Raw genomic sequence first — 56,829 nt, forward strand, 5'->3', positions numbered from 1 at the left:
CGAAGAAGCCGACACCCGTGTCAGCCGCGGCGTGCAGCAACGCGAGCGCGTCGCTCTCGTCCACCTCGCCCCAGTCGGCGCCGAGCTGCCAGCAACGACAGCTCAAGGATGGCGCGCAGCTGACTTTCACGCACATCCCCAGGACTCTCGATAGCAGCAGCTGATGCCAGCACCGATTCGATCACCTTCGTTTCCTTCGCGTCGAAGGAAACGAGCCAGTTCATAATCGTGCAATAGGTAAGCTCGCGCGTCGCACCATCCTCGGAGGTCAATCTGTTGACCAGATGTATCAGTTCGCTGTCACCGATCGACGCTCGAACACCTCAGTCTGCGCGAGTCCACCAATTTCCGCGATCTTAACTCACAAACGCGGAAGTCGCGCAAAATCACGATTGGAATACAGGAATTACGGTCGAAATCGCAATAATTCCACCAATTGCGTCTTTCGCAGCCCCGATCATCAACCAAAAGTGTCGCACGCCTGGCGCTTGAGGGGTAGTCGGTTCAGCCGAACAAGATCTACGTCACTGTAAATCCACCTCACCGGCTGGAGACCGCGATAAGTTGGCGATAGTCGGAATCCAAAGATGTTTCCGATCGCAGCTTCCACAACAACCAGCACTGCACCTGAAGACAGATCCCCGTAGGCCCACAGATGATTCACATCTGTTTCATTAATAGCCAAGTTCAGCTGACCCGATTTGCTTACCGGCGAACTTTACGTGACCATCCGCAAGCCGTGATCGGGGTCGTCGTCGCGCGTGATGGTGCCGCAATTGCACTGAACTTCGCATGATCACTCGACCCAGGGGAGCCCGCTACCGAAGAGGACTTCCGTGACTCCGGGGGACCACGAAAAGCAGATGATCATCTGCTTTTCGTGGTCCCCGGAGTCAAGCCAACCCTCTCACACAGAGAGGTCAACGAGGTCATGAATGCCCAAGCATTCGATCCTCGTCAAAGCCAAGATCGTCCTCCACACACAGAGCAACAGCCGCATGCCATCGAACCGGGTCCGGCCAGTCACTACGAGTCATGTCCCGCAGGTATTCATCGGCCTCCTCCGTGCCGAACTCACTCAGAGCTAGGATAGATTTCTGAGCGAGCCAGTAAGCAGGCTTGTCAAACGCAATCCTCCGCTGAAGCATCCTGAAGATGCTACCCGCAGCCTCTGATGCCCCGATATCCCCCAAGATTTCTACGAGGTCTTCGGTGTTCAACCCACTGATGTCCCTCTCGATGATACTGCAAAGAACCTCACCCAGTCCGGGAGCGGCAAGCGGAGCAGCCAGATTTGCAAGCCTCTCCACGCGACTCCAGTTTCCCGCCGCCGCCGAATCACGAATCCAAACAGCTACGGAGGACACGACAGCTGGATACTCACGTGCAATGTCGTGCGCACGCGCCGGGGCGATAAAGCCACTAACCATCGAGTCAATCGTGTCGACGAGAGGTGCGTCGCGATCAGAATTCATTACCGGCCCGCCACGCTTTCGAATCCAAGGATTATCGAGTTGACACACGCACAGGCCCTGGCCCCAGCGTAGGTTTACGCTTCCACATGGAGTGCACAGGGCATCCTCCCCAGCGCCGAGCTGCCAGCAGTCCAACCGAAAGGCTTCGACCTGGCGGTTCAGCCTTCCCGTGATTCACTTCTCCGCGAATCAGCTTCAGTCCGATGAACCGCCAGGCGCCGCCGCCTCGGAGGCAATGACCAGGAGCTCACGTCGCAACTCGGTCGACAGCTCCGAGATCCGGCTCACCGCATCAGCGTCCGCATCATCTACAATTCGGATTATCTCCAGCTGCGCGAATATCTCCCGCGCCGGCAGCGGAGGGATTTCTTCGTACGGACTGGGCAACCTCGAATTGTACTCGTCGACGCTCGACAACTGCATGCCGTCCAGATGCTGCGCAATGTCGCCGGAAAGCGAAGAGCAAAAATCAGCCCATTCCCGAAGCGAGGCGGGGTTGGTGTTCACGCTGGCCCGAAGCACCATTTCTGCTGCCATCGCGAGCAGCTCAGCCCGATCAGACTCTTCCGGCAGCTCGCCTGTCTCGGGGTCAGCTGAAAGGACGGCCAGGCCTTGCTGCCTCGACACCACAACAGCCTGAATGGCCTCAAGGTCAGGTAGCTGCCCCATCTCCAACAACGAACCTTCCGAGAACGGCGCGACATCCCCGTCCACCACGCCACCCGCAATCAGCACGGCTGACGCGCGGTGGATGCATCCGAGAGCACTGAAGACCAGGGCTCGGGAAGAGGCGCGCCCGAGCGCCGCACCAAGCTCTTCATACGGATCTTGCGGCATAATTATAGACTCCAGAACATACGCCAAGGTGAGTTCATCTCACTCGACCTGAAATCGGGTCCGCCAACCGAGATGCCGTTACCTGCCAAATCAGGGTAGCAGTTGCTCCAGCAGATTCCTGTCGAGGTACCGCCCTCGATGATGCCCCACTCCTGCACCCCGGTATTTGGGCTGAACAGGTTATTGATGATCGTCTCTTCCGCGTGTCCGTCGCCTTTTTGGAAGACCTCGTCGAAGCCGCGACACCACCCACGGTCGTCAGGAATCGTGGGGTCGTTGTTGCGAACGCAGCGCCGGTCGGCGCCGTACAGATAGGAGGTGTAGCCCTCGGGGCAGTGGCCGTCCGGGTCGCTGAAGTTCGTCGGCGCGCCCAACCCGTAGGCGTACCGGTTCGCCATGCCAGACGGAGACGAAGGCAGTGAAATGCTGTCGCGGGCCGTGAACCCGCCCGTGCCTGGCGAGTACCAGCGGGCACCCATGTCCACGTCACCGCTCGCGGGATCCGTGTAGTCGCCCTGGAACCCCAGCGACCGCTTGGCACCAACCGACGCCATCGCCTGTCCGAACGGGTCGAACGCGGCGCTGTCCGTCAACGACTGCAGTGAGCTGTCCGGATCGAACCCGCCAACCAGGTCGCCGTGCGAGTCGCTGACCGTCAGCCGCTTCTGATCCCCCTGCCCGAGTGCCAGCAAGGAACCATCAGCCCCACGGCTGAAGCGCGACTCACCATCGGACACCAAGTCGAGAGAGTTGCCCGCGTAGGTGAAGTTCTTGCCGTTACGCGCACTCAGCCGGTCACGACCGTCGTAGGCGAAACGCGTGTCACCGTTGCGCACAGCGCGATCGAAGGAGTCGAAGCCGTACTTCTCTTCCAGGCCGGAGGAAACCCGAGCTGCAAGAGTGCCGCGCGCCGACCACTTGTAGGTGTAGTCGCCATCGCCCTGCAGCCGGTTGCGCGCGTCGTAGCTCGCGGTCTCCGTACCGGAACGCACGCGGTTGCCTGCGTCGTCCCAGCCGTACTCGGTGCGAGCACCGTTGAAGGTCCAAGAGGTCAGACGGTTCGAGTAGTCGTACTCGTAGGAGTTCGTGCCCGACCCCGACAAACCTGTCGTGGTCTTCGTCGTGAGCCTGTCGGAGATGTCGTAGCCGTAGGCAGTGGACGCTGCCGTCACACCACCTGCACCAGAAAGGGTGTCGGTCTTGAGACGGCCGTACTCGTCATAGGTGAACGAGCGGGTGCGGTCAGTGCCATAGCCGACTGCCTTGACCTGACCGGCTTCGTTGTAGCCGATCGACCGCACAGTGCCGGTGATGGCGTCCTGCAGCGTGGTGGTGCGGCCCTGCTGATAGACGTACCGGGAGGTCCCAGACTCGTCAGTGCGAGTGGACATGCGACCGTTGGCGTCGTACGCGAACGACGACTTGCCGGACGGACCGTCTGTGGTGAGCAGTGCACCGCGGTCGTTGTAGGTGAGGACGTCGGCGCCACTGGGAGCGCTGGACTCGACCACAAGACCGGCGAGGTTGTACTTGAGAGTGCGGGCGTCGGTTGCTTCTTCAGCACCAGTGCCAGTTTCGCCTGTCAGGCGGTTCAGCAGGTCGAACGTACGTGTGCGGACCACGCCGCCGGGGGCGCGCACAGTCTCAGGGTTACCGGCCAGATCGTAGCCAATGGTCCAGGTGCGGTCCGAAACGTTGGGATGTGCCGCCGTCGACGGTTCGATGGTCGACTCACCAAGGCCGAGGCTGTTGACGGTGTAGAGGGTCTTGTTACCGCGGCCGTCAGTGAAGCTGGTGCGGTTGCCGGCAGCGTCATAGCCGAACGACGTGGTGATCGAACGACCTTGGCGACCGGTTCGACCTGGCCGATGACGCGGTTCATGGCGTCGTAGGTGAAGGTCGTGGCCCGGTTGAGCGGGTCGGTCGTCTTCACGACGTTGCCCGCGCGGTCGTAGTGGTTGCGAGTCGAGCGCAGCAGCGTTTCGCTCGCGTCGAGTGAGTACTGGGTGGCCGGACGGCCGGCCGTGTCGAAGGTCTGGAACGTGGTGCGGTTCAAACCATCGGACACGCGGTTCTGGCGGCCGATGCTGTCATAGCCGAGCTTCGTGACGACGCCTGCCGGGTCGGTCGAGGAGACCCGCTGGCCGAGCGTGTCGTAGCCGAACGTCGTGACCTCGTTCGACGGCGAGGTCACCGTCGTGAGACGGCCGCCGTCGTCGTAGGTCATCTTCGTCGTGAAGGCGGACGGCGTCGGGTAGCGCTCCAGCTGCGTGGAGGTGACGGCGTGACCGAGGTCGTCGTAGGTCGTCTCCACGCGGGGACCGGTCGGGTCGGTGACCGAGAGGCGCTCCGCGGCGGGTGTCGCCAGCCGATCCGCGGCGGCACCTGCCCAGCAGTTCATCGGCGGCCCTTCGCCGAAGCCAAGGAAGCGCTGATCCAACGAGAACGGGGGAGCCTGAGCCAGGCTCCCCCGTTCGCCTACAGGATGAGACCGGTGGGCTTGCGGCGCACGTGCAACCGGTACCCCACCGGAAAGCTCAGCCCATCAATGGATGCAATGGCCCATTCGGCCACCTTCGCGGAAAACTCGATCCGCAGCACCGCTTCCAGATCCTCACGACGCTCAAACCGCCACTCCGCGGTGATGCGCCGCAATGAGAAACCGTTGTCCGCGAAGAACTTCTCGACAGCACGCGGGTCGTAGCGCGGTTCGTCGGCGCACAACCACGGCCCGTACGGTTCGGCCGCGCCGTCCAGGTCCACGATCGCGAGCGCGCCACCCGGCCGCAGCACCCGGTCCGCCTCCCTCAGCCCCGGTTCACAGCCCGGCCCGAAGAAGTACGCGGTGCGGGCGTGCACCAGGTCGTACGAGGCGTCGTCGAGCGGCAACCGTTGCGCGGGGCCGGAAACGACACGCACGTTCGGCAGAGACGCCACCCGGTGCTTGGCGCGCACGACGAGCGGCGGATGCGGTTCGACGCCGACGACCGATCGCGCGGAGGACGCGAAGATCGGCAGGTGGAAGCCGTCGCCGCAGCCGATGTCCACGACGTCCGAGTCAGAAAACGGACATTCTTCGCTTAACGCCAACCAAATCGCGCCGTGTGCGTCCTGTGCGCGGTTTTCCACCTCGTACACGTCAGGCCAATGCCAGATGTTCGGGCTTGGTACGACATCTACCGGACGCACCGCGTTGAGCGCCGCCCGCACGAATCCCCTCACGAAGACACTGTAGGGCCTCGATTTCCCGGTGACCGTACGAATTCGTCCAACTACGGCGTAGCGTGACCGCATCTCTTCCCTGCAGGAGGCGGCAGTGTCCATCGCGCCCAACACGCCCCAGCTCGCGCCGTTGCTCGGAGGAAGCCCGTGCTGGGTCGAGAGAACCGTCGACGACCTCAAGGCCGCGATCGAGTTCTACACCGGCCTCTTCGGTTGGCACTACGCCGACGACGGCGGCTACACCGTGGCGATGCTCGACGGCGTTCCCGTCGCCGGACTGCCGCAGGGTGAGCCTGAACCGTGGCGGTTGTACCTGGTCACGCCGCACGCGCGGGCCACCGCGGAGAAGGCCTTCCACCTCGGCGGATCCGTGCTGCGCAACCCCGAGGACGGCGCCGACCACACGCAGAGCACCGTGATCGCCGACCCGACCGGTGCCGTCGTCGGGTTCCGGCACGTGCCACCCGACTGGCGCTTCGGCATGGGCGGGCACGGAGCCTACGCGTGGGCCGAGCTCAACACCCGGGACGGTGCTGCGGCCGACGAGTTCTTCGGTGAGTTGTGCCACTACGACATCACGCAGATCGGTGACGGGCACCGGCTGGACTACGCGACGTGGTCCGTCGACGGCACCGAGGTGATCGGCCGACAGAAGATGGGGCGGGAGTTCCCGTACGCGGAGCGTTCGCACTGGATGGTGTACTTCAACGCCGCGCCGGAGATCGGCACCGACTCGGTGGCGTACCGGGTGCTGGAGCTCGGCGGCCGGGTGACCGTCGAGCCCTACGACACCCCGTACGGGCGCATCACCGTCGTCGAGGACCACGCGGGAATGGCGTTCTCGGTGATCGACCAGTCCCGCGTGATCGAGACCGAGCCGCGCATCGAGGCGGACGACCCGTACGACGACTAGCGCGAGCGGTAGGGCAGGCACGCCGGCCGCTGGTCGCTCGCATAGAGGCCGCCGGTGACGATCCAGGTGTCGTCGGCGGTCCGGTCGGTCGCGAGCACGACCGTGGCGCCCGCCGGAACGCGGCCGGGCGTGATCGTGATCTTGGGCGCCCCTGGGGTGAGCTCGAAGTCCACCGCGGCCACCGGGACGTCGAGACTGCGCCCCGTCTCCACACAGCCCGTCCGCAACGGCACCGCGATCGCAGGGATGCCCCGCTCGCACAGCTTCGCCGTGGCCTCCTCGAACCGCTGCACCTCCCGGATCGTCAGCGTCACCGAACCGTCCGGGTTGTCTACCACGGCGTAAGCGGGTGGCGTGCCGCCGAAGTAAACGGGTGCGATGACGGCCGCGGCACCCAGTACAACCACACCTGCTGCTGCGCCCATCCATCGGCGCATGCGCGCACGTCGTTGCGTGGCAACGGACTCCAGCAGTGTGGGAGCGTGCTCGCGTTCCAGCTCGGCCCAGAGGTTGTCCTCAAACCTGCTCATCGGCTCGTGCCTCCTCTTCGTCGTCGACGACCCTGCGGAGGCGTGCCATGGCGCGATACAACCTGGTGCGCATCGCGCCCTTGGGCACGTCGAGCGCTTCGGCCGCTTCCTTGGGAGAGAGACCAGCGAGGTGCACGAGCTCGATCGCTTCCCGGTCCAGCTCCGGCAGTTGCGCGAGCCGTTCCAGCAGCGCGCGACCAGGCCGTTCGGCGTCGATGCGGGCTTCGAGCTCTGCCAGTTCGTCGCGGTCGAGCTCGCGTCTGCCGCCGGCCCTGCGCGCCACGTCGCCGCCCTTCGCGGACTGCTCGGCGTGCGCGGCGAAGGTGTGTCTGGCGATGCCGACAACCAGCTCGACGCTGACCCCCTGGCGGCGTCGAACGTGGCGAACGACGTGATGGCGCGGACGAAGGTGTCCGCGGTCAGGTCGCCGACGAGCGGCGGGTCCACGCACCGTCGCGCGAAGAACCGGCTGATCGCGCCGACGTTGTCGCGGTAGGTCCGCTCGAACGCCGCCAGTGTCTCGTGGTCTCTCACAACCACTACTCGCGGCGTTGCGCGCGAAACGTCACTGCACGAAGAGGTGCAACATCAACCAGGAGGCGACGGCGGACGGGAGCAGCGAGTCCATCCGGTCCATCAGGCCGCCGTGACCCGGCAGCAGGCTGCCCATGTCCTTGATGCCGAGGTCGCGCTTGATCAGCGACTCGACGAGGTCACCCGCCGTGGCCGTGACGACGAGCGCGGCGCCGAACAGCACGCCCTGCCACCACTGGCCGTCGAGGAAGGTGGTCACCGTGATCGCGCCACCGACCATGCCGGCGACCAGCGAACCGGCGAATCCCTCCCAGGACTTCTTCGGGCTGATCGTCGGCGCCATCGGGTGCTTGCCGAGGAAGACACCGGCCGCGTAGCCGCCGACGTCGGACAGCACGACACCGATGAGGAACGCGAACGCGCGGCCCGCGCCGTCCTCGGGAACGACGAGCATGGCCGCGAACGACGCGAACAGCGGCACGTACGCGACCGTGAACACTGACGCGCTGAGGTCGCGCAGGTAGCCGTCCGAACCGGCGCGGAACCGCCAGATCATGCACACCAGGACGGTGATCACGAAGGCGGTCATCATGCCGGAGCGTTCCAGCGGCCAGGAAAGCCAGATCATCGCCTGGCCGCCGATGAGCACGGGCCACAGGGCGACGTTGATGCCGCCCTTCTTGAAGGCCTGCGCGAGCTCCCACGTCGACACCGCCGCGGCAGCCGCGACGATGCCGATGAAGGTCTGCCGCACGGTGAGCAGCGACAAGATGATCACAGCGCCGAGCCCGACGCCGACCAGGATCGCCGCCCGCAGGTCACGCCCCGCGCGCGACGGCTTCGACGCGGGCACGTCCGCGGGACTGCCTGCCACCTGTGCTCCCATCACGACCTCCGCCCGGCCAGAGCTAATACGCCAGCGCCGACTCGGCCGGGCGAAACCATCAGGAACATCAGACTTCGAGAAGCTCGGCTTCCTTGTGCTTCACGAGCTCGTCGACCTGCGCGGTGTACTTGTGGGTGAGAGCGTCGAGCTCCTTCTCACCACGCGCGCCGTCGTCCTCGCCGATCTCGCCGTCCTTGACGAGGCGGTCGATCTCTTCCTTCGCCTTGCGGCGGACACCGCGGACGGAGACGCGCGCGTCCTCGCCCTTCTGCTTGGCGACCTTCACCATCTCCCGCCGGCGCTCCTCGGAGAGCTGCGGGATGACGACGCGGATGATGTTGCCGTCGTTGCCGGGGTTGACGCCCAGGTCGGAGTCCCGGATGGCCTTCTCGATCGCGTTCAGCTGGCTAGCGTCGTACGGCTTGACGACCGCCATGCGCGCCTCGGGCACCGAGATGCTCGCCATCTGGTTCAACGGCGTCGGCGCCCCGTAGTAGTCGACGTGGATGCGGTTGAACATCGAGGGAGTCGCACGACCGGTCCGAACGGAGGCGAGGTTCTCCTTCGCCACCGAGACCGCCTTTTCCATCTTCTCCTCGGCGTCGAGGAGGGTCTCGTCGATCACGACTGCTCCTTGCTCTGCGTGTTCTTCTTCCCGGTTCCTGTCAGATCCCAGCAGGTCTAGAAGGCCGGGCGGCCACCGGGGGTGCTGACCAGGGTGCCGATCTTCTCACCACGCACCGCGCGCGCGATGTTCCCCTCGGTGAGGAGGTTGAAGACCAGTATCGGCATGTTGTTGTCCATGCAGAGGCTGAAGGCTGTGGCATCGGCGACGTTGAGGCCTCGCTCCAGCACCTCGCGGTGGGTGATGTTGTCGAACATCAACGCGTCGGGGTCGATCTTGGGGTCGGCCGTGTAGACGCCGTCGACTGCCTTGGCCATGAGGACGATCTCGCAGCCGATCTCCAGGGCGCGCTGGGCGGCGGTCGTGTCCGTGGAGAAGTACGGGAGGCCCGCACCGCCGCCGAAGATCACGACACGCTTCTTCTCGAGGTGACGCATCGCGCGGCGGGGGATGTACGACTCGGCGACCTGCGTCATCTGGATGGACGTCTGCACGCGGGTGTCGATGCCGTGCTCGCGCTCGAGGAAGTCCTGCAGCGCCAAGCAGTTCATGACCGTGCCGAGCATGCCCATGTAGTCGGCACGCGAGCGGTCCATGCCGCGTTGCTGGAGCTCCGACCCGCGGAAGAAGTTGCCACCACCGATCACGACGGCCACCTGCACGCCGGACTTGTGGACGGCCGCGATCTGCCGGGCGACTGTCTGGACGACGTCGGGATCGACCCCGACACCACCACCGCCGAACATCTCGCCACCGAGCTTGAGCATCACCCGGTTGTAGCCGTGGCTACCTTCTTCGCTCACAGGTCCTCTCCTCGCGCCTTTGGCCTGGGGAACTTCTTTGGACACGCCAAGGGCGGGGTCGCTGGTACCTGCAACCCCGCCCTCACGCGAATCAGCTCTGGCCGACCTCGAACCGAGCGAAACGGGTCACCGTCACGCCGGCCTCGTCCAGAAGAGCCTTGACCGTCTTCTTGCTGTCGGTCACGGAAGCCTGCTCGAGGAGCACGACGTCCTTGAAGAAACCGTTGACGCGACCCTCGACGATCTTGGGCAGCGCGCCTTCCGGCTTGCCCTCCTCGCGAGCGGTCTCCTCGGCGATGCGGCGCTCGTTCGCGACGAGCTCCTCCGGGACGTCCTCACGGGTGACGTACTTCGGACGCATCGCGGCGATCTGCATGGCAGCGCCCTTGGCGACCTCGGCGTTGTCACCGGTGTACTCGACCAGCACGCCGACGGCCGGCGGCAGGTCCGCGGCACGCTTGTGCAGGTAGGTCGAGACGGTGCCGTCGAAGTCGACGGCCTTGGCCAGCTCGAGCTTCTCGCCGATCTTGGCGGAGAACTCCTGGACCAGCGCGTCGACCGTCTTGCCGTCGACCTCGACGGCCTTGAGGGCGTCGACGTCGGCGACCTTGTTGGCCTTGGCGATCGCGACGATCTCGTCCGCGAGGGCGATGAAGTCGGCGTTCTTGGCCACGAAGTCGGTCTCGCAGCGCAGCTCGACCATCGCGCCGTCCTTGACCGCGACGAGGCCGTTGGACGTGGTGCGCTCGGCGCGCTTGCCGACGTCCTTGGCGCCCTTGATGCGCAGGATCTCGACGGCCTTGTCGAAGTCGCCGTCAGCCTCGTCCAGCGCCTTCTTGCAGTCCATCATGCCGGCGGCGGTCAGCTCGCGGAGCTTCTTGACGTCCGCGGTGGTGTAGTTCGCCATCGTTTTCCTTCTGCGATGTACGCGCTTGAGTCACGAGGTGCCCGCTGGTCGCGGGCACCTCGTGGGGGAGATCAGGACTGGACGGGCTGCTCGGCCGGGGCCTCGGCCGACGAGTTGGTCAGGAGCTCCTGCTCCCACTCCGCCAGCGGCTCGTCAGCGGCGACCTCGGGCTTGTCCTGGCCCTCGGCGGCGTCGCGGCGGGCGCCGGAGCGCTGCATGAGACCGGCGGCGGCGGCCTCGGCCACGACCTTGGTCAGCAGGGCGGCCGAGCGGATCGCGTCGTCGTTGCCCGGGATCGGGTAGTCGACCTCGTCCGGGTCGCAGTTCGTGTCGAGGATCGCCACGATCGGGATGTTCAGCTTGCGAGCCTCACCGACCGCGATGTGCTCCTTCTTGGTGTCCACGATCCACACGGCGCTGGGCACCTTGGACATGTCGCGGATACCGCCGAGCGTGCGCTCCAGCTTGTCCTTCTCGCGGTTCATCATCAGGATTTCCTTCTTGGTGAAACCCTGGAAGCCGCCGGTCTGCTCCATCGACTCCAGCTCCTTGAGCCGCTGAAGCCTCTTGTGGACCGTCGAGAAGTTGGTGAGCATGCCGCCCAGCCAGCGCTGGTTCACGTACGGCATGCCGACGCGGAGGGCCTCGTTGGCGATGGCCTCCTGCGCCTGCTTCTTGGTGCCGATGAACAGGATCGACCCGCCGTGCGCGACCGTTTCCTTGACGAACTCGTAAGCCCGGTCGATGTAGGTCAGCGTCTGCTGCAGGTCGATGATGTAGATGCCGTTGCGCTCGGTGAAGATGTAGCGCTTCATCTTCGGGTTCCAGCGCCGAGTCTGGTGCCCGAAGTGCACGCCGCTGTCGAGCAGCTGCTTCATGGTTACGACGGCCATGGCCGGTTCGCACCTCATCTGTCGGACGCGTTCGGTCTCGCCTCACGCGTCGTGGTGGTTGACGCCCCGAGCCGGGTGGCTCGGTGCCCTGGTGCCGATGCCGGCGCCCGCACCCGCGGAGGACTTCTCCACCGTCAGGACCGTCGGACGTCGTGACTCGACCCGGCTGGGATCAGCTGGTCGGATCTGCGTTGGCACGCGAAGTCGTCCCGCGCACAGACGGGACGCGCCCAAAAGTCTACTCCCCACCCCCGACAAACTTCGAATCGCCCCCATCCTGCAGCGGGCAGTTGTCCACAACCGGCGAGTTGTCCACAGTTCCCAGCTAGCCGGTGGTCCCCCAGACCCCCTTTAGCCGACCGTATGACCCATGCCCCTTCTCTCCACCGCCCTGGTGCTGACGACCCTGCTGGCCCCGTCCTCCTTCTCCTGGCCCCTGCCGCCACCGCACCCGGTGGTACGCGCTTTCCAGGCTCCGGCCTCGCCGTTCGGCCCCGGCCACCGCGGCGTGGACCTCGCGGCCCCGGCAGGCACAGCAGTCCTGGCCGCCGGAGACGGAGTGGTGGTCTACGCCGGAGCCGTGGCAGCTCGCACGCTGGTCTCCGTGCAGCACCGCAACGGCCTGCGGACGACCTACGAACCGGTGGCGCCGACCGTGGCAGCCGGCCGACAGGTGCGGCGCGGAGAAGTGATCGGCCACCTCCAGGAGGGCCACTGCCCTTCGCCCTGCCTGCACTGGGGCGTCCGGCGAGGTGACGAGTACCTGGACCCGCTGCGCCTGGTCGTGCAGGGCCGCGTCCGCCTGCTCCCGCTGAACGCGCCGCCGCGAGGCGGCTAGCAGCCGAACTCCGCCGCGCGGGCGAGCTGTCCCGCCCGCAGCGGCCCGGCAGGGCACTCCCCGCCGCTCCCCCGGCGGCCGGCAGCGGCGCGTCCCCGTTGCGCGCCGCAGGTGCCCTGCAGATGCCGGGAGGCGGACGCGCCCACTCCCTCCGCTCCGCCTCCCGGCCCGCCCGTCCACGGGCACGCGTCGAGCTGCCCTCGCCGTCCGTGCACGCGGCAAGCGGACCGTCCCGTCCGACAGGGGCCCGAAGGGCACTTCCCGCGCTTGCCCAGCGGCGCGTCTCCGTGGGACGTGGCACGTGCCTGCACGTGTCGGAGGCCAGCCGCGCGTCGGCACTCCGGCACACCTCCGGGCCCGCTGGTCCACGGGTACGCGGCGTGCTTGGAGCAGCTCCAGGACCCACCCGTTCGAGTGAATTAGCCCTGGCAACGGGCGGAAAGAGGTTTGAGGCGATGTTCGTGAGGCTCGTACGGCCCCTCGACGCACCCGCGCGGAGCGATCCGGACGTGCGGCGGCGTGCTGGTACGGCAGTCCGGCAGCCCGGCTACGGCCGGGTTGCGGGCGGGGAAGGAGGTGCGATCAGGTCTCGGACTGCTCGTTGAGCTTGGTCCGCAGGCGCAGGACCGCACGGGTGTGCAGCTGGCAGACCCTGGACTCGGTGACGCCGAGGACCTTGCCGATCTCGGCGAGGGTCAGATTCTCGAAGTAGTAGAGGGTCACGACCACGCGGTCGCGTTCGGCGAGCTGGGCGATGGCGTCGGCCAGCTGACGGCGGCTGTCCTGGTCGACGAGGCTCGCCACCGGGTCTTCCGCGGCGTCGTCCGGCAGTGACTCGGCCAGGGAAGAGCCGCCCTTGTTCGGGGCGATCAGCTCGTCCAGGGCGACGACGCTGGTGAGCTGGAGCTGGCCGTACAGCTCGCGCAGCTCGGCCAGGCCGATCTTGAGCTCTGCGGCGAGCTCGCGGTCGGTGGGCGTGCGCTGCAGCTTGGCGCCGAGGCGTTCCAGGGCTCGTTCGACGTCGCGGGCGCGGCTGCGGACCGAGCGCGGCACCCAGTCCTGGGAGCGGAGGTCGTCGAGGATCGCGCCGCGGATGCGCTGCATGGCGTAGGTCTCGAACTTGAGGCCGCGTTCCGGCTCGAACTTCTCGATCGCGTCGACCAGGCCGAAGATGCCGGACTGGATCAGGTCGGCCACGTCCACGTGGGCCGGCAGGCCCGTGCCGACACGACCGGCGACGTACTTGACCAGCGGTGCGTAGTGCAGCACCAGACGATCGCGCTGACACTGCTCACGGGACTCGCCGTAGCTGCGCCACAGCGCGACGATGCCGGCCTCGACGTCGTCACCGGACCTGACGTCCGCGCGCGTCACCGCAGTCGGGACGGCAGCGGGCGTGCCGTTGACATGCGTCTCGGCACCGGGCTCGGAGGTCGCCTCGGTGCGCGGCGCGCCGTTCTGACGGTGCCCGTTGCTCGCCTGCTTCGAAGCTGGTGCGGGCAGGACGGGTTCAGGGGGCACGGTCGCCGTACGCGATCCTCCCCCTGCGGCGTCAGGAACGGGGGTGGGTTCGGTCATGGATCGCCTTCAGCCGTTCGACAGTGACGTGTGTGTAAAGCTGAGTCGTTGCGAGCGTAGCGTGACCAAGCAGTTCTTGGACGGTGCGCAGGTCCGCTCCTCCTTCCAGCAAATGGGTCGCAGCGGAGTGGCGCAACCCGTGCGGCCCGATGTCCGGCGAATCCGGTACCACGGCGACCACCTCGTGCACCAGAGTGCGAACGGCGCGCTGGTTCAGCCGGCCACCGCGGGCACCGAGGAACAGGGCCGGTGGCGAATCCGGTGCTACCAGGGCGTTTCGCCCTTCGTCCACCCACCGCCGCAGCGCTCGCTCCGCCGGCACGCCGAACGGCGTGCTGCGCTCGCGTCCACCTTTGCCCAGAACTCGAATCACCCTTAGGGAGTAGTCCACGTCGTCGAGATCAAGACCACAGAGTTCGGCCACGCGGATACCTGTGGCGTACAGCAACTCCACCACGGCCTGATCACGCAGTGCAACCGGCTCGCCTTCGGAAGCGCCAGAGGATACGGCGGCCATCGCGTCCTTCGCCTGGTCCGCGCGCAACACGGACGGCAACGTCCGGTGCGGTCGCGGCGCGGCGAGGCGCGGCCCCGGATCCGCGGCCAAATGCCCAGCACGATGCGCCCACGCGGTGAACGTGCGCGCGGCAGCAGCACGTCGGGCGAGCGTCGTGCGGCTGGCCCCTGCCGTGCGCTGCGCGGCGAGCCATGACCGCAAATTCGCCAGGTCAACGCGCCCGAGGTCGGCGTTTTCCGGGCTATTCCCCGCGACATGGCCCAGCAGCGCCACCGCATCACCGATGTACGCGCGCACGGTGTGCGGCGACAGATCGCGCTCCAAAGTCAAGTGCCGTTCGTACTGCCGCAACACGTCTGCAACGGACGCCGGCAGTTTTTCGCGCAGGCGAACGAGATCGACACGGCGTGTCCGACCATGCGGCGGCGGGGACATAGGCCAAGACGCTGCGCCAGTCGGGGCGTTTGGTCAAGTATCGCCACACCCTCGCGCCATTTGAGAGCGCTCTCATGATCGCGAGCACGATAACGTTTCAACTCCCTGTGACGACCAGGGACTTGGCGGCACGCACAGATCACCTTTCGGAGTAGCGATGGTAGCCAGCACCACCGTCCGGACAGCCGATGAACTAGCCCGTCGAGTAGTGCGCAAGATCGCTCCCGAGGAGCTGCCCTCGTTCGACCTGGTCGCTGCCCCGTACCTGGAGAACCCCAGGCAGGCCGAACGCAGGCTGCGACAGGCCCACGACGACCCGCTGGGCTTCGGCCTGGGCGACATCGTGGCCATGGCGACGCCCGTGATCGCGCTCGTCTCCGGCAGCGTGATCACCGCGGTCTCCGACAGCGTCGGCCGGGCAGTGCGCGACGGCACCGCCAACGCCGTGCGCAAGGCGTGGCGCAAGGTCCGCGGCAAGCCCGAACAGCCGCTGGAACTGCCGTCCACCCCGCTCACCGCCGCCCAGCTGGCCGAGGTGCGCCAGATCGCCCTGCAGCGCGCCCTCTCGCTCGGCATGAAGCAGCAGAAGGCCGAAGCCCTGGCCGACGCCGTCGTCGCCGCCCTCGTGCTGCGCGAAAACGACCAGGACACAGGCCGCGAGCCGGGTGAAGCCACCAGATGACGGAACCGAAGCCGCAGGTCAGCCCCAGGGCCTTACCGTCCGAAATGATCCTTCTGCTTCTCCTCCTCGCAGTGACGGTGCTGCTGAACGTCCTCTTCATCGCGAACTGGCTGTCCGGTCTCGAACGCGGCGGCGCAGGCACCTTCCTGCAGAAACTGCAGATGCTCCTGACGCCGGGCCTCGCGGTCTACGGCATCTACGCGGCGATCCGCATCCGCCGCTCCACACGGCTCAGCGAGACCGGCCTCCGCGAGGCCGACAAGGCCGTCACAGACCTCGTGCTGGAGGTCAACCCGCCTCGCCGCGTGGACGTCCGCCTCGGCAAGCGCCTGGGCGGCCGCGCCTACGTAACGGGCCCGCCGCGCAAGCCGATCATCGTGCTCGGCCCGGAACTCCTGGCGCTGCACGCGATGCCCGGCCAACGCAAAGCCGTGTTCGACGCCGTGGTGCGGCACGAGCTCGCCCACGTGCACGCAGGCGACCTCTGGTGGTACCAACTGGCCACCGTGCTGCGGATGGCCAACCTCTCCACGGGTTTCTTCGCCCTGCTGGTGCTGTGGCTGGACGTCCTGCTCGACCGCGGCGACATCACCTCCTTCCTCGTGAGCACGCTGCGCCTGGCAGCGCTGACCCTGCTGACCGAGCTGATCGCCCGCGCCTTCCTGCGCGCCCGCGAGCACGCCGCCGACCAGCACGCGGCGGAGTTCGGCGTGGAAGGCCTCCTGGCGGCCGTCCAGGCACACCAGACCGAGCAGACGCGCTCGGTCGTCCGCAGCTGGCTGCGCCGCCACCCCGGTGCCGACGAACGATCTCAGGCCCTGACGAACCCGATGCGCCTGCTGGCCTCACCGATCGGCCAGGTCCTCCTGGGCGGCGCAGCAGCAGGCGCCGCCTTCGTGACGTTGCAGGATCTCCTTCTCAGCGGCAGCACCGACGACAGAGCGACCCCGGTCATCACCGGCGTGGTGATCGGCATCCCGCTGACCCTGTTCGCCGCCTTCTACCTGTGGCGCGCTTCCTGGCAAGAAGACCGCAACCGCTTGCGCCCGCTCCTGACGGCAGCGGCACTGCTCGCCGGCCTGGTGATCGGCAGCCACCTCCCGCTCTACACCCGGATCTTCGACCAGGCTCCGATCGGCATTCCGATCGCGCCGTCCGTGCTTCTGGCGTTCGCGCTGGGAACCTCCGGCCTGTGCTGGTGGCTCGACGCACTGAGCACGTCATGGCGCAAGTCCGACCCGAGCGCCTCCCGGATGCCGGTCTTCCTCAGGTTCGCGGTCCCGTCGGCCTGCCTGGCCGGCGGCTGGTTGTTCGCCGTCCTGTGGACGTGGTCGGCCCGGCTGCGCGGCGTCCACCTCGCCTGCCCGCTGGAGGAAGCCAAATCAACTCCGATCTGCCAGTCGTCCACACCCCAGTCCGACATCGCCCTCAAAGTGGCCGCGGACTTCGGCTTCACGTTCTGGTCGATCCTCACCCTCCTCGTCATCGCGGCGACACTCGTCGTCCCGCATCACCTCCGCACCCGAACGCTCCGGCCGGCAGCGTTCGCTTTGGCAGCAGTGCTGGTCGTGCTGGCGGCGTTGTGGACGACGCGCTCCACCGCACCGCTCAACCGGGCACGAGCCGAGTTCCGGCCGGTGCTGGAAACAGCGACCGCGGATGCGAGCGACTGCACAAAACCATTGACGGACAACACGCTTCCGCTGGTGAGGTGCTCCGCTGACGGGAGCGAAAGGCTGACTCTGGGGCCGGCAGCGATGTCCACAGTGGACATTGCCGACGCCGAGGCCGAGCAAACCACGACGGGCTACGCCATCCGCCTGGAGTTCACCGCCGAGGGCAGGCAACGCTGGACAGACCTGACGCGGACGAACGTCGGCAAGCGCCTCGCGTTCCTCGTCGACGGCGAACTGCTCTCCGCCCCCGAGATCCGACAGCCGCTGACGGGCGGCACGGCCCAGTTGCCGGGCCCGTTCACGAGCCTCGACCAGGCCAGGAAGGTCGCGGACGCCATTCAGGGCAACTGATCACCGGACCTCCAGCTTCTGCCAGCCACCGTCGACCTGTGAGGCGAGCCGCGCGAGCTCCAGCTCGGGCAACAACGCCCGCACGCGCTCCAACGGCACCCCGGACTCGACCGACACGACCTCGTCGCTGACCCCGCACCGCTTCCCCAAGGCCTCGTACACCCGCATGGCCTCACCTTGCGGCGCCCCGAGTTCGCTTTCCTTCTCGGCGGGCTCGGTGGCGAGGTCGTCCCCGAACCGCCCCACCGACTCCACGATCTCGGCCACCGAACTGACCGAAACCGCCTGCCCGTCGCGCAACAGGTCGTGGCACCCCAACGAACTGGCCGACGTGACGGGCCCAGGCACCACCATCAACGGCCGCCCCAACGCCAACGTGATCGCCGCCGTGTTCTTGGCTCCGCTGCGCCGCCCGGCCTCCACCACGACGGTGCCGCCGCCCAACGCGGCGATGAGCCGGTTGCGCGTGAGAAACCGATGCCGCGCAGGCGTCATACCGGGTGGGTACTCGCTGACGATCAGCCCTTCACGAGCGATCCTGCCGAGCAACCCTTGGTGCCCAGCGGGATAAGCGAAGTCCACCCCGCACGCCAGCACCGCGACGGTCAGCCCACCGGCGCCCAAAGCTCCGCGATGTGCGGCACCGTCAATCCCATACGCCGCACCGGATACGACGGTCACGCCCGCCTCAGCCAGCCCGTAGGCGAACTCGCCGGCCACGTGCTCGCCGTACCCGCTGGCAGCCCGCGAGCCCACGATCGCCACAGCCTTGTCCGTGACGTCGGCAAGGTCGTGCGGCCCGCGCACCCACAACGCCAGCGGCTCACCCCCGCACCGCTGCGCCGCCACGCCACCGAGCGCCACGAACGGCCACCGCGGCCACTCGTCGTCCTCGGGAACCACCAGCCGCCCACCGCGCTTGCCGATGAGCTCAAGGTCTTCGTGGACCCGCTCCTCGGCCCGCCGAGCCGAAGTCTGGCTGGCGACCGACGGCGACACGTCACCGTCGCGCACCAGCTCGGCCGCGGTGATCGGCCCAACCTCGGCAACGAGCGCTGCCAGCGCGGCGGGGAAGGGCTCTGCGACGCGGGACAGGTAGGCCCTCGCGAGGCGGACGGCGTCGGTCGGTCGCGCGGTCACCGGAACCACCACCAGGGCAGCCACCGGTGCCAGGGTTCGGGATGCCACGGGCTCGGCGGGCTGGCGCCGAAAATCCGCCTGCGGACTGTGCACGGCAGCTGGAGCAGCGCGGGCAGGGCCATGGCTGCGGTGGAGGTGGCTGGCGCGAGGAGGGGGGTCATGGTCGGGCTCCTGTTCGGATGAGGGAGTTGGAGCGGACGTGAGCCGAGGCTTGAGGCTGCGCGTTCGGTGGCCGGGTGCCAGGCGCGGAGCGGTGGGAGTGGCTCCGCGCCTGGCGGCTTCGGGGCGAGTGGGCCGCCCGCTGGGGGTAGAGCGGGCGACCCACTCGGGACCGGACGCGAGCCGAAGCTCGAGGCAGCGCGTCCGGTGACCAGGTGCCAGGCGCGGAGCGGTGGGAGTGGAACTCCGCGCCTGACGGCTTCGGGGGGAGCGGAATGCCCGCTGGTGATAGCGCGGGCAACCCACTCAGGGGCCGGACGAAAGTCGAAGCTCAAGGCGGCGCATCCGGTAGCCAAGTGCCACGCGCAGAGCGGAGTAGCGCTCCACGCCCGTATCTCGGAGGTGGTGGAGCAGGCCGCCCGCCGGGGATGGGGCGGACGACCACTCCTGGACCGGACGCAAGCCAAGGCTCAAGGCAGCGCGCCCGGTAGCTGTGCCAGGCCGGAATGGAAGTAGAGCGCTCCACACCTGCTGGCTCGAGAGTGGTGGAGCAGGCCGCCCACCGGGGATGAGGCGGGCGACCCACTCCGGAACCGGACGCAGGCCAAGACTCGAAGCAGCACATCCGGTAGCCAAGTGCCACGCGCAGAGCGGAAGTAGCGCTCCACACCCGGTAATTCGAGGTGGTGGAGCAGGCCGCCCACCGGGGATGAGGCGGGCGACCCACTCCGGAACCGGACGCGAGCCAAGGCTCGAGGCAGCGCATCCGGTGGTCAGGTGCCAGGTGCGGAGCGGAGTAGCGCTCCACGCCCGGTGGCTCGGGGTGGTGGAGCGGGTCGCCCGCTGGGGGTGGGGCGGGCGACCCGCTCGGGGACCGGACGCGAGCCGAGGCTCGAGGCGGTGCGTCCGGTGGCTGGGTGCCAGGCGCGGAGCGGTGGGAGTGGCTGCGCGCCTGGCGGCTTTGGGGATTGTTTAGGCCAGGTGCCGGTCGATGGCTGGACTTAGTGGGTGGGCGGGGCGCCTGCTGGGGTGGGCAGGTGCGGGCCGCTTGAGTGGGGCCGGTCGCGGAGTCGGGGCTTGGGGCCTCCGCGACCGGCGGATTGAGGGACGGCGGGCGCGGGGCCGGCGGGTGGGGTCAGGTTGCTCGGCGTTCTCGGAATTGGAGGGCTGCTGCTACGTGGTCGGCGGTGGGGCGGTCGGACTCGGCCAGGTCGGCCAGGGTCCAGGCGACGCGCAGGCAGCGGTCGGCGCCTCGGCCGGTCAGGGCGCCGGTGGCCAGGGCTCGGTCGAGGAGGGTTGTGGTTTGGCGGGGGAGGGCGAACTCCCGGCGCAGGGCTGGGCCTGGGACCAGTGCGTTGGCCGGCCAGGTGTGGCCGTGGGAGGACCAGCGAGTGGCGGCTCTCGCTCTGGCTTTCAGGACTCGCTCGCGGACTGTGGCTGTGGGTTCGGGTGGGGCGGCGTCGGCGGTGGTCATGGCGGTGGTGGCTCTCATTCGGACGCGGAGGTCCACGCGGTCCAGCAACGGGCCGGAGAGGCGGGCCTGGTAGCGGCGGCGGACTGTGGCGGTGCAGATGCAGTCGATTTCCTTCGGCGGCGCGCACGGGCAGGGGTTGGTGGCGAGGATCAGCTGGAAGCGGGCCGGGTAGCGGGCTATGCCGTCGCGGCGGGGGATGCGGACTTCGCCGGATTCCAGGGCCGTGCGGAGGGTGTCGATCGTCTTCTGGCCGAACTCGCAGGCCTCGTCCAGGAAGAGAACGCCCTTGTGGGCTCGGGACGCGGCGCCTGGTTTGGCCATGCCGCTGCCTCCGCCGATCAGGGCGGCGATCGACGTCGTGTGGTGGACGTCCACGAACGGCGGGCTGGCGACCAGCGGGCAGTCGGAGGACAACGTGCCGGCCACCGAGTGGACCGCTGTCACCGCCAGGGCGTCTTCGCGGGTCAGCGGTGGGAGCAGGCCTGGCAGGCGTTCGGCCAGCATCGTCTTGCCCGTGCCCGGCGGGCCCGTCAGGAGCAGGTGGTGGGCACCCGCGGCGGCCACCTCCAGAGCCCAGCGGGCTTCTGGCTGGCCCACGACGTCGGCCAGGTCCGGGAACTCCGGCGTGGGTGGCGGCGCTGACTCCGGAGGTGGTTGCAGGGTCACGTCTTCGGAGCGCAGCCAGGAGAGGACTTCGGAGAGCGTCAGCGCGCCGTGGACCTCAATGCCGTCGACCAGCGCCGCTTCTGGCAGTGCGTCCACCGGCACGATGGCGGTGCGAAGGCCTGCTCTGCGGGCGGCCAGCAGGGCGGGAAGGACGCCGCGGACCGGGCGGACCCGGCCGTCCAGGGCCAGTTCGCCCAGGAGCACCGTGGTGGCCAGGCGCTCGGCCGGCACCGAGCCGCCGGCGGCCAGGGTGGCACAGGCTATGGCCAGGTCGTAGCTGCTGCCGCCCTTGGGCAGGTTGGCCGGGGAGAGGCCCAGGACTATGCGTTGTTTGGGCCATTCCTCGTCGCTGTTGCGGACGGCGGCCTTCACGCGCTCCTTGGACTCGTGCAAGGAGGCGTCGGGCAAGCCCAGGAGGTGGGTGCGGGGCTGGCCCACGCCCACGTCGGCCTCGATCTCGACCGCCAGGCCGTCGACGCCGTAGAGCGCGACGGACCATGCCTGCGCCAGCCCCACGTCAGGCTCCCCGCAGGTGTTGCAGACGCGGTTCGCCGCCTGGTGGCCAGGTGACCGAGATCAGGTCAACGCGGACCTGACACCAGCCGACGCCGTGCGCGGCGAGCCAGCGCAGGGCCGTTCTGCGCAGGCGGGAGAGCTTGCGCTGGTCCACGGCCTCGTCCGGGCGGCCCCAGGCGGGGCCGGACCGGGTTTTGACCTCGCAGACGACCAGGCGGTCGCCCTCCACGGCCACGACGTCGAGCTCGCCGTCGCGGCACGTCCAGTTGCGGGACAGGACCACCAGGCCCTGCCCCTCCAGGTACCTGCACGCCAGGTCCTCACCCTGACGGCCCAGCTCCTGCTGCCTGGTCTCGACCAGTGCCCGTACCACCACTGCCCTCGCCTCCCTGCGGGTCGTTGGGTACGACCTTGCAGGGTGGGGCGGGGTGGGTGGCCGGGCTGACGGGAATCTGTGGACAACTCGGCGGCTGTGGACAGGTCGGCCGTTGTCGATGTTGAAACGGCGGGAATGTCGGTGGGGTGTGCTATGTGGGGAACGGCCCGCTTTCCGGCAGGCGAAGGTCCGGTTTGTCCAGCTCCTCCACGTTCACGTCCTTGAACGTGATGACACGGACGTTCTTCACGAACCGCGCGGGGCGGTACATGTCCCACACCCACGCGTCCGACATGCGCACCTCGAAGTACACCTCGCCATCGGCGTTGCGCACCTGCACATCCACCGAGTTGGCCAGGTAAAAACGCCGTTCGGTCTCCACGACGAACGAGAACTGGCTGACGATGTCGCGGTACTCCTTGTACAGCGACAACTCCATCTCGGTCTCGTACTTCTCGAGATCCTCTGCACTCATTACGCCTCCGCGCGGGTCATCTGCTCCGCGCCCTCCCTCGTCGCGAGCTCCCCGGCGTCAACCGGGGCTGCATCATTCTGGACCACGGCCGCGGCAGTCGTGCCGCGCGCCACCTTGTGCGGCGCGGCGAGACCGTGCTTCGCGGCCGCCGCTGCCACATTTACATACGACCAGCGATGCTCAGCACACGGGCCGTGCTCCATCAACGCCGCGGTGTGCTCCGGCGTGCAGTAGCCCTTGTGCACGTTGAACCCGTACTCCGGGTAACGCGAGTGCAGATCGGCCATGATCCGGTCTCGCGTGACCTTGGCCAGCACGGATGCCGCCGCCACGCACGCCGCCGCCTGGTCTCCCTTCAGCACGGCGACGCTCGGAGCGGGCATCCCCGGCACCTTGAAGCCGTCGGTCAGCACGTACCCAGGATGCGTCGACATCTGCGCGACCGCTCGCCGCATGCCCTCGATGTTCATGACGTGAATGCCCAGCCGGTCGATCTCGGCGGGCGACACGACGACCACGGAGTGATCCACGGCACGCTTCAGCACGAGGTCGTACATCCGTTCGCGCGCCAGCGCGGTCATCAGCTTCGAGTCGTTCAAGCCCTCGAACCGCGCCGCGTCACCAGGGCGCAGCACGCACGCCGCGATCACCAACGGCCCCGCGCAGGGCCCGCGTCCTGCCTCGTCGACACCGGCGACAGGCCCCAGCCCCCGGCGCTCCAGCGTGCTCTGCAGCGCCCAGTTCCCCGACGAGCCCCGCACCACCGCGCGAGGCGGTAACAGCATGGTCATCGGCGGAATCGGTCTCGCACTCGACGTCCGAGCAGCAGAAGCGGCCACGCCGCGACGATACCCACGCCCATCGGGACGCTCTGCTGCCATCCCGGCGCACCCATCGAAACGACTTGGGGGTTGTGGTCCGACACCCCGCCCCACCTCGACGGAGGCAGCACGATCACGCGCGCCTTGCCGATCACGTTGTCCACCGGCACGAGCCCGTTGATCCCGCCCTGGCCCTGGCACCGCGAGTCGCACGAGTGGTTGCGGTTGTCACCGAGCACGAACAGCATGCCGTCCGGGATCTTGAGCTCCTCGAACGACTCCTGCTCGGCCGGCGTGCCCTCGTCGAAGTGCTTGTACGGCTCGTCCAGCGGCTTGCCGTCCACCGTCACGCGGTTCTGCTCGTCGCAGCACTTCACGGTCTGCCCGCCCACGGCGATCACGCGTTTGACGAAGTCCTCCTCGTTCGCCGACGGCAGCCCGATCAGCGACCCGAGCCACGACAGCCCCTGCGAGATCGGGTTGGCCGGCTCGTCGGTGATGAAGTCGTTCTGCCACGACGGCGGCCCCCGGAACACGATCACGTCGCCGGGCGACGGTTCGGTGAAGCGGTAGGTGACCTTGTCCACCAGCACACGGTCGCCGTAGCAGTCGGTGCACCCGTGCAGCGTCGTCTCCATCGACTCCGACGGGATCATGTAGACGCGGCCGAGGAAGATCTGGATGCCGATCGCGAGGCCGAACGCGACCAGGATGAGGACAGGCAGTTCCTTCCAGAAGTTGCCCTTTTTCTTCTTCTTCGATGTTTCATCCGAAGCGTCCGAAGTCGGCTCGTCGCTGGACGGGGTCTGCTCTGGATCGACGTCAACCACGAGATCAGCCTAGGGGCTGCGGGTTGTGATCCGACACAACACTCCAACGATCCTTCGGGAAAACGATGTACCGCGCCTTCCCGATGACGTTCTCGATCGGGATCGTGCCCGCTACGCCGCCGCCGCCCTGTTTGCGCGAGTCCGTGGAGTTCATCCGGTTGTCCCCCATGACGAACAACCGGCCCTCTGGCACGCGCACGGGAGCGAACGGCTCGTGGTTCGCCGACGAAGTACCGGGCTGCCAGTAGATGTACGGCTCATCGAGCGGTTTGCCGTCCACGACAACACGATGCTGTTCGTCGCAGCACATCACCGTCTGACCAGGCAACGCGATGACGCGCTTCACGAAGTCGCGCTCGTTCGCGGGCGCGATGCCCAGCAACGAACCGATGTTCTGCACAGCGCGCGCGACGGGGTTCGCCGACGGCGCAACGCGGAAGTCGTTCGTGGTCCACGCCTCGGGGCCGCGGAACACGACCACCTCACCGGCCTCGACGTCGCCGAAGCGGTAGGCGACCTTGTCGACCAGCACGCGGTCGTTCTCGCAGCCGGTGCAGCCGTGCAGCGTGCGCTCCATCGACGCCGAGGGGATCACGTAGACCCGCGCCACGAACGCCTGGATCAGCACCGTCAGCACGACGGCCGTCACGACGACGTAGAGGATTTCTCTCCAGACAGGAGTACGCCCCCGCTCCGGTTCGTCCGGTGCGGAGGCGTCCTCGAAGTCTTCTGGGCTCGAAGCCACCGATCAGGAGACCGGCTTGGCCTCGCGCTTCTCCTTGATCTTCGCAGCCTTGCCGCGCAGGTCGCGCAGGTAGTACAGCTTGGCGCGACGCACGTCACCGCGGGTCACGACCTCGATCTCGGAGATGTTCGGCGAGTGCACCGGGAAGGTGCGCTCGACGCCAACGCCGAACGAGACCTTGCGGACGGTGAAGGTCTCACGGATGCCGCCACCCTGGCGACGGATCACGACGCCCTGGAACACCTGGACGCGCTCGCGCGAGCCCTCGATGACGCGGACGTGAACCTTCAGCGTGTCACCCGCGCGGAAGCTCGGGATGTCGGAGCGCAGCGACTGGGCGTCAATTGCGTCCAGGATGTTCATCGGTGGTCCTCACGTGTGTCTGTGAACTCCCCAGAGCATGTTCCATGACAGTGCACGACATGTTGGGGGTCGGCTTGGAGCGCGCGCCGGTACGACCACCGGCTGCGGCAACTGTTCTATTTTGCCACGCAGGTCCGTGCACGAGAAATCGGGCCTACTGCTCCCCCTCGCGCAGGCGCGCGAGCAGTGCACGGTCATGCTTGTCGAACGCGTCCTCTGGCAGCGATTCCAGCAGGTCAGGGCGCCTCTGGAAGGTCCGCACGAGTGATTGGTCACGCCGCCAGCGGTTGATCAGCTTGTGGTTGCCGGACCGCAGCACGTCCGGCACGGCGAGATCCCGCCACACCTCCGGCCGCGTGTAGCTCGGGCCTTCGAGCAGCCCGTCCTGGAACGAGTCCTCGGCGTGCGACTTCGGGTTGCCGAGCACGCCGGGCAGCAGCCGCGCGACCGCTTCCACGATCGCGAGCACGGCCACCTCGCCACCGACCAGCACGTAGTCGCCGATCGACACCTCGTCGACGCGCATGCGCCGTGACGCGTCATCGACAACACGCTGGTCAATGCCTTCGTAGCGGCCACACGCGAACACGAGGTGCGACTCGGACGCGTACTCGTGCGCCACCGCCTGCGTGAACGGGCGACCAGCCGGCGTCGGCACGATGAGGCGCGTCTGCTCGGTGCACACGTCGTCGAGCGCGGGACCCCAGATGTCGGCCTTCATGACCATGCCGGGCCCACCGCCGTACGGGCTGTCGTCGACGGCCTTGTGCACGTCGTGCGTCCAGTCGCGCAGGTCGTGCACACCGACGCTGATCAGGCCCTTGTCGATCGCCTTCCCGAGCAACGCGGCACGCAGCGGCGTGAGGTACTCCGGGAAGATCGTGACGACGTCAATCCGCATCGAGCAGACCCTCTGGCGGGTCGATCACGACACGGCCGCCGCGCACGTCCACGGTGGGCACGATCTCGCGCACGAACGGCACCAACGCCTCCCCGCGATCACGGATGATCACGAGCAGCTCGCCGCCGGGACCGTGGACGATCTCCTTGACGGTGCCGATCTTCGTACCGTCGACCAGTTCGGCCGTGAGCCCTTCGAGCTCGTGGTCGTAGAACTCGTCGGGATCGTCGGTCGGCGGCAGGTCGTCGGTGCTGCCCAGCAACAACGTGCCGCGCAACGCCTCCGCGACATCGCGCGTGACGACTTCCTCGAAACGCACGAGCAGCCGCCCGGCATGAGGCCGGGCGGCTGACACGGTGAGGCTTCGAGACGTGCCGTCACGCAACCTGGCCTGCATCGTCGCCCCGATCGCGAAACGCATCTCGGGAGAGTCAGTGCGCACGTCAACGGCGAGCTCGCCGGTGATCCCGTGCGCCTTGGCCACACGGCCGACAACAACGTCCATTTGCCCTGAAAACTCGTTCTCAGCGATCGGTGTCGACGACGTCGACCCGCACACCACGACCGCCGATGCCGGCCATCACGGTGCGCAGAGCCGTCGCGGTGCGACCACCGCGGCCGATCACCTTGCCGAGGTCGTCCGGGTGGACGTGGACCTCGAGGGTGCGGCCGCGGCGGGTCGTGACGAGATTCACCCGGACGTCGTCCGGGTGGTCGACGATGCCGCGAACGAGGTGTTCGAGGGCGTCAGCCAACAAACTCACGCCTCGTCCTTGGGCGCCTCGGCGTCAGCCTTGGGGGCCTCTTCGGCCTTCTTGGCCTTCTTCGCCTTCGGCGTGGTGGCCTCGGTCATCGGCTCCTCGTTCGCGGCGGCCAGAGCGGCGGCGAACAGGTCGGCCTTCGCCGGCTTCGGCTCCTTGACCTTCAGGGTGCCCTCGGCGCCCGGCAGGCCCTTGAACTTCTGCCAGTCACCGGTGATCTCGAGAAGACGCTGGACCGACTCGGTCGGCTGCGCGCCGACACCCAGCCAGTACTGCGCGCGCTCCGAGTCGACCGCGATGAACGACGGCTCTTCCTTCGGGTGGTACTTGCCGATCGTCTCGATGGCCTTGCCGTCGCGACGGGTGCGCGCGTCGGCGACCACGATGCGGTAGTACGGCTGGCGGATCTTGCCGAGACGCTGAAGCTTGATCTTGACGGCCACTGGCCTGGTACTCCTTGAACTCTGTGTTGGTGATGCACACGGCCGCGGCCCGGGCAGAGGGGCCGACCGCGGCGGAACAGACGGCAATTGTGCCAGATGGGGGCTGGTGGATCCGAATCGGGTCTCTACACGAACGACCTGACGGCCCCCAGCGCGTCTCTCACGGCTCGCGCGTGCTCGACCGCGCCAGGCGTGTCGCCGTGCACGCACAGCGACTCCGCCTGGGTTTTGATGATCGTGCCGTCGACCGCGACGATCTCGCCGTCCCGCAGCCTGGTGGCGCGCTCGACGATCTGCGCGGTGTTCGTGAGCAGGGCGTTCGGTTCGCTGCGCGGCACCAGCGTGCCCTGCGGGGTGTAGCCGCGGTCGGCGAACGCCTCCTGAACGGGCCTCAGGCCCGCTGCCACGGCCTTCTTCAGCAGCTGGGAGCCGGGCAGGCCGAGGATCGGGAGGTTTTTGAACGCCTTGGCGCCGTTGACCACGGCTTCCGCCTGCTTCTCGTGGTGCACCGTGGCGTTGTAGAGGGCGCCGTGCGGCTTCACGTAGACGACCTCGGTGCCTGCTGCTCGTGCGCACGCGTCGAGCGCGCCGATTTGGTACAGGACCTCGTCGGCCAGCTCGACGGGGTCGGCGTCGACGAACCGCCTGCCGAAGCCCGCGAGGTCGCGGTAGGAGACCTGCGCGCCGATCTTGACGCCGTTCTTCGCGGCCTCCTCGCACACCTTGCGCATCGTCGAGGGATCGCCGGCGTGGAAGCCGCACGCGACGTTCGCGCTGGTGATGATGCCCAGGAGCGCGTCGTCGTCTCCGAGCTTCCAGATGCCGAAGCCCTCGCCGAGGTCGCTGTTCAGATCCATCAGATGACACCGGCCGACAGGAGGAGGAGAGACAGTCCGGGGAGGAAGTTGTTCATCACGTGCGCCACCATGCTCGCCCCGAGGCTGCGGGTGATCAGGCGGGCCACGCCGATGGGGATGGCGATCACGAGGAGCAGCCACGTGCGCTGCGGTTCGAGGTGACTGACCGCGAAGATCACCGTGGTCAGCACGAAAGCGGCCCACCGGCTCCAGCCCTGCCGCTCCACGGCGCCCCAGAGCAGCCCGCGGAAGATGATCTCCTCGCAGATCGGCCCGATGAAGCTCATGTACACGAACATCGTGATCGCGGCGGCGAGCGGCAGGTTCGCCTGGCTGAAGAGCTCGCCGACAGAGCTCGTGGCGTTCTCCTTGCCGACGATCTTCGCCCACACGGTCGCGGCGGCGTAGGTGAAGACCAGGCCCACGACACCGATCTTGAGACCGGTGACGACGTCCGCCTTGGTGGTCTTGAGTCTCAGGTCCACGACGGGCCCGTTGCCGCGCACGTAGGTGATCACGACGGCGAGCGTGGCCGCGAGCATGATCGGCACCAGCGAGCCGATCAGCACCAGCGCGGTCGAACTCTCCAGCGTCGCGCCGAAACTGTTCCCCACCGCGGTGATGAACACGGCGCTGAGGATGAAGACGGCTTCCACCAGCAGGAACGCGCCGAAGCCCCAGCGCTGGCCGACCCGCTCGGGCTCCGGGTTGCGGCTGATGTCCCGCACGCTCTCGATGAAGCCCCGCTTCGGCTTCAGGGACTCCGGCTCACTCACGCTCTGCAATCTAGTCACGCCGCGACTACCCGCGGCTGTGCAGCGGCCTGGGACACCCTCATGATCGGCTCACCTCGCGCTCGACGGCTTGTGAAGCACCGATGCACTGTCGGTGCCTCGCGATACGCTTGGAGTGGGGACCGCGAGCCCCCTTGGGGGAATGCTGCCGCCCCCGAATCCGAGGTTACTGTGCGGCACCGACGGAAACCGGGCCAAGCATCTGGCCAAAAGATGGTCAGATCGGGTCCCCGCCGGATGTCCTCTCTCCTGGTGAACGAATCGGCGCACAACGGCTGGTACTAAACCTCAACGGCGCAGAGTCGTCTCCTGCGCCATGTGCGAGAGCTTCGCCGGGTTGCGGACCGCGTACAGCCCGCTGATCAGGCCGTTGTCGATGCGCAGAGCGACCACGGTGTCCAGTTCGCCCTCGAACTTGAAGATCAACGCCGGGTAGCCGTTGACCTGGGCCGCCTCCATCTCCCAGTCGGTCACCTTCATCAGGCCGCCGAGCAGCATGCGCGCCACCTTCGAAGCACCCACGACGGGACGTGCGACCGCCTGCTTCACACCGCCACCGTCACCGAGGAATACGACGTCCGGCGCCAGCAGGTTCAGAAGCGCCTGCAGATCACCGGTTTCGGTGGCGCGCTGGAAGGCGGCCAGCACCTTGCGGGTCTCCGCCTGGGTCACCACCTCGCGCGGGCGGCGGGCGGCCACGTGGGAGCGGGCCCGGTGCGCGATCTGGCGGACGGCGGCGGGGTTCTTGTCGACGGCCGAGGCGATCTCCTCGTAGTCCAGGTCGAAGACCTCGCGCAGGACGAAGACGGCGCGTTCGGTCGGGGTGAGCGTTTCGAGGACCAGCATCATCGCCATCGAGACGCTGTCGGCCAGTTCCACGTCCTCGGCGACGTCCGGCGCGGTGAGCAGCGGTTCGGGGAGCCAGGAACCCACGTAGGACTCCTTGCGGCGGCCCAGGGTCCGCAACCTGGACAACGCCTGGCGGGTGACGATGCGGACCAGGTAGGCGCGGTGGTTCTCGACGATGTCGTGCTCGACGCCGGCCCACTTGAGCCACGTCTCCTGCAGTACGTCCTCGGCGTCGGCGGCGGAGCCGAGCATCTCGTAGGCGATCGTGAAGAGCAGGTTGCGGTGGCTCACGAACGTGTCGGTCGCGACGTCCGGCATTGGTCTCCTCCTGACACGGGTCTCTCCACAAGACACCGGCCGACGAGGGTTTGTGACAGTGGCGTGAGTCACAAATCCGCCGTGTCACAGCCGAAGAGCGAGCGGCATCTCGTGGTCGTCAGGCAAGGCCCACCAGGGAGGAAATCATGGAATCGCGCTTCGACCTCTTCGCCACCGAAACCGGCGCCAAGATCGCCAAGCGGTTCGCAGGCCTCGGCATGGCGCTGCACCAGTCACCGCTGCCGAAGATCACGGCCGAGCTCGTCAACCTGCGGGCCAGCCAGATGAACGGCTGCGGCTTCTGCATCGACATGCACGTCAAGGAGGCCGTGGCGGCGGGCGAGGACCCGCTGCGGCTGCACCTGGTCGCGGGCTGGCGCGAGACGACCGTGTTCACCGAGGCCGAGCAGGCCGCGCTGGCGTTCGCGGAAGAGGGCACGCGGCTCACGCACGAGGGCGTGACCGACGAGACCTGGGCGAACCTGCGCAAGCACTACGACGACGAGCAGGTCGCATCGCTCGTCTGCCTGCTCGGGCTGATCAACGCCGCCAACCGGATGGCCGTGATCACGCACCAGAAGGGCGGCTCGTACCAGACCGGGATGCTGGCCCAGTTCGAGAGCTAGTGGATCCTGCCCCTGAGCATGATCATGCGCGGCGACCGCAGGACGTCGAGGTTCTCGCGAGGGTCCTCGTCGTAGACCACGATGTCCGCGGCCGCGCCTTCGGTCAGCGACGGGAAACCGAGCCACTCGCGGGCGTTCCACGACGCTGCGCCGATGGCGTCGGCGGCGCTCATGCCCACGCGGTGCAGTGCGGCGATCTCGTCGACGATGCGGCCGTGCTGGATGCCGCCGCCCGCGTCGGTGCCCGCGTAGACCGGCACACCGGCCTCGATCGCCGACGCCACGGTCGTGGAGACGCGGGCGTGCAGGGCCCGCATGTGGTTCGCGTACGCCGGGTACTTGGCCGCCCTGTCCGCGATGCCGGGGAACGTCTCGATGTTGATCAGCGTCGGCACCAGCGCGGTGCCCCGCGCGGCCATCAGCGAGATCGTGTCGTCGGTCAGGCCGGTGCCGTGCTCGATGCAGTCGATGCCCGCGTTGATCAGGCCGGGCAACGCGTCCTCGCCGAACACGTGCGCCGTCACCTTCGCACCGGCGTCGTGGGCGACCTTGATCGCCTGGGCCAGCTCCTCGTCCGTCCACAGTGGAGCGAGGTCGCCCACGCCGCGGTCGATCCAGTCGCCGACGAGCTTCACCCAGCCGTCGCCGTACGCGGCCTGCTCGGCGACCGCGGTGGGCAGGTCCGACTCGATCTCCACGCCGATGTGCGGGAGGTAGCGCTTCGGGCGGGCGATGTGGCGGCCAGCCCGGATGATCCGCGGCAGGTCCAGGCGCTCCTGCAGCGGCGTCGTGTCGATCGGCGAACCGCAGTCGCGGATCAGCAACGTGCCCGCGTCGCGGTCCGTCACTGCCTGTTCCACCGCTTCCGGCAGCTCCACGCCACCCTGCGGGCCCAGGCCGACGTGGCAGTGCGCGTCGACCAGGCCGGGCACCAGGAACCCGCCGTCGACAACGGTCTGAGCACCCGGCACCGGCCGGGTGCGAACCCGCCCGTTGACGACCCACAGGTCTCGCGGTTCGCCGTCGGGAAGGACGACGCCGCGCAGGTGCGTGGTCACTTCTTCTTGTCGTCCCCGTCGAACTTGAACTTCGACGGGTCGAAGCCGGGCGGAAGCTCGTTCAGGTTGCCGCCGAGGTCGGGCAGACCGCCACCGGGAGGCAGGCCGGGCATACCTGGCATGCCGGCGGGCATGCCACCGGGGAACATGCCGGGGAAACCGCCCTTGATCTTGGGCGGCGTCGGGCCGCGGCCCTTCCCCTTCTTCCCCTTCTTGCCCTTGCCCTTCTTGCCGCCGCCACCGCCGCCGAAGCCCATCCGGCCGGCCATGGCCGACATCATCTTGCGGGCCTCGAAGAAGCGGTTGACCAGGTCGTTGACGTCGCTGACCTTGACGCCCGAACCGTTGGCGATGCGCAGCCGGCGGGAGGCGTTGATGATCTTGGGGTCGTCGCGCTCCGCCGGGGTCATGCCGCGGATGATGGCCTGGATGCGGTCGAGGTGCTTCTCGTCCAGCATCGCGAGCTGGTCCTTCATCTGACCGGCACCGGGGAGCATGCCGAGCAGGTTCGCGATCGGGCCCATCTTGCGGATCGCGAGCATCTGCTCCAGGAAGTCCTCGAGCGTCAGCTGGCCGGAGTGCAGCTTCTGCGCGGCCTTCTCGGCCTGCTGCTGGTCGAAGTGCTGCTCGGCCTGCTCGATCAGCGTGAGGACGTCACCCATGCCGAGGATGCGCGAGGCCATCCGGTCGGGGTGGAAGACGTCGAAGTCCTCGAGCTTCTCGCCGTTGGACGCGAACAGGATCGGCTGGCCGGTGACCTCGCGGACCGACAGCGCGGCACCACCGCGGGCGTCACCGTCGAGCTTCGTCAGCACCACGCCGGTGAAACCGACGCCGTCGCGGAACGCCGTGGCCGTGTTGACCGCGTCCTGACCGACCATGGCGTCGACCACGAACAGGACCTCGTCCGGGTTGACCGCGGCCCGGATGTCGATGGCCTGCTTCATCATCTCCTCGTCGACACCCAGCCGGCCGGCCGTGTCGACGAGGACGATGTCGTGCTGCTTCGCCCTGGCTTCCTCGATGCCGCGGCGCGACACCGCGACCGGGTCACCCACGCCGTTGCCCGGCTCGGGAGCGAAGACGGGCACGCCCGCGCGCTCACCGACGACCTGGAGCTGCGTGACGGCGTTGGGGCGCTGCAGGTCGGCCGCGACGAGCAGCGGCGTGTGGCCCTGCCCCTTCAGCCACTTGGCGAGCTTGCCCGCGAGCGTCGTCTTACCGGCACCCTGCAGACCCGCCAGCATGATCACCGACGGCGGGTTCTTCGCGAGGTTCAGGCGGCGCGTCTCGCCACCGAGGACGTTGACCAGCTCCTCGTTGACGATCTTCACGACCTGCTGCGCCGGGTTCAGCGCCTGGTGGACCTCGGCACCCTTGGCGCGCTCCTTCACCTTGCCGATGAAGTTGCGCACAACTGGCAGCGCAACGTCGGCCTCGAGCAGGGCGACCCTGATCTCGCGCGCGGTGGCGTCGATGTCGGCGTCGCTGAGCCTGCCCTTGCCGCGGAGGCCCTGGAGGACCGTGGTCAGCCGGTCGGAAAGCGTGGAGAACACGCCGTCCAGACTAGCTAACCGCGATGCCGTGACTGGCCAAGGCCTCCAGCAGCACCGGTGGCCGCCGTCCCACGGGAGCCGTGGAGATCTGCGCGAACCGCAGACCGGCCGCCACCGCCGCCCCGTCCGCCACGGGATCGTCGCCCACGTACAGGCACTCGGAAGGCTCCACGTCGAGCCGGACGCACGCCGCCTCGAAGGCCCGCGCGGAAGGCTTGGCGAAGCCGATCTCGAACGACAGCGCGAAGGCGTCCACCACCAGCGACTCCCGCGCGAACACCGGCCGGATGTCCCACGAGATGTTGCTCAGCACCCCGACCTTCAACGGGCGCGCGGCGGCCAGAGCGGCCGGCGCGTCGGGATAGGGCACCCAGAACGCCGGGTTGTGCAGCCGCTGGAACAGGTCGTCGGGCATGGAGAGGCCCGCCAGCCGGAACAGGGTCCAGTAGGCCGACCGGTTCGCCAGCGCCGTGAGGTCCCTGGCTTCCCACACGGCGCGTTCGGCGGCGTTCATGCGTGCCACGTAGGGGGCGGGCGCGCGCAGGACGGAGAGGTGGGCCGGCGAGAGCCATCGGTGGGTGGGACGCCCGAAGAGGGTGCCTGCGAAGTCGAAGAGAACCGCCTTGATCACGACACAATGATGCGCAGACCACCCGAGGTTCCCGCACGGGTGAGCAGCGTCACGCTGCCGAAGCCGGCAGGGACCCAGCCCGCCTCGAACCGGGCGCGCATCTCCATCCCGCGGCGGACGTGCCGTTCGAAGGCGTGGGTCCGCACCACGCGGCGGCGGGCGATCTGGCCGTCCAGGGCCTGGGCCGCCGAGGCGTCCAGCCACAGGAAGTGGCGGGAACGCCCCGACAGCAGACCGGCCAGGACCAGCATGAAACGGGTGCCGGGACGGGTGGACGGCTCGTGCACCACCAGCAGGCCCGTGCGGAACAACGCCGCCCAGAACACGCGGAGCCGGTGCGTGAGGTGCACGAAGACGCGCCAGTACTTGTACGGCAGGGGCATGCGCGGTTCGAGCCACATGCGCACTTGGTCGGAGTCGAGCACGGTGACCGGCTCCTCCGCGTCCAGGCGGGTGAGCAGCGTCGTCTTGCCCGCGCCGGGGATGCCGGCGAGGACGACGAGTGAGCGTGGCTGCACTCGGACGGCGGTGGTCTGCGTGTTCAACACGGCGGTCATGTCCTAGAAGACGTGTTGACCTTCCCTCTCGTTCAGTTTGGTCCGAATTCTGAGGAAATGCACAGAAGTTCAACGCCAGACGACTGCCCGGTACACGCCGCCCGCGAAACCCGCGCGGCCGATGATCTGTCCGCTCTCGGCCAGTCCCGTCACGACGCTGCTGGTAGAACCGGCGAGCACGGGCAGCGCCGTCTGCACGCCGGCGGCGTCCCACGTCACCGCCCACGAACCGGCGGTGCCGGCCACCACACCGGCGTTGTTGATCGCGGCGGCGACCGACGGCGACGGGGCGAGCGGTACGGCAGTGGGCGGCTCGGTCACCGTCCAGCGGACCGCCCGCGTGCCCGAGGTGCCGACGGCGAAGCCGTTGTCGGAGATGTCGCGCGGGAAGGCGCCCACACCCAGCGACACGCGCCTGCGGCCCGGCCACAGCACACCTTCGTCGCCGACCCGGCCCACCGCGTCGGCGGCCTGGTTGTGGCCGTGCAGCTGCGCGCCGGCGTTGTCGTACACGTAAAGGCTGCCCTGGCCGGCGTTGGTCCACCGCGCGGGCGCGGTCCGCGAGTACCCGATCACCGTGTCATCGCTGGTCACGTGTGACGCCCGGCCCTCACCGACCACGAACGCCACGCCGTCGCGGTCCCAGACGACCGCGTGGCTGACGCCGTTGATCGTCGCGTCGCCGACGACGGTGCGGTCGTCGTTGATGTCCCAGGCGACCGAGGAGTCCGCGCCGGGCACGGTCAGCACGGTCAGCCGGCCGCGGTCGTCCCAGCGCGCGGCTCGTGCGCGGTTCGTGGAGTCGGCGACATAGCCGACGACGTTGCTCGCGCCGTTGACCGCGGTCGCCCACGAACCGAAGCCGAGATCGTCGAGTTTCGAGACGGGTGAGTAGCGGTCCCACCGGACCGCGTTCGCCGAACGGCCGTCCGAGCTCATCGAGACACCGGTGACGGTGCCGAACTCGTTGATGTCGGTGGCGATGCTCAGCTGATGACCCGGCAGCGTGCCGAGGTCCTCGACCGCCACGGCGGCTTGAGCGGAAGGAGTGGTCAGGAACGTCGCGGCGACGGCCACGACCGAGACCATTGACAGTTTGTTCTTCACGATGCAACCCCCAGCGTCGCGAATCCCTTACCCGCCACCCTGCCCCGGCCGCGCCGCCGTTGTCCAGGAAGCTGTCTCGTTGTCAGTGCCAGAGGACCGCATGGGGGAAGGGAAACACCGGCCGGAGAGTCCGGCGGTGTCATTGCACGGTGCCTCCCCCAGCTCCGCGAACGATCACCGCCGGCCTGCCCCGGCCGGGTCCACCGTCCAGAAAGTGTTCCACCCCTCGAGGACGCTTTCCGGACACCACAAGACTGCCGGGTGCCGGAACCGTTCAGGAGCGTGAGCACCCGGAGAGGTTGTGCGTAGAGCTACTCAACTGCTACCTGGCCGCCTCGAGCACGGCCCGTTCGATTCGCCGCCGGTCCAGTTCCGCGCCCGCGATGCTGAACGAGTCGACGACGGTCGCGCCCAACGTGGACACGCGCGCCCACTGCACGTCGACACCGCACTGCTCCAGCGCACCGGCCACCTTGTGCAGCAGCCCGATCCGGTCGGCCGCACGCAGTTCGAGCACCACCGCGCCGGTCGCCTCGTCGTCGAACCACAGCACCTTCGCGGGCGGCGGGTCGAGCGGCGGGCCGCCGTAGTCGCGTTCCTTCGCGGCGAGCTTGTCCGCCAGCGGCAGCGAGCCCTCGATCGCCCTGGACAGCTGTTCGCGCAGCAGCTTCGCGTCCGGCAACGAGCCGAAGCGCGGTGACACGGTGAACGTGTCCACCGTCGCGCCGCCGTGCGAGCGCAACGTCGCCGCGTGGACCTCCAGCGAGTTCAGCGCGAGCACGCCGGCCGCCTTGGACAGCATGCCGGGACGGTCCGGCGCGAGCACCGTCACGATCGCCGCGTGATCCTGCTTCTCCAGCAGCACTTCCGGCTTCCCCGACGCCGCGACACGTTCCGCCATCGTCACGTGCGCGGGGTCGAGCGGTTCCGGTTTGGGCAACGCCTCCCCGGCCATCGCCGTGCGGCAGCGTGCAACCAGGTCGGCCATCAGCGCGGCCTTCCAGTCCGTCCACACACCCGGTCCGGTCGCGAGGGAGTCCGACTCCGCCAAGGCGTGCAGGAGTTCCAGCAGCACCGCGTCGCCACCGAGCGTCTCCACCACCCGGTGCACGGTCGCCTCGTCCTCGACGTCACGCCGGGTCGCGGTGTGCGGCAGCAGGAGGTGGTGCCGGACCATCGCGGACAACGTCTCGACGTCCTGCGGCCACAACCCGATCCGCTCACCGATCTGGGTCGCCAGCGCGGCACCCACCTCGGAGTGGTCCTGCTGCCGGCCCTTGCCGATGTCGTGGATCAACGCGCCCAGCAGCAACAGGTCGGGCCGCGCCACCGTGGTCGCCAGCCTGGCGGCGTGCGCGACCGTCTGCACGAGATGCCGGTCGACCGTCCACATGTGCGCGGCGTCGCGCGGCGGAAGGTCCCGGACCGCGCCCCACTCGGGGAACAGCCGGCCCCACAACCCCGTGCGGTCCAACGCTTCCACTACGTCCACGAGCCCGCTTCCGCTGCCCAGCAACGCCAGCAGCTCCTCACGGGCCTCACGCGGCCACGGCTGGCGCAGCTCCGGCGCCGAGTCCGCGAGCCGGGTCAGCGTGCCGGACGCGATCGGGTGCTTGCTGCGAGCGGCAGCCGTGGCCACGCGCAACAACAGTGCGGGGTCGCGGCTGGGAACCGCGTCACGGGCGAGAGAGACCTCGGACCCGTGCAGCACAACGCCTTCGTCCAGCGGTCTGCGCGGCGGCTGTCCTCTCAGGAACGCGCCGAGCCCGCGCTTCGGCGCGGCGGCACGAGCCGTCCGCATCGCGACGTCGAACGCGTAGACGACCGTCCGTGCGGCAGAAGAAAGCGAACGGGCCAAAGCGAACCGGTCGGCCAGCCCCAGCGCCGAGGCGACCTCGTCACCGTCCTGCGCCCGCAGCACATCACGGGGTTTGCGCGCCACGCGACGAAGTTCGGTGCGCACGTCCAGCAGCAGTTTGCGGGCCTCACCGACGTCGGCGGAGGGCCGATCCACGAGCTGTGCCAACGACAGCGCGTCCAGGATCGTGAGATCGCGCAGGCCACCGCGGCCGTGCTTCAGATCGGGTTCGACGCGGTGCGCGATCTCGCCACCACGGCCCCAGCGCTTCTGCGACGACTCGGCGATCTCGTCCAGGCGGTTGCGCACGTTGCCGCGCCACGCCTGCCGAGCACCGTCGGCGAGCTTCTGCGAGACCTCCTGGTCGCCGGCGATGTGCCGGATGTCCAGCAGTCCCAAGGCGGTCCGCAGGTCACCGGCGGCGACCCTGAGCGCCTCCCCCACGGTGCGGACCGAGTGGTCGAGGCCGATGCCGGAGTTCCACAGCGGATACCAGAGCTTCTCGGCGATCTGGTCGATGTTCTTGACGCCGTTGTGCACCAGCACCAGGTCGAGGTCGGAGTAGGGCACGAGCTCACGCCGCCCCAGCCCGCCGACCGCCACGAGCGCGATACCCGATCCGGATATGCCCGCTCCCCCCGCGTGTTTGGTCAACCAGAACTCGTGCAGGTCCACGAGTGCTTCGCGCAGAGGTTCGGCGGCCAAGCGACGACGACCTGGTGCGAGCAGCCTTTCGCGTGCTCGCACCAGGTCGTCAGCCGTGACGACGGCCGTTTCGTTGTTCTCCACGGGCCGTCTCCTCAGTTGTTTACAGCGCGTCCGATCCACGTTCGCCGGTGCGGACCCGCACCACCGTGTCGACCGGAGTCACCCAGACCTTGCCGTCGCCGATCTTGCCGGTGCGGGCGGCCTCGACCACCGCTTCCAGCACCTTCTCCACGGCGTTGTCGTCCACGACGACCTCGACCTTGATCTTGGGGACGAAGTCCACGGAGTACTCGGCACCCCGGTAGACCTCGGTGTGGCCCTTCTGGCGGCCGTAGCCCTGCACCTCGCTGACGGTCATGCCCAGCACCCCGAGCTGTTCCAGGGAGCTCTTCACGTCGTCGAGCGTGAACGGCTTGATGATCGCGGTGACCAGCTTCATTTCTTGTTGCTCCCCTCGAGAACCGCGGTCGCACCCGCGGCCACGCTCGCCTTGCCGGTACCACGCGCGCTGGTGAGGCTGCCGTACTCGTAGGCGCGCTCAGCGTGCTCAGCCTCGTCGATGCTGGCGACCTCCGCCTCCTCCGACGCGCGGAACCCGACGGTGAACTTCACCAGGTAACCGAGCAGCAGGCTCAGCACGAACGAGTAGGCGAGCACCGCGAACGCACCGACGGCCTGACGCCACAGCTGGTCGACGCCGCCGCCGTAGAAGAGACCGTTGATCTTGGCCGGGGCCGCGTCGCTGGCGAAGAGACCGATCAGGATCGTGCCGGACAGACCACCGACGAGGTGCACGCCGACGACGTCGAGCGAGTCGTCGAAACCGAGGCGGTACTTGAGGCTCACGGCCAGCGCGCACAGCACACCGGTGATCGCGCCGATCGCGATGGCGCCGATCGGGGTGACCGAGGAACAGGCGGGCGTGATCGCGACCAGACCGGCGATGACACCCGAGGCCGCACCGAGGGTGGTGGCCTTGCCGTCACGGATCCGCTCCGTCAGCATCCAGCCGAGCATCGCGGCGCAGGTGGCGACGAGCGTGTTGATGAACGTGACACCGGCGGTGGCGTTCGCGCCCAGGGCCGAACCGGCGTTGAAGCCGAACCAGCCGAACCACAGCAGACCGGCGCCGAGCACGACCAGCGGCAGGCTGTGCGGCTTCATGGGCTCCTTCGGCCAGCCGACGCGCTTGCCGAGCACCAGAGCCAGGGCGAGACCAGCCGCACCGGCGTTGATGTGCACCGCGGTACCACCGGCGAAGTCGATCGCGAGGAGCTTGTTGGCGATCCAGCCACCGGGGTCGACGACGTTGCCGGCCTCGTCCTTGCCGTCGAAGTCGAAGACCCAGTGCGCGACCGGGAAGTACACGACCGTCGCCCACAGGCCGGCGAACAGCAGCCACGGGCCGAACCGGGCGCGGTCCGCGATCGCACCGGAGATCAACGCGACCGTGATGATCGCGAACATCGCCTGGAACGCCACGAACACGGTGCTCGGGATCTTGGCGGGCAGCGCGAGCGACTCGGGCGCCAGCAGTCCGCTGAGACCGAAGAACTCGAACGGCTTGCCCAGCAGGCCAGCGCCGACGTCCGCACCGAATGCCGTCGAGTACCCGAACAGCACCCACAGGACACCGACAACGGCCATCGCGCCCAAGCTCATCATCATCATGTTGAGCACGCTCTTCGAACGGACCATACCTCCGTAGAAGAAGGCAAGGCCCGGCGTCATCAGCAGCACCAAGGCGGCGCTGATGAGCACCCAGGCGGTGTCCCCTGTATCCACTTCGACCTCCACTGCACGTCGGTTGCAGGGAGCATCGGGATGTCCTGTTTCACCCGCTTACGTGGAACGTTTCGCGCAGGTGAACTGTCGACCTGGACGTGTTACGTCCGCGTTTCACGGCGTTCACGGTCACGATTCGGCCACCTCACGGCGGCGACCCGGTGACGAGCTGTAGCCCGCGCCGTCCCTCTTCCGAGGCAATCGACCACCCCGCCCACGCCCGCTGGATACCGCGGGCTGATGCGCACCTTCGCCGTGCTGCTGGTCGTCGTCACGTGTTCGGCGTTCGTCGCGTTCGCCGTCTACATGTTCCAGGAGCTGAAGGGGACGGTCGCGGGCGCGCACGGATTCGACGTGATCACGCAGGGAGAGCAGGTGGTGGGCGAGGTCCGGCAGGAGACCGGCACCTGCGCCGATCCGTTCGGGGCGATGAAGGTGGTCCCGCACTCCGGGCGCACCAGGGTGACCCTGGAAATCCGGCCGCAGCAGCACGTCATCAACGCGATCCGGCTGCGGGTGGACGCCGTCACACCCCGGTACCGGAAGGCGCGGTACCTGTACCACTGCGCCGGTCCCGCCGAGCCCGCCGCCACCCGTGTGCGGGTCGACGCGAGCAAGGAGACCGTGTACCCCGTCGAGGGTTCGTTCCCGCGACAGGTGCCGGCGGAGGGCTACCGGCAGGACATCGAGGTCGAGGTGCACGGCGAGATGGCCGCCGACTGGCAGGTCGAGGTCGACTACACGCTCGACGGCGTCGCCGGGACACAGCTCGCGCCAGGGCTCCGAGGGCTGGTCACCGAGCCCGGACCGGCCGAAGCCGACGGGCGCCGGGTGTGGTGCGACCGGCAGTGGCGCCCGGGCGAACGGTGCTAGCGACGAACTGACCCTGCCCCCGGCGTGTACACCGGGGGGCAGGGCCAGTGACCTGTGAACTCAGAACGGTCCAGCGATCTTCGGCTTCGCCGACAGCACCGACGCCTCGGCAGGAGGCTCGACCGCGGCACAGGACGTGCCACTGCGCGGCAGCTTCAACGACACCATGTACTCGTTGTTGATCTTCAGCGTGCACTCGCTGCGGTCGTAGACGCCGTGGCCCCAGCCCTCGTAGGTCACGAAGACGGTGGTGTCACGGGACTGCTTGTGCGCGTTGACGGCCCACTCGTAGACCGTCGCCGTGTCGTACCTGGAGTTGGTGAGCAGGATCTTCGGCGCGTTCTTGATCTTCAGCGGGTGCTGGGGGTTCGTGGCCTTCGGGAACCCGACGCAACCCATCATGGCGCCGTGGCCGATCGACGAGCCGAGGGTGTCCGGCGCGACACGCTTCTCCATGGCGTTCAGCGCCTGGTACTCGCCCCACGAGCTGACGCGGAGGTTGTAGTCGTTGCAGAAGATGCCCGCGAACGGGTTCTCGAACGTCTCACCCTCCGCGAACGCACCGGCGGCCACCGGCGCACCCTGAACGAGCGTCGCGATGTAGTCGGCGAACGGCTTGAAGGCCGGGCCGTAACCCATGCCGACCACGTTGGCACCGAGGCGCTCGGCGGTGATGACGTTGCCGTTCGAGTCCTTCAGCTCACCGCGGGCGGCCTTGGCGAGCAGGTCCTTCCAGATCTTGCGCAGGTCCTTGCCGTAGAACGGCGACGACGGCGTGCGGTCGCTCCACTTGACCCACTCGTTGAACATGTCCTGCGCACCGCGCGCCTCGGTCTCGAGGAACTTCCAGGTGCCGAGGCTGTGGTCCATGTTGGAGTCGATGATCATGGCGCGGATGTTGCGGCCGTACTGCTCCGCGTAGTGCTGCCCCATGATCGTGCCGTACGAGATGCCGTAGTAGTTGATCTTCTTCTCGCCCAGCGCGCGGCGGATCGAGTCGATGTCGTTGGCGACGTCCCGCGTCGAGGCGTGGTCGAAGATCGGGCCGGACTGCTTGCGGCAGTCCTCGCGCAGCTCCTTGTTGAACGCGACCAGCTGGTCGAACTCGGCCTTGGTCTTCGGGTAGTCGGACGGTTGCTTGCGCAGCAGGTCGGCCGAGCACTTGATCGGCTGGCTGCGCGCGACGCCACGCGGGTCGAACCCGATGACGTCGAACTTGTCGACGATCTCCTTGCTGAAGTAGCGGTCGGCGCCGAACGAGAAGTCGACACCGGAGCCGCCGGGGCCACCGGGGTTGATGACCATCGCACCGATCCGGCCGGCCTGGTCGTTGGCCTTGCGGCGCGACACGGCCAGCTTGAACTTCTCACCGGCCGGCTTGGCGTAGTCGATCGGCAGCTCCAGGAAGCCGCAGTCCATCGTCGGAACTTCCTCGCACGGCTTCCAGTCGATCGCGCCGACCTTGAACTCCGGCTGCCCCTCCGGAGCCGCCAGCGCGAGCGGTGACACACCCAGTACCAATGCAGAACTCGCGAGCGCGGCTCCGAAGGCGCGCATCATCGGTTGCATGGATTTCCTCCCTAGATCCCCGATCTTGCGGGAGGAAACGCTTCCACCGATCGTGTGACGCAGACAACCAACCGAGGTAGGGAAAAGAATCAGCCTGTGGTCGGACAACCACCCTCAGTTAGTCGTTTTGGTCCACATCGTCCGGAGGTGTGTTAGCCCGTCACTCGTAGGGGTGCCTACGACGCGCAGGCGAGCCATGCCTCCGTCCGGGTAGATGTCGAGCCGTACCTGCGTCGCCTCGACACCGTCCACGACGAACCGGTGCCGCGTGTCGGGCTGCAGCCGGGTGCGGGGCAGGACGTCGAACCAGGCGTCCGGGTCCTTGCGCTCGTCGCAGCCGCTCACCGACGCCCAGCCCGGCGCGTTGCCCTTGAAGTGGCTGGTGTCGAGCTCGACGAGCTGCACGACACCGGGTGCGGCGAGCCGGACCGACACCCAGTCGTTGCCGTCGTCACGCCGGCGCGCGGTCTCCCAGCCCTCGCCCATGACCGTGGCCTGACCGGGAGCGATGAGGTTGTTCGGCGAGCTGTAGAACATGTTGCTGCAACCGGTGACGACGGCGCCGTTCTCCAGCGCCGCGAGGTCGATGCCCGGCACGAGCAGCCGCGGGTCCGCGATCGGTTCACCGTGGACGCGCAGCCTGGCGACGCCGCCGTCCGGGTCGATGGTGAGGCGGACGTGCGTGACGCGGCGGTCCTCCGCGACGTCGAAGAAGTGCTTCTCGTCGCCCTTCAGCGCGGACCGCTCGACCAGCGGGAACCACTCGGTGATCTCGTCGGCGGACGGGTAGCCGTCGGCCTGGGCACCTTCCACCCAGCAGAACGGCGGGTAGTTGCCCTTGAAGAACGCCGTGTCGACGACGATTCCGCGCACGACACCGGGCATGCCGAGCCGGATCACCGCCTGGTCCACCCCTGCCTCACGACGGCGCCTGGTCTCCCAGCCGTCGTAGATCTGTCCTTTGTGGCCGAAGGTGTAGGTCTGGTAGACCGGCTCGGCTGGCTTGATCAGGTTCTCCCGCTCGGCGAACAGCTCGTCGTTCGCCCACACCACACCACCCCCGACCGCGCGCGAGGCGAGATCGGGCAGCCGGGTCCACTCCGTCATGCTTCTCCTCTGCGTAGCAGCTTGCCTTGCGTCTCACTGATTTCCTTGCCACGCAACCACGTCTGGCGCACGACGCCGTGCAACGTGCGACCGTGGTACGGCGTGACCGGGTTGCGGTGGTGGAGCTTGTTCTTGTCCACCACGAACGTCTCGTCCGGCGCGAACACCACGAGGTCCGCGTCCTTGCCGGGTTCGATGGCGCCCTTGCTCTCCAGCCCGACCTGACGTGCCGGGTGGGCGGCCATCCAGCGCACGACGTCGGTGAGCTGGAAGCCCCGTTCGCGCGCCCCCGTCCACACCGCGGGCAGGCCCAGCTGCAGCGACGCGATGCCGCCCCAGGCCGTGGCGAAGTCGCCTTCCTTCAGCTCGACCGTGCTCGGCGAGTGGTCGCTCGCCACGAGGTCGATCAGGCCCTCCCGCAGCCCCCACCAGAGCGCCTCGCGGTTCGCCTCCTCGCGGATCGGCGGGCAGCACTTGAACTCCGTCTGCCCGTCGTGGATCTCCTCCGCGGTGAACGTGAGGTAGTGCGGGCAGGTCTCGGCGCTGATCTGCAACCGGTCGCGCTTCGCGGCCTCCAGGATCGAGAGGGCGTCGGACGACGAGAGGTGCAGGATGTGCGTGCGGGCACCGGTCCTGCGGGTCAGCTCGACGACGTCGCTGATCGCCCGGTTCTCGGCCTCACGCGGCCGTGAGGCGAGGAACCCCGCGTAGTCCGGTTCGGCGTCACGAACCGTGTGCGCGTCCTCGGCGTGCACGATCGTCAACGCGTCGAGCGTCGCCAGTTCGCGCAACGCCGCTTCCAGCTCAGCCGTGGTGACGGCGGGGAACTCGTCGACGCCCGAGTGCAGCAGGAAGCACTTGAAGCCGAAGACGCCGGCCTCGTGCAGCGGCTTCAGGTCGGCCAGGTTGCCGGGGACGATGCCGCCCCAGAACCCGACGTCGACCGACACGTTCGCCGCCGCCTTGCGCTTGATCTCCAGCGCCTCCAGCTCCACCGTCGGCGGGATGCTGTTCAGCGGCATGTCGATGATCGTCGTGACGCCACCGGCGGCCGCGGCCCTCGTGGCGGTCTCGAAGCCCTCCCACTCGCTGCGGCCGGGGTCGTTGACGTGCACGTGCGTGTCGACGAGACCGGGCAGCAGCACCTCGTCGTCCGCGAGGTGCACGACGTTCGGCGAGTCGATGTGCGGCTCGACGGCGACGATCCGGCCGTCGACGACACCGACGTCGCACGCGATCTCGCCCTGCGGGGTGATCACCCTGCGGGCGCGGAAGACCAGGTCCATGCCGCTCACTCTGACACCCAGTCGCGGGCGATGCGACCGCCGATGCCGACGAGCAGCGGTTCGGCCTGGGCCATGCATCTCGTGACGTCCGGCTCGATGTCCAGCAACGCGTAGGCGGCCTTCAGCCCCAGGTCGCCCGGTTCGACCGAGCACTGACCCGCCACCGCGACCACCGGGACGTCACCGGACGCCCTGACCACGCCGAACGGTGCCTTGCCGTGCCGGGTCTGGGCGTCCAGCGACCCCTCGCCCGTGATCACCAGCGAGGCTTCCCCGACCGCCTCGGCGAACCCGACCAGTTCCAGCACCACCTCGATGCCCGGCCGGAACCGCGCGCCGAGCACCGCGAGCGCGGCGAACCCGATCCCGCCCGCGGCACCGGCGCCGGGCCGGTCCGCGTGCTCCAGGCCCAGCCTGGAAGCGAAAGCCGCGAGGCGGGCCTCGAGGATCTCGACCTGATCGGGTGAGGCGCCCTTCTGCGGCCCGTAGACCGCCGCCGCGCCCGTCGGGCCGAGCAGCGGGTTGTCCACGTCCGAGGCCAGCACGAGGTCGACGCCGTCGAACGACGCCCCGCCCAGCGCCTCCAGCATCCCCGCGCCGCCGTCCGTGCACGCGCTGCCGCCGAGCCCCAGCACGATCGTGGTGCAGCCGGTGTCCAGCGCGGCTTTGAGCAGCTCACCGACGCCGTGGCTGGTGGCGTCGAGCGGCGCCGGCCGGTCGAGCAACGTGAGCCCGGCCGCCGCGGCGACCTCGACCACGGCGGTGGTGCCCCTGACCGCGAAGGACGCCGGCACCGGCTTGCCGACCGGGCCGGTGACCCAGCGTCCCACCTTCACGAACCCGGCGGCGACGGCGGCGTCGACCGTGCCGTCGCCGCCGTCCGCCACCGGGAGGCAGCGCACGTCCAGGTCCGGGACCGCCTCCCGCAGGCCGCGCGCGACGGCGGCAGCGACCTGCGGGGCGGTGAGCGATCCCTTGAACTTGTCCGGCGCGACAATCACGTGACTCACGGGATCGGCTCGAATTCCTTCATCGCGGCGATGGACGTGCCGTTCGCGGTGTTGCCCTCACGTTCGATCATGATCTCCACGAGCACCGGCCGTTGCGTGCGGTCGGCTTCTTTGCGCGCCCACTCCAGCGAGCTGCGGATCTCGCCGGGATCGGCCACGCGAACCCCGGAGCACCCGTAGGCCTCCATGATCTTCACGTTGTCCGAGCCGGTGGTGTCGTAGTGAATGTCGACCTCGTACTTCATGTCGTAGCCGCCGTGGTCCTCCGCCATCCTGATCAGGCCGAGGTACTCGTTGTTCAGCATGATCAGCACGAACGGCACGTCGTACTGGGCGCCGACCGCGAGCTCCTCCACGAGGAACTGGAACGAGTAGTCGCCGACGATGCCGACGACCTCGGCGTCCGGCCTGGCCTTCTTGACCCCGATGGCCGCCGGGATCTCCCAGCCGAGCGGGCCTGCCTGGCCGCACACCTGGTAGTGGCGCGGCTTGTGCGCCTTCTGGTGCTGGCCGGACCAGATCTGGTAGAGCCCGATGGCCGTGACGAAGTAGGTGTCCGGGCCGTAGAACTCGTTGATCTCCTTGAACACCCGCGGCGCCTTGACCGGGACGGTGTCGAAGTCCTCGCGCCGCAGCAGGGTCCGCTTGAGCTCCTGGCACCTTTCGACCCAGACACCCTTGTCCCGCGGCCCGTGCTGCTTCGCCTGTTCCAGCAGGGCCTGCAGGAACAACTTGGTGTCTGCCACGATCCCGAGGTCGGGCCCGAACACCTTGCCGATCTGGGTCGGCTCGACGTCGACGTGGATGAACTTGCGGTCGCCGCGGTAGGTCGCGAGGTCACCGGTGTGCCGGTCGCCGAACCGCGCGCCCAGCGCGAGCACGAGGTCGGACTCCAGGAACGACGCGTTGCCGTACCGCTGCGAGGTCTGGATGCCGGTCATGCCCGCGTAGAGCGGATGATCCTCGTCGATGGCGCCCTTGCCCATCAGCGTGGCCTGGATCGGGATCTGCAGGAACTCAGCCAGGTCCAGCAGCTCGGCGGACGCCTCGCCGAGGATGACACCGCCACCGGCGAGCAGCAGTGGGCGTTCGGCGGCCAGCAGCATCTCCAGCGCCCGTTCCACGCGTGCGTCGGAGGGAGCGCTTTTCTGCACCGGCAACGGTTCGTCGATCGTGGGGTCCCACTCGATCTCCTGCTTCTGCACGTCGATCGGCAGGTCGATCAGCACCGGGCCAGGACGGCCGGAGCGGGCGATCCGGAACGCCTCGCGGAAGATCCACGGCATCTGCGCGGCCTCCTTCACCTGCACCGCCCACTTCGTGACAGGTGCGGCGATCGAGACGATGTCGACGGCCTGGAACGCCTCCTGGTGCAGCTTCGACACCGCGGCCTGGCCGGTGATGCACAGGATCGGCACCGAGTCGGCCTGCGCGGTGTAGAGGCCGGTGATCATGTTCGTGCCGGCAGGGCCCGAGGTGCCGATCGCGACGCCGACGTTGCCGGTCGTGCGCGACCAGCCGTCGGCCATGTGGGTGGCGCCCTCCTCGTGCCGCACGATGAGGTGCTCGATCGACCCGTCCTGCTCCATCGCCTTGTACAGCGGCAGGATCGCGGCGCCGGGGCAGCCGAACACGGTGTCGATGCCCTCGGACTTCAGGACCTCGACGACCGCTTGCATGACTGGGATCTTCGGCATGTCAGGCCCTTCCCGCGAAGTTCTCGATGACCTTGAGCAGCGCGGAGTGGTCGAGCGACCCGTAGCCCTGCGCGCGTGCCGCCGCGACCAGCGCGGCGATCTGGTTGGTGACCGGCAGCGCGACGTCGGCGGCGCGTGCCGCGTCCAGCGCGATGCCCATGTCCTTGTGGTGCAGGTCGATCCGGAAGCCGGGCTGGAACTCGCGCGCGATCATCGTTTCGCGCTTGAGGTCGAGGATCCGGTTCGCCGCGAGACCGCCGGCGAGCACGTCCAGACCCGCCTTCGGGTCGACGCCGGACGCCTCCAGCAGCACGATCGACTCGGCGACGAGCGCGTAGATACCGCCGACCATGAGCTGGTTCGCGGCCTTCACCACCTGGCCGGCGCCGTGCGGTCCGACGTGGACGATCGTCTTGCCGACGACCTCCAGGAACGGCCTGGCGGCGGCGAAGTCGGCCTCGTCCCCGCCGACCATGATGCTGAGGCTGGCCTGCTGGGCACCGGTCTGACCACCGCTGACCGGCGCGTCGAGCACGCGGACGTGGCTGAGCCTGCGCGCGATCTCGATCGACGTGGACGGACGGATGGTGCTCATGTCGATCAGCAGGGTGCCGTCGTCGAAGGTGACCTCGTCGATGACGGCCTCGACCTGCGGGTGGTTCGGCAGCATCGTGATGACGACCTCGGCGCCGGTGACGGCGTCCTGGGCGGATGCCGCCGCCTTGCCGCCTTGCTCGGCGAGCTTCTCCAGCGACGCGGAGCTGAGGTCGAAGCCCGTCACGTCGTGACCGGCGGCTACCAGGTGGGCCGCCATCGGGCTGCCCATGATGCCGAGTCCGATGAAACCGATCCTGGTCATGCGTTGTCCCTCCAAGCGAAGGAGTGGGTGACGGGCTTGTACTCGGCGCCGACGAAGCCCGTGTAGCCGTTGGCGCGGAGCTTCGCGAGGTGCCCGAAGAGGTCGAGCTCGCCGGTGCCGGGCTCACCGCGTCCGGGAGCGTCGGCGATCTGCACGTGACCGATGCGGTCGACGTGGTCGGCGAGGGTGTCGAGGTCGTCGCCGTTCGTGGCGAGGTGGTAGAGGTCGGCGAGCAGCTTCACGTTGCCGCGGTCGATCTCGTCGATGACGTCGAACGCCTGTTGGGCGGTCTTGATCGGGTACTTCGGCGCGCCGCTGAGCGGTTCGACGACGATCTGGGCGCCCGCCTCGGCCGCGACGTCGGCGGCGAAGCGGTAGTTCGAGATGGTCTGCGCGGTGGTCTCGAAGTTGCCGTGCAGCGCGTTGAGCGTGCGGCAGCCGAGGCGGGCCGCGATGGCCACCGTGACCTCGACGTTCGTCCGGAACTCCGTCTCGCGGCCCGGCCAGCTCGCGAGGCCGCGATCGCCCGCGGGCATGTCGCCCGCGAAGAAGTTGAGGCCGACGAGGCGCACACCGGCGTCTTCGATGGCGCTCTCGAACGCCTCGATCTCGCGCGTTTCGGGTACGGCGTCCGCGAACGGCCACCAGATCTCGACCGCGTCGAACCCGGCGGCACGCGCCGCCTGCGGACGCTCGAGCAGCGGCAGCTCGGTGAACAACATCGAAAGGTTCGCATCGAACATCGGCGGCTTGTCCTTCCACATTGCGGAAGTTAGATTTCGTACTACGGAGACACTAGACATCTCACTTGGCTCCGGTCAAGAATGTGGAAACTAGATTCCGCGATACAGAAACTTGGAGAGCCGTGGAGAGCTTCAACAGCGCCCCGGAGGCCGAACTGCGACCTCTGCTCACCGAGTGCCTCGCGGTACCCCGCTGGGTCGACGCGATAGTGGCGGGCAGGCCGTACGCGTCGATGGATGCACTCCTCGCGGCTTCTCACGTTGCCGCACAAGGACTTTCCGACGAGGAGGTGCTCGGCGCCATCGCCGGGCACCCGCGCATCGGCGAACGACAGAAGACAGGTGGGGTGTCGGCGAAGTGGTCGCGGTCCGAACAGTCCGGTGTGGACAGCTCCCAGGCTGATCGCCTGGCGGCTGCGAACGCCGCGTACGAGGATCGGTTCGGGCACATCTACCTGGTGTGCGCGACCGGCCTGAGCGGTGCGGAGATGCTCGACAACCTGTCCAGCAGGATGGACAACCCGCCGGATGTCGAGCTCCGCGTCGTCAACGACGAACTCGCGAAGATCGCCGCCTTGCGGCTGCAGAAGCTGATCGGGAGCTGAACAACATGGCCATCGTCTTGGGCCCCAACCAGTACGGCAAGGCGGAGAACCGCCTCGTCACGGTGTCGCGCAACGGTTCCGTGCACACGATCAAGGACCTGACGGTCAGCACCTCACTGCGCGGCGACCTCGCCGACACGCACCTGACCGGCGACAACGCCAAGGTGCTCGCGACCGACACGCAGAAGAACACCGTCTACGCCTTCGCCAAGGAGGCTCCGGTCGGCGAGATCGAGGACTTCGCGCTGCGCCTGGGCCGCCACTTCGTCTCCTCGCAGGAGGCGATCACGGGCGCTCGTGTGTTGATCGACGAGCACGGCTGGGAACGCATCGACGGCCACGACCACTCGTTCGTGCGCGGGTCGGACGAGAAGCGCACCACGGCGGTGACGATCGACGGTGAGCAGGCGTGGGTCGTGTCGGGCGTACGCGACCTGGTGGTGCTGAAGTCGACCGGGTCGGAGTTCCACGGCTACCCGAAGGACCAGTACACGACGCTGAAGGAGACGAACGACCGCATCCTGGCGACGTCGGTGACGGCCCGCTGGCGCTACGTCGGCACCGACGTCGACTGGGCGAAGTCGTTCACCGAGATCCGGTCGATCATGCTGAAGACGTTCGCGGACAAGCACTCCCTGTCGTTGCAGCAGACCCTCTACGCGATGGGCGAGGCCGTGCTGAACACGCGCCCCGAGGTCGCCGAGGTGCGGCTCTCCATGCCGAACAAGCACCACTTCCTGGTGGACCTCAGCCCGTTCGGCCTGGAGAACGACAACGAGGTCTTCTACGCCGCCGACCGGCCGTACGGCCTCATCGAGGGCTCCGTGCTGCGCGACGACGCCCCGGACGCGGGTCAAGCCTGGAGTACTTTGCCAACCTTCTGAACACGACCGGGTTCATGAGAGTGGCAGGCGAGGCCACCAGGTGCACGACGCGCAGGAAGCGCAGGAAGATGTCCTGGTCGTGCACGAGCGCCACCTGCCACTTCTTCATGTACCAGCGGAAGGCGCGCATCAACGGTGCCGGCGTCTTCTCGACGCCGGCCCAGCTCTGGTCGGCGTTGCTCGACAGCACCCATGAACCCTGCGCCGTTTTCGCGACCTTCCGCTGGAAGTCCCGGCACCCCTTGGCACTGAAGTCCGAGTGCCGCCGGAACAACAGCGCGGCCATCGCGGCAACCGTCATCCCCTGCCCGTAAACGGGGTTGAACACGCACACCGCGTCCCCGATCGCGACGAGCCCGCCCGGCCACCCCGTCACCTGCTCGAACGCGATGCGACGACTGGCCGTGCGCGCGAACAGGTACACGGGCGTGACGGGCTCGGCGTCCGCGAGCATCCCGGCGATGGGCCCGCGCAACGAGTCCAGGAACTGCTGGAACCCCTCGGGATCCCGCGGCGGGTGATCACCGCCGGCACCTTGCGCCGTGACCATCACCCGGTCCCCCTCGATGCGCATCACAATGCCCCCGCGAGGGGTGTCCGGCGCGGACAGCGACTCGGCGACCACGACCGGGATCTCCGGCGGCGCCGTGTAGAGCCGGGTCGCGTACCCGGTCCGCGAGTCGACCACCTCGGGCTCCGGCACCGCGATCCCCGCCTCGGCCAGCCAGGCGGGCAACTTCGAGGACCGGCCGGACGCGTCCACCACGAGGTCGGCGTCGATCCGGCCGTCCCTCGTCAGCACGCCGTCCACAGTGGATCCGCGGAACGTCAACCCGGTGACGTGCGCGTCGTCCACGATCTTGGCGGTAACCCGGCGCCGGATGTGCGTCTCCAGCAACGGCCTGCTGACCACCAGCAACGGCATCCCGCTGCGCCCCGACGCCACCCAGCCGAGCGGGTTGAGGATCCGCATCTCCCCCGCGTCCATCAGATGCGCCCCGCTCCGCACGAGCTCGTCGCGCAGACCGGGGAACAGCCCTTCCATGATCTCGCCGCCACGCACGAGCAACCCGTGCACGTGCCTGCCCTGCGGCACACCTGCCCGGTATTCGGGCTCGTCGGACAGCTTGTCGCGTTCCAGGACCACCACGTCGTCGAAGGACTCCGTCAGTACCCGAGCCGCCAGCAAGCCGGCGATTCCCCCACCTATCACCACGGCCTTCATCCATCCCCCTCAATCACCCGGGACCGCCGACAGCCCTCAGCAGCGCCTCGTGGACCAGCCCGTTGGACGCGACGACGTCGAGCTTGTCCTCCGGCGACGTCCAGCTCAGGCCCTCACCGGTCCAACCGCTGATGACCCCACCAGCTTCCTCGATGACCAGTCCCGCGGCCACCACGTCCCACATCCGCAGGTCCAGTTCGAAGTGACCGTCCATGGCGCCCTCCGCGACCGAGATCAGATCGAGCGAGGCGGAACCTCACCGCCGGAGGTCCTGACACTCGTGGAAGACCGCCCTCAGCCGCTCGACCCGGGACACGGCCAACGTGCTCCACGCCGTGCGCGAAGTCGGTCGTGCCGTCGATCGGATCGACGATCCACTCGGCCTGGCTCGTCCCCCGCAAGCCGAGCTCCTCGCCGACGACAGCGGAGCCGGGGAGCACGGATCGCAACACCTCGGACAACGAGCGCTCGATCTTCCTGTCGAGCTCGCCGCCTGCTCAGCGAGTCCAGGAAGTCACCCGGCATCACGAAGTCGTCGAGGATCAGCACGGTGCCTTCGTGCTTCGACACGGCGTCGGGAATCTGCACCCGCCACTACAGCCGTTTCCGCATCAGGTTCATCTGCTCGGCCTTGCGGGCGTAGTGGATCGTCAACACGAGCCCGACCACACCGATGACGGCGCCGACCGCCTCGAGCACGCGGCGAACCCGGAAGCCGGGTCACATCACCTGATCGACACAGCCGTGCGAACCGGCGTTCACCGGTTCTCGGTGCCGCGCAACGACATCTGCTGATCCCGCCACGAGTGGAACAGATCCGCCTCGCTGTACCAGTCCACCCCGGCAGGACGTTCACCGGTCGTCATGAACTCGATCAGCAACTGCCTGTACAGGTCGAGTGGAACACCGACACCGGGCGGGAAGTCCGTGTACTTCTCGTTGACGTACGGCGCTTCTTCGGACCCCTTCGGCCAGCCCATGAAGGTGTTGTCGACGTAGTACATGTAGCCCCAGACGCCCCGCACGGCGAGCACCACGTTGTGGTCGGGATCGCCCTCGGCGGTGAGGGCCCTGCCGAAGTGGTCGAGCGATCCGTCGTTGCACTCGGGCCTGCCCAGCAGGCCGATCAACGTGTCCACTTCCGCTTCGCACGCGACGACCTGGTATTTGTGCTCCGCCGCGTCGAGGTCCGGTAGCCCGGTCCAGAGACCAGCACGCATGCTCATGCGAGCCACCCTGCACCCATTGCCGGGAACATTCGACACCCATTGACAGAACCACACGAACGGGTGATTACCCGGTCAGCCTGATCGAGTGGCGAGGCCTCTCAGTCCTGCCTCGTCCAGACCCGTCGCGACCTGCACTTCCACCGGATCGAGCGCACCGCAGTCCATCGCGCGGAGGAAGAAGGACGACAATGCCTGGGCGGTCGCCGGTTCATCCAGAACGCCTCCGGAGACGCGCTGCACATAGGACTTCAAACGGGCCGCGTCCGCGTTCATTCCCTCGCGGTAGAAGGCATAAACGGCGGCATATCGTGTCACCAATTGTACCGGGTGCAGATCCCAGCCCTGGTGGAAACCGTGCTCCAGTGATCGCCGCACCAGCCGGTAATGCGTCTCCCACCCGTGCTGCTTCTGGTCCCCGACGGGCAGCACGTTGGTGGAGCCGTCGGACAGCCGCACGCCGGTCCCAGCAGCGGAGACCTGCATGACGTGCCGCGCGAAGTCGCACGCGCCGTGCGCGAGGTGTTGCTGCGCCGCGGAGAGCCCGCAGCCCGCCGTGTAGTCGTAGGTGCCGAAGTGCAGACCTGTCACCCGGCCCTTGCCCGCCGCGATGAACCGCGGGATCGCGAGCCTGCCCTCCTTGTCCACGATGGACTGGGTGGTCTCGACCTGGATCTCGAACCGCAGATCCTTCCCGAAGAGGTCGAGCACCTCGCCGAACACCTCGACCTGGTCGGCAGATGTCACCTTCGGGAAGGTGATCACGAAACCCGGCGGGACCTCTCCCAGTGCTGTCAGGAAGATGTCCAGCGTGCGCAGCCCGCGTTCGCGCAACGCCGGGGTGTCGAACGACTTGATCCGCACGCCGAACGACGGCGGCGCGGTGCCCTCCTCCAGCCAGCGGGACACGAGGTGCGCCGTGCTCTCGGCGTCCATGTCCTCGACGTCGTCCTCTGGCGCGCCGTAGCCGTCCTCGAAGTCGATCCGCAGGTCTTCGATCGGCTCCCTGGCGAGCTTGGCGCGAACGCGGTCGAGCACGCCGTCCGGCAGGTCCGGGAGCAGCGGGGGTTCGATGGACTCCAGCGCCTCGCGGCCCCAGTCGCCGACCGTCGTGGCGATGATCCGGCCGGCGGGCACGTAGCACGTGTGCACGGGCTGACGGCCCACCGGCCAGCTGCGTTCCACAGTGGACAACCGCGCGGTCACCCGCGCGACGTCGTCGGGTGACAGCGATGTCCGGTACATCAGATGCGCTCGTACGCCGGCAGCGTCAGGAAGTCGACGAAGTCCTCGGACAACGCGACCTGTTCGAAGAGCTCGACGGCGGCCGCGACGTGCGGGCCCTCGAGCTCCTTGCCCACGCGCGCCAGGACTTCCCGCACGGCGTCGGCGGTGACCTGCGTGCCGTCGTCGAGCACGACCTTGTTGTTGATCCACTGCCAGATCTGGCTGCGCGAGATCTCCGCGGTGGCCGCGTCCTCCATCAGGTTGTGGATCGCCGCCGCACCGTTGCCGCCGAGCCACGACGCGATGTAGCGCACGCCGACGTCGACCGCGGACTCCAGGCCCGCCCGCGTCGCCGCGCCACCGGCCGACTTGAAGTCCAGCAGCTGCTCGGCCGTGACGTGGACGTCGAGCCGCTGCTTGTCGATCTGGTTCGGCTTGCCCCCGAGCACCCCGTCGAAGATCTCGCGGCAGATCGGCACGAGGTCCGGGTGCGCCACCCACGAGCCGTCGAAGCCGTCGTTCGCCTCGCGCGTCTTGTCCTCACGAACCTTGCGCAGTGCGTTCTCCGTGACCTCCGGGTCGCGCCGGTTCGGGATGAACGCCGCCATGCCGCCCATGGCGAACGCCCCGCGTTTGTGACAGGTCTTCACCAGAAGCTCGGTGTACGCGCGCATGAACGGCGCCGTCATCGTCACGCTGTTGCGGTCCGGCAGCACGTAGTCCGCGCCCGCGTCCCGGAAGTACTTGATGACGCTGAACAGGTAGTCCCACCGGCCGGCGTTGAGCCCGGACGCGTGGTCGCGCAGCTCGTAGAGGATCTCCTCCATCTGGAACGCGGCGGGAATCGTCTCGATGAGCACCGTCGCGCGGATGGTGCCGTACGGGATGTTCAACAGCTCCTGCGCCGTGGTGAACACGTCGTTCCAGAGCCGCGCTTCGAGGTGCGACTCCATTTTCGGCAGGTAGTAGTAGGGCTTGCCCAGCTCGGCGTTGTGGAAGAAGTGCAGCCCGAAGTCCACGAGCGCCCCCACCGCCTTGCGCCCGCCGAACTCCAGGTTCCGCTCGTCGAGGTGCCACCCGCGCGGCCGCACGACGATCGTCGGGTACGGGCCGCCCTTGAGCTTGTACTCCTTGCCCTCCGGCGAGGTGTACTCGATGGTCCCGCGCGCCGCCTCGTAGAGGTTGACCTGCCCCTGCACGACGTTGTCCCAGTGCGGCGTGTTCGCGTCCTCGAGGTCCGCGAGCCACACCTTGGCCCCGGAGTTGAGCGCGTTGATCGTCATCTTGCGCTCGGTGGGCCCGGTGATCTCGACGCGACGATCTTCGAGGGCGTCCGGCGCCTCCGCCACCCGCCACTCGCCGTCGCGGACGTGCTGCGTCTCCGGGAGGAACCCGAGGGGCCGTCGCTCCTTGCGCAGGGCGAGCAGCTCGTCCCGGCGCGCGGCGTGCGCCTCGTGCAGCTTCGCGACGAACTCAAGAGCCTCTTCGGTGAGGACCTGCACCTGGATCCACCTCTCTCGGGTTTTGCTGTGTGGACTATAGTTTTTGCATTGCGGAACTGCAATGAGAGGAGCCGCACGTGTCCACAGGTGGCGTGCAGTCCCTACAGAGAGCCTTCGACCTGCTGGAACGCCTGGCAGACGCGGGCGGTGAAGCCTCCCTGTCCGAACTCGCCACGGTCTCGGGCCTACCGCTGCCCACGATCCACCGGCTCATCCGCACCCTTGTCACGCTGGGCTATGTGCGCCAGAACAGCAACCGGCGCTACACCCTCGGCTCGCGTTTGATCCGCCTTGGCGAGACCGCGTCCCGTCAGTACGGCACCTGGGCGCGCCCGTACCTGGCGCAGCTGGTCGACTCGGTCGAGGAGACCGCGAACCTGGCGGTCCTGGACGGCGACGAGGTCGTCTACGTCGCGCAGGTGCCGTCGAAGCACTCGATGCGCATGTTCACCGAGGTCGGGCGCCGCCTGCTGCCGCACGGCACCGGGGTGGGCAAGGCGATGCTGTCGCAGCTGCCGCGCGACGAGGTCCGGTCGTTGCTGGAGCGCACCGGGCTGCCCGCCTACACGCCGAACACGATCACGGACGCCTCGCAGCTGCTGGACTCGCTGGACGAGATCTCCGAGCGCGGGTACGCGTTGGACGAGTCGGAGCAGGAGCTCGGGGTGCGGTGCATCGCGGTGCCGGTGATCGGCGGGCCGACGCTGGCCGCGGTGTCGGTGTCGGGGCCGGAAGGCAGGCTCACCAAGGAAGCCGTGTCACGCATCCTGCCGGAGGTGCTGGCGGTGGCGAAGAGGCTCGCGGACCGGGCGAGCTGACGCACGTCCAGATCCGCTGACCGTCCGCCGCTCTGGTGACCGACGAAACCACCGGGGAGGGAGTCTCCGTCGCGGCTGCGACGGTGGCCGCCAGGCAGTCTCACTGACATTCGCCATCGAGC

The 56,829-nt window shown here is 68.2% G+C and carries 58 protein-coding genes and 3 pseudogenes; 9 read left to right on the top strand and 52 right to left on the bottom strand.

Annotated elements, in window-relative coordinates:
* Positions 1-929: 929 nt before the first annotated feature.
* From C8D87_RS45385 to C8D87_RS34555, 5 genes are all read right to left on the bottom strand, one after another.
* The gene (locus C8D87_RS45385) at positions 930-1,310 is read right to left on the bottom strand and encodes a HEAT repeat domain-containing protein (RefSeq protein WP_109634006.1); all 381 of its coding nucleotides are present in this window, start codon (positions 1,308-1,310) and stop codon (positions 930-932) included.
* Between the two features lie 360 nt (positions 1,311-1,670).
* The gene (locus C8D87_RS34540) at positions 1,671-2,312 is read right to left on the bottom strand and encodes a hypothetical protein (protein ID WP_112229919.1); all 642 of its coding nucleotides are present in this window, start codon (positions 2,310-2,312) and stop codon (positions 1,671-1,673) included.
* A 2-nt stretch (positions 2,313-2,314) separates the two neighbouring features.
* A complete protein-coding gene (locus C8D87_RS34545) occupies positions 2,315-3,952 on the bottom strand; it encodes an RHS repeat-associated core domain-containing protein (protein WP_112229921.1) in 1,638 nt (545 codons plus the stop codon).
* Positions 3,904-4,539, bottom strand: coding sequence for an RHS repeat domain-containing protein (locus C8D87_RS34550; protein WP_170166693.1), 636 nt, complete (start codon positions 4,537-4,539; stop codon positions 3,904-3,906). The genes C8D87_RS34545 and C8D87_RS34550 overlap by 49 nt, the downstream gene beginning before the upstream one ends.
* 251 nt (positions 4,540-4,790) lie before the next feature.
* A complete protein-coding gene (locus C8D87_RS34555) occupies positions 4,791-5,522 on the bottom strand; it encodes a class I SAM-dependent methyltransferase (protein ID WP_411711522.1) in 732 nt (243 codons plus the stop codon).
* Between the two features lie 106 nt (positions 5,523-5,628).
* Here C8D87_RS34555 and C8D87_RS34560 point away from each other — a divergent pair, with 106 nt between their 5' ends.
* Positions 5,629-6,447, top strand: a complete 819-nt coding sequence (locus C8D87_RS34560) for a VOC family protein (RefSeq protein ID WP_109634014.1) — start codon at positions 5,629-5,631, stop codon at positions 6,445-6,447.
* Here C8D87_RS34560 and C8D87_RS46355 read toward each other — a convergent pair.
* The 8 genes and pseudogenes from C8D87_RS46355 to rpsB all read right to left on the bottom strand — a co-directional run bounded on the left by C8D87_RS46355 (position 6,444) and on the right by rpsB (position 11,625).
* The gene (locus C8D87_RS46355; RefSeq protein WP_170166672.1) at positions 6,444-6,977 is read right to left on the bottom strand and encodes a hypothetical protein; all 534 of its coding nucleotides are present in this window, start codon (positions 6,975-6,977) and stop codon (positions 6,444-6,446) included. The two genes, C8D87_RS34560 and C8D87_RS46355, sit on opposite strands and share 4 nt — an antisense overlap.
* Complete coding sequence (locus C8D87_RS48190; protein WP_233442441.1) at positions 6,964-7,260, bottom strand: RNA polymerase sigma factor; 297 nt, start codon at positions 7,258-7,260, stop codon at positions 6,964-6,966. Before C8D87_RS48190 ends, C8D87_RS46355 begins: the two co-directional genes overlap by 14 nt.
* 119 nt (positions 7,261-7,379) lie before the next feature.
* A pseudogene (locus C8D87_RS49290) lies at positions 7,380-7,517 on the bottom strand (hypothetical protein); the annotation flags it as partial.
* Positions 7,518-7,542: 25 nt separating this feature from the next.
* On the bottom strand, positions 7,543-8,397 hold the full coding sequence (locus tag C8D87_RS34570) for a phosphatidate cytidylyltransferase (protein ID WP_109634020.1): 855 nt from the start codon (positions 8,395-8,397) through the stop codon (positions 7,543-7,545).
* A 67-nt stretch (positions 8,398-8,464) separates the two neighbouring features.
* Complete coding sequence (gene frr / locus C8D87_RS34575; protein ID WP_109634022.1) at positions 8,465-9,022, bottom strand: ribosome recycling factor; 558 nt, start codon at positions 9,020-9,022, stop codon at positions 8,465-8,467.
* A gap of 56 nt (positions 9,023-9,078) precedes the next feature.
* The gene (gene pyrH, locus C8D87_RS34580) at positions 9,079-9,789 is read right to left on the bottom strand and encodes a UMP kinase (protein ID WP_301325822.1); all 711 of its coding nucleotides are present in this window, start codon (positions 9,787-9,789) and stop codon (positions 9,079-9,081) included.
* 127 nt (positions 9,790-9,916) lie between these two features.
* Positions 9,917-10,732: a translation elongation factor Ts gene (tsf, locus tag C8D87_RS34585; RefSeq protein WP_109634027.1), complete on the bottom strand. Its 816-nt coding sequence runs from the start codon at positions 10,730-10,732 to the stop codon at positions 9,917-9,919.
* Between the two features lie 71 nt (positions 10,733-10,803).
* The gene (gene rpsB / locus C8D87_RS34590; RefSeq protein WP_109634029.1) at positions 10,804-11,625 is read right to left on the bottom strand and encodes a 30S ribosomal protein S2; all 822 of its coding nucleotides are present in this window, start codon (positions 11,623-11,625) and stop codon (positions 10,804-10,806) included.
* Between the two features lie 370 nt (positions 11,626-11,995).
* On the opposite strand from rpsB, the gene C8D87_RS34595 reads away from it, so the two are divergent.
* A complete protein-coding gene (locus C8D87_RS34595; protein WP_112229929.1) occupies positions 11,996-12,463 on the top strand; it encodes a M23 family metallopeptidase in 468 nt (155 codons plus the stop codon).
* On the opposite strand, the gene C8D87_RS45390 is transcribed toward C8D87_RS34595, so the two are convergent.
* The 3 genes from C8D87_RS45390 to C8D87_RS34605 all read right to left on the bottom strand — a co-directional run bounded on the left by C8D87_RS45390 (position 12,460) and on the right by C8D87_RS34605 (position 14,993).
* Positions 12,460-12,678 carry a hypothetical protein gene (locus C8D87_RS45390; RefSeq protein WP_146771955.1) on the bottom strand — a complete coding sequence of 73 codons (219 nt, stop codon included), beginning with the start codon at positions 12,676-12,678 and terminating at the stop codon, positions 12,460-12,462. The genes C8D87_RS34595 and C8D87_RS45390 overlap by 4 nt on opposite strands.
* A gap of 367 nt (positions 12,679-13,045) precedes the next feature.
* The gene (locus C8D87_RS34600) at positions 13,046-14,041 is read right to left on the bottom strand and encodes a FliA/WhiG family RNA polymerase sigma factor (RefSeq protein WP_112229931.1); all 996 of its coding nucleotides are present in this window, start codon (positions 14,039-14,041) and stop codon (positions 13,046-13,048) included.
* Positions 14,016-14,993: a tyrosine recombinase XerC gene (locus C8D87_RS34605; protein ID WP_112229933.1), complete on the bottom strand. Its 978-nt coding sequence runs from the start codon at positions 14,991-14,993 to the stop codon at positions 14,016-14,018. The genes C8D87_RS34600 and C8D87_RS34605 overlap by 26 nt, the downstream gene beginning before the upstream one ends.
* 208 nt (positions 14,994-15,201) lie before the next feature.
* Here C8D87_RS34605 and C8D87_RS34610 point away from each other — a divergent pair, with 208 nt between their 5' ends.
* A complete protein-coding gene (locus C8D87_RS34610; RefSeq protein ID WP_109634037.1) occupies positions 15,202-15,675 on the top strand; it encodes a hypothetical protein in 474 nt (157 codons plus the stop codon).
* A 71-nt stretch (positions 15,676-15,746) separates the two neighbouring features.
* Positions 15,747-17,702, top strand: coding sequence for a SecDF P1 head subdomain-containing protein (locus C8D87_RS34615; RefSeq protein ID WP_170166694.1), 1,956 nt, complete (start codon positions 15,747-15,749; stop codon positions 17,700-17,702).
* Here C8D87_RS34615 and dprA read toward each other — a convergent pair whose 3' ends face one another.
* The 15 genes from dprA to C8D87_RS34690 all read right to left on the bottom strand — a co-directional run bounded on the left by dprA (position 17,703) and on the right by C8D87_RS34690 (position 30,190).
* Positions 17,703-18,842: a DNA-processing protein DprA gene (gene dprA / locus C8D87_RS34620; RefSeq protein WP_112230096.1), complete on the bottom strand. Its 1,140-nt coding sequence runs from the start codon at positions 18,840-18,842 to the stop codon at positions 17,703-17,705.
* A 1,294-nt stretch (positions 18,843-20,136) separates the two neighbouring features.
* Complete coding sequence (locus C8D87_RS34625) at positions 20,137-21,657, bottom strand: YifB family Mg chelatase-like AAA ATPase (RefSeq protein WP_109634042.1); 1,521 nt, start codon at positions 21,655-21,657, stop codon at positions 20,137-20,139.
* Between the two features lies 1 nt (position 21,658).
* Positions 21,659-22,033, bottom strand: a complete 375-nt coding sequence (locus tag C8D87_RS34630) for a YraN family protein (protein WP_233439326.1) — start codon at positions 22,031-22,033, stop codon at positions 21,659-21,661.
* Positions 22,034-22,184: 151 nt separating this feature from the next.
* Positions 22,185-22,508 (bottom strand): DUF2469 domain-containing protein, encoded by a 324-nt coding sequence (locus C8D87_RS34635; protein WP_030468024.1) that lies wholly within the window; start codon positions 22,506-22,508, stop codon positions 22,185-22,187.
* Entirely contained in the window at positions 22,508-23,299 is a 792-nt protein-coding gene (locus tag C8D87_RS34640) for a ribonuclease HII (protein WP_109634044.1), read from the bottom strand. The genes C8D87_RS34635 and C8D87_RS34640 overlap by 1 nt, the downstream gene beginning before the upstream one ends.
* Complete coding sequence (gene lepB / locus C8D87_RS34645; protein WP_112229937.1) at positions 23,296-24,159, bottom strand: signal peptidase I; 864 nt, start codon at positions 24,157-24,159, stop codon at positions 23,296-23,298. Before lepB (C8D87_RS34645) ends, C8D87_RS34640 begins: the two co-directional genes overlap by 4 nt.
* A gap of 4 nt (positions 24,160-24,163) precedes the next feature.
* Positions 24,164-24,904: a signal peptidase I gene (gene lepB / locus C8D87_RS34650; RefSeq protein WP_109634049.1), complete on the bottom strand. Its 741-nt coding sequence runs from the start codon at positions 24,902-24,904 to the stop codon at positions 24,164-24,166.
* Between the two features lie 3 nt (positions 24,905-24,907).
* On the bottom strand, positions 24,908-25,267 hold the full coding sequence (rplS, locus tag C8D87_RS34655; protein WP_109634051.1) for a 50S ribosomal protein L19: 360 nt from the start codon (positions 25,265-25,267) through the stop codon (positions 24,908-24,910).
* A 154-nt stretch (positions 25,268-25,421) separates the two neighbouring features.
* Positions 25,422-26,168: a tRNA (guanosine(37)-N1)-methyltransferase TrmD gene (gene trmD, locus C8D87_RS34660; RefSeq protein WP_112229939.1), complete on the bottom strand. Its 747-nt coding sequence runs from the start codon at positions 26,166-26,168 to the stop codon at positions 25,422-25,424.
* Complete coding sequence (gene rimM / locus C8D87_RS34665; protein ID WP_109634056.1) at positions 26,158-26,673, bottom strand: ribosome maturation factor RimM; 516 nt, start codon at positions 26,671-26,673, stop codon at positions 26,158-26,160. The genes trmD and rimM overlap by 11 nt, the downstream gene beginning before the upstream one ends.
* 19 nt (positions 26,674-26,692) lie before the next feature.
* Positions 26,693-26,932: an RNA-binding protein gene (locus C8D87_RS34670; protein WP_030468017.1), complete on the bottom strand. Its 240-nt coding sequence runs from the start codon at positions 26,930-26,932 to the stop codon at positions 26,693-26,695.
* Positions 26,929-27,372 carry a 30S ribosomal protein S16 gene (gene rpsP / locus C8D87_RS34675; RefSeq protein ID WP_109634058.1) on the bottom strand — a complete coding sequence of 148 codons (444 nt, stop codon included), beginning with the start codon at positions 27,370-27,372 and terminating at the stop codon, positions 26,929-26,931. The genes C8D87_RS34670 and rpsP overlap by 4 nt, the downstream gene beginning before the upstream one ends.
* A 125-nt stretch (positions 27,373-27,497) precedes the next feature.
* Entirely contained in the window at positions 27,498-28,229 is a 732-nt protein-coding gene (locus C8D87_RS34680) for a LamB/YcsF family protein (protein WP_109634060.1), read from the bottom strand.
* Positions 28,229-29,005: a type II CAAX endopeptidase family protein gene (locus tag C8D87_RS34685; RefSeq protein ID WP_109634062.1), complete on the bottom strand. Its 777-nt coding sequence runs from the start codon at positions 29,003-29,005 to the stop codon at positions 28,229-28,231. The genes C8D87_RS34680 and C8D87_RS34685 overlap by 1 nt, the downstream gene beginning before the upstream one ends.
* A gap of 306 nt (positions 29,006-29,311) precedes the next feature.
* Positions 29,312-30,190, bottom strand: a complete 879-nt coding sequence (locus tag C8D87_RS34690; RefSeq protein WP_112229941.1) for an RNA polymerase sigma-70 factor — start codon at positions 30,188-30,190, stop codon at positions 29,312-29,314.
* 146 nt (positions 30,191-30,336) lie between these two features.
* Here C8D87_RS34690 and C8D87_RS34695 point away from each other — a divergent pair, with 146 nt between their 5' ends.
* A complete protein-coding gene (locus C8D87_RS34695) occupies positions 30,337-30,816 on the top strand; it encodes a carboxymuconolactone decarboxylase family protein (RefSeq protein ID WP_109634066.1) in 480 nt (159 codons plus the stop codon).
* Here the strand turns inward: C8D87_RS34695 and C8D87_RS34700 are convergent.
* The 8 genes from C8D87_RS34700 to C8D87_RS34725 form a co-directional block, all read right to left on the bottom strand.
* Positions 30,813-31,874, bottom strand: coding sequence for an amidohydrolase family protein (locus tag C8D87_RS34700; protein ID WP_112229943.1), 1,062 nt, complete (start codon positions 31,872-31,874; stop codon positions 30,813-30,815). The two genes, C8D87_RS34695 and C8D87_RS34700, sit on opposite strands and share 4 nt — an antisense overlap.
* Complete coding sequence (gene ffh / locus C8D87_RS34705) at positions 31,871-33,430, bottom strand: signal recognition particle protein (protein ID WP_112229945.1); 1,560 nt, start codon at positions 33,428-33,430, stop codon at positions 31,871-31,873. Before ffh ends, C8D87_RS34700 begins: the two co-directional genes overlap by 4 nt.
* 10 nt (positions 33,431-33,440) lie before the next feature.
* A complete protein-coding gene (locus C8D87_RS46365) occupies positions 33,441-34,061 on the bottom strand; it encodes an HAD family hydrolase (protein WP_170154819.1) in 621 nt (206 codons plus the stop codon).
* The gene (locus tag C8D87_RS46370; RefSeq protein ID WP_170154820.1) at positions 34,058-34,618 is read right to left on the bottom strand and encodes an AAA family ATPase; all 561 of its coding nucleotides are present in this window, start codon (positions 34,616-34,618) and stop codon (positions 34,058-34,060) included. The genes C8D87_RS46365 and C8D87_RS46370 overlap by 4 nt, the downstream gene beginning before the upstream one ends.
* Before the next feature lie 69 nt (positions 34,619-34,687).
* Positions 34,688-35,725, bottom strand: coding sequence for a hypothetical protein (locus C8D87_RS46375; protein WP_170166695.1), 1,038 nt, complete (start codon positions 35,723-35,725; stop codon positions 34,688-34,690).
* A gap of 322 nt (positions 35,726-36,047) precedes the next feature.
* Positions 36,048-38,372: a [protein-PII] uridylyltransferase gene (locus C8D87_RS34715; protein ID WP_112229947.1), complete on the bottom strand. Its 2,325-nt coding sequence runs from the start codon at positions 38,370-38,372 to the stop codon at positions 36,048-36,050.
* Positions 38,373-38,391: 19 nt separating this feature from the next.
* Positions 38,392-38,730, bottom strand: a complete 339-nt coding sequence (locus C8D87_RS34720; RefSeq protein WP_109634076.1) for a P-II family nitrogen regulator — start codon at positions 38,728-38,730, stop codon at positions 38,392-38,394.
* Positions 38,727-40,076 (bottom strand): ammonium transporter, encoded by a 1,350-nt coding sequence (locus C8D87_RS34725; RefSeq protein WP_109635211.1) that lies wholly within the window; start codon positions 40,074-40,076, stop codon positions 38,727-38,729. The genes C8D87_RS34720 and C8D87_RS34725 overlap by 4 nt, the downstream gene beginning before the upstream one ends.
* Before the next feature lie 240 nt (positions 40,077-40,316).
* Here C8D87_RS34725 and C8D87_RS34730 point away from each other — a divergent pair, with 240 nt between their 5' ends.
* A complete protein-coding gene (locus C8D87_RS34730) occupies positions 40,317-40,949 on the top strand; it encodes a hypothetical protein (protein ID WP_112229949.1) in 633 nt (210 codons plus the stop codon).
* Between the two features lie 60 nt (positions 40,950-41,009).
* Here C8D87_RS34730 and C8D87_RS34735 read toward each other — a convergent pair whose 3' ends face one another.
* From C8D87_RS34735 to C8D87_RS34765, 7 genes are all read right to left on the bottom strand, one after another.
* Positions 41,010-42,518 carry an alpha/beta fold hydrolase gene (locus tag C8D87_RS34735; protein WP_112229951.1) on the bottom strand — a complete coding sequence of 503 codons (1,509 nt, stop codon included), beginning with the start codon at positions 42,516-42,518 and terminating at the stop codon, positions 41,010-41,012.
* A 114-nt stretch (positions 42,519-42,632) separates the two neighbouring features.
* A complete protein-coding gene (gene alc, locus C8D87_RS34740) occupies positions 42,633-43,625 on the bottom strand; it encodes an allantoicase (protein ID WP_109634080.1) in 993 nt (330 codons plus the stop codon).
* The gene (gene allB, locus C8D87_RS34745; protein WP_112229953.1) at positions 43,622-44,911 is read right to left on the bottom strand and encodes an allantoinase AllB; all 1,290 of its coding nucleotides are present in this window, start codon (positions 44,909-44,911) and stop codon (positions 43,622-43,624) included. The genes alc and allB overlap by 4 nt, the downstream gene beginning before the upstream one ends.
* A gap of 5 nt (positions 44,912-44,916) precedes the next feature.
* The gene (locus C8D87_RS34750) at positions 44,917-45,921 is read right to left on the bottom strand and encodes a glycerate kinase family protein (RefSeq protein ID WP_215732575.1); all 1,005 of its coding nucleotides are present in this window, start codon (positions 45,919-45,921) and stop codon (positions 44,917-44,919) included.
* Positions 45,918-47,618 carry a glyoxylate carboligase gene (gene gcl, locus C8D87_RS34755; protein ID WP_112229957.1) on the bottom strand — a complete coding sequence of 567 codons (1,701 nt, stop codon included), beginning with the start codon at positions 47,616-47,618 and terminating at the stop codon, positions 45,918-45,920. The genes C8D87_RS34750 and gcl overlap by 4 nt, the downstream gene beginning before the upstream one ends.
* A 1-nt stretch (position 47,619) precedes the next feature.
* Entirely contained in the window at positions 47,620-48,477 is an 858-nt protein-coding gene (locus C8D87_RS34760) for an NAD(P)-dependent oxidoreductase (protein WP_109634089.1), read from the bottom strand.
* A complete protein-coding gene (locus tag C8D87_RS34765) occupies positions 48,474-49,220 on the bottom strand; it encodes a hydroxypyruvate isomerase family protein (RefSeq protein WP_233439335.1) in 747 nt (248 codons plus the stop codon). The genes C8D87_RS34760 and C8D87_RS34765 overlap by 4 nt, the downstream gene beginning before the upstream one ends.
* A gap of 83 nt (positions 49,221-49,303) precedes the next feature.
* Here C8D87_RS34765 and uraD point away from each other — a divergent pair, with 83 nt between their 5' ends.
* Together uraD and pucL are read left to right on the top strand one after the other, a co-directional pair.
* Complete coding sequence (gene uraD, locus C8D87_RS34770) at positions 49,304-49,825, top strand: 2-oxo-4-hydroxy-4-carboxy-5-ureidoimidazoline decarboxylase (RefSeq protein WP_267899906.1); 522 nt, start codon at positions 49,304-49,306, stop codon at positions 49,823-49,825.
* Positions 49,826-49,830: 5 nt separating this feature from the next.
* Positions 49,831-50,709 carry a factor-independent urate hydroxylase gene (pucL, locus tag C8D87_RS34775; RefSeq protein ID WP_109634096.1) on the top strand — a complete coding sequence of 293 codons (879 nt, stop codon included), beginning with the start codon at positions 49,831-49,833 and terminating at the stop codon, positions 50,707-50,709.
* On the opposite strand, the gene C8D87_RS34780 is transcribed toward pucL, so the two are convergent.
* The 6 genes and pseudogenes from C8D87_RS34780 to aceB all read right to left on the bottom strand — a co-directional run bounded on the left by C8D87_RS34780 (position 50,636) and on the right by aceB (position 55,889).
* The gene (locus tag C8D87_RS34780) at positions 50,636-51,934 is read right to left on the bottom strand and encodes an FAD-dependent oxidoreductase (protein ID WP_112229959.1); all 1,299 of its coding nucleotides are present in this window, start codon (positions 51,932-51,934) and stop codon (positions 50,636-50,638) included. The genes pucL and C8D87_RS34780 overlap by 74 nt on opposite strands.
* Before the next feature lie 13 nt (positions 51,935-51,947).
* Positions 51,948-52,178 (bottom strand): annotated as a pseudogene (locus tag C8D87_RS48200) (inositol monophosphatase family protein); the annotation flags it as partial.
* 136 nt (positions 52,179-52,314) lie between these two features.
* Positions 52,315-52,386, bottom strand: a pseudogene (locus tag C8D87_RS49295) (hypothetical protein); the annotation flags it as partial.
* A gap of 306 nt (positions 52,387-52,692) precedes the next feature.
* The gene (locus C8D87_RS34795) at positions 52,693-53,160 is read right to left on the bottom strand and encodes an Imm1 family immunity protein (RefSeq protein ID WP_112229963.1); all 468 of its coding nucleotides are present in this window, start codon (positions 53,158-53,160) and stop codon (positions 52,693-52,695) included.
* Between the two features lie 75 nt (positions 53,161-53,235).
* On the bottom strand, positions 53,236-54,405 hold the full coding sequence (locus C8D87_RS34800; RefSeq protein WP_112229965.1) for a DUF6986 family protein: 1,170 nt from the start codon (positions 54,403-54,405) through the stop codon (positions 53,236-53,238).
* Positions 54,405-55,889: a malate synthase A gene (aceB, locus tag C8D87_RS34805; protein WP_233442444.1), complete on the bottom strand. Its 1,485-nt coding sequence runs from the start codon at positions 55,887-55,889 to the stop codon at positions 54,405-54,407. Before aceB ends, C8D87_RS34800 begins: the two co-directional genes overlap by 1 nt.
* A gap of 77 nt (positions 55,890-55,966) precedes the next feature.
* Between aceB and C8D87_RS34810 the strand changes: the two genes are divergently transcribed.
* Positions 55,967-56,707 (top strand): IclR family transcriptional regulator, encoded by a 741-nt coding sequence (locus C8D87_RS34810; RefSeq protein ID WP_109634115.1) that lies wholly within the window; start codon positions 55,967-55,969, stop codon positions 56,705-56,707.
* Positions 56,708-56,829 lie beyond the last annotated feature (122 nt).

It is taken from the genome of Lentzea atacamensis, from assembly GCF_003269295.1.
Classification (GTDB): domain Bacteria; phylum Actinomycetota; class Actinomycetes; order Mycobacteriales; family Pseudonocardiaceae; genus Lentzea; species Lentzea atacamensis.

Bases quoted from the DNA above. Each gene is read 5' to 3' on its own strand.
- C8D87_RS46370 (WP_170154820.1), bottom strand. From the start codon at position 34,618: ATGACCGCCGTGTTGAACACGCAGACCACCGCCGTCCGAGTGCAGCCA.
- C8D87_RS34540 (WP_112229919.1), bottom strand. From the start codon at position 2,312: ATGCCGCAAGATCCGTATGAAGAGCTTGGTGCGGCGCTCGGGCGCGCC.
- pucL (WP_109634096.1), top strand. From the start codon at position 49,831: ATGGCCATCGTCTTGGGCCCCAACCAGTACGGCAAGGCGGAGAACCGC.
- C8D87_RS34735 (WP_112229951.1), bottom strand. From the start codon at position 42,518: ATGCAACCGATGATGCGCGCCTTCGGAGCCGCGCTCGCGAGTTCTGCA.
- C8D87_RS34780 (WP_112229959.1), bottom strand. From the start codon at position 51,934: ATGAAGGCCGTGGTGATAGGTGGGGGAATCGCCGGCTTGCTGGCGGCT.
- C8D87_RS34680 (WP_109634060.1), bottom strand. From the start codon at position 28,229: ATGGATCTGAACAGCGACCTCGGCGAGGGCTTCGGCATCTGGAAGCTC.
- pyrH (WP_301325822.1), bottom strand. From the start codon at position 9,789: ATGCTCAAGCTCGGTGGCGAGATGTTCGGCGGTGGTGGTGTCGGGGTC.
- gcl (WP_112229957.1), bottom strand. From the start codon at position 47,618: ATGCCGAAGATCCCAGTCATGCAAGCGGTCGTCGAGGTCCTGAAGTCC.
- rplS (WP_109634051.1), bottom strand. From the start codon at position 25,267: ATGAACATCCTGGACGCAATTGACGCCCAGTCGCTGCGCTCCGACATC.
- rpsB (WP_109634029.1), bottom strand. From the start codon at position 11,625: ATGGCCGTCGTAACCATGAAGCAGCTGCTCGACAGCGGCGTGCACTTC.
- C8D87_RS34635 (WP_030468024.1), bottom strand. From the start codon at position 22,508: ATGAGTGCAGAGGATCTCGAGAAGTACGAGACCGAGATGGAGTTGTCG.
- trmD (WP_112229939.1), bottom strand. From the start codon at position 26,168: ATGCGGATTGACGTCGTCACGATCTTCCCGGAGTACCTCACGCCGCTG.
- C8D87_RS34605 (WP_112229933.1), bottom strand. From the start codon at position 14,993: ATGTCCCCGCCGCCGCATGGTCGGACACGCCGTGTCGATCTCGTTCGC.
- C8D87_RS34760 (WP_109634089.1), bottom strand. From the start codon at position 48,477: ATGACCAGGATCGGTTTCATCGGACTCGGCATCATGGGCAGCCCGATG.
- C8D87_RS34730 (WP_112229949.1), top strand. From the start codon at position 40,317: ATGCGCACCTTCGCCGTGCTGCTGGTCGTCGTCACGTGTTCGGCGTTC.
- C8D87_RS34600 (WP_112229931.1), bottom strand. From the start codon at position 14,041: ATGACCGAACCCACCCCCGTTCCTGACGCCGCAGGGGGAGGATCGCGT.
- C8D87_RS34765 (WP_233439335.1), bottom strand. From the start codon at position 49,220: ATGTTCGATGCGAACCTTTCGATGTTGTTCACCGAGCTGCCGCTGCTC.
- C8D87_RS34695 (WP_109634066.1), top strand. From the start codon at position 30,337: ATGGAATCGCGCTTCGACCTCTTCGCCACCGAAACCGGCGCCAAGATC.
- C8D87_RS34550 (WP_170166693.1), bottom strand. From the start codon at position 4,539: ATGACCTACGACGACGGCGGCCGTCTCACGACGGTGACCTCGCCGTCG.
- alc (WP_109634080.1), bottom strand. From the start codon at position 43,625: ATGACGGAGTGGACCCGGCTGCCCGATCTCGCCTCGCGCGCGGTCGGG.
- C8D87_RS34640 (WP_109634044.1), bottom strand. From the start codon at position 23,299: ATGACCATGCTGTTACCGCCTCGCGCGGTGGTGCGGGGCTCGTCGGGG.
- rimM (WP_109634056.1), bottom strand. From the start codon at position 26,673: ATGGACGTTGTTGTCGGCCGTGTGGCCAAGGCGCACGGGATCACCGGC.
- C8D87_RS34800 (WP_112229965.1), bottom strand. From the start codon at position 54,405: ATGTACCGGACATCGCTGTCACCCGACGACGTCGCGCGGGTGACCGCG.
- C8D87_RS34720 (WP_109634076.1), bottom strand. From the start codon at position 38,730: ATGAAGCTGGTCACCGCGATCATCAAGCCGTTCACGCTCGACGACGTG.
- C8D87_RS34570 (WP_109634020.1), bottom strand. From the start codon at position 8,397: ATGGGAGCACAGGTGGCAGGCAGTCCCGCGGACGTGCCCGCGTCGAAG.
- allB (WP_112229953.1), bottom strand. From the start codon at position 44,911: ATGGACCTGGTCTTCCGCGCCCGCAGGGTGATCACCCCGCAGGGCGAG.
- C8D87_RS34795 (WP_112229963.1), bottom strand. From the start codon at position 53,160: ATGAGCATGCGTGCTGGTCTCTGGACCGGGCTACCGGACCTCGACGCG.
- C8D87_RS34690 (WP_112229941.1), bottom strand. From the start codon at position 30,190: ATGCCGGACGTCGCGACCGACACGTTCGTGAGCCACCGCAACCTGCTC.
- C8D87_RS46355 (WP_170166672.1), bottom strand. From the start codon at position 6,977: ATGAGCAGGTTTGAGGACAACCTCTGGGCCGAGCTGGAACGCGAGCAC.
- C8D87_RS34595 (WP_112229929.1), top strand. From the start codon at position 11,996: ATGCCCCTTCTCTCCACCGCCCTGGTGCTGACGACCCTGCTGGCCCCG.
- tsf (WP_109634027.1), bottom strand. From the start codon at position 10,732: ATGGCGAACTACACCACCGCGGACGTCAAGAAGCTCCGCGAGCTGACC.